At 62.9% G+C, this 57,671-nt stretch carries 48 protein-coding genes (1 of these 48 only partly in view); 9 read left to right on the top strand and 39 right to left on the bottom strand.

What is annotated here, in order from left to right; translation table 11 throughout:
- Positions 1-705, top strand: the 3' end of a protein-coding gene (locus PPGU16_RS25610) for a methyl-accepting chemotaxis protein (protein ID WP_180723193.1). Its footprint begins 1,263 nt before the window's first position; 705 of the gene's 1,968 nt are visible here — the last part of the coding sequence; its start codon lies off the left edge, out of view; its stop codon occupies positions 703-705.
- A 755-nt stretch (positions 706-1,460) separates the two neighbouring features.
- Here the strand turns inward: PPGU16_RS25610 and PPGU16_RS25605 are convergent.
- Entirely contained in the window at positions 1,461-2,114 is a 654-nt protein-coding gene (locus PPGU16_RS25605; RefSeq protein WP_180725210.1) for a glutathione S-transferase family protein, read from the bottom strand.
- A 240-nt stretch (positions 2,115-2,354) separates the two neighbouring features.
- On the opposite strand from PPGU16_RS25605, the gene PPGU16_RS25600 reads away from it, so the two are divergent.
- A complete protein-coding gene (locus PPGU16_RS25600; protein WP_180723192.1) occupies positions 2,355-3,737 on the top strand; it encodes a polyhydroxyalkanoate depolymerase in 1,383 nt (460 codons plus the stop codon).
- Between the two features lie 30 nt (positions 3,738-3,767).
- On the opposite strand, the gene PPGU16_RS25595 is transcribed toward PPGU16_RS25600, so the two are convergent.
- The 6 genes from PPGU16_RS25595 to PPGU16_RS25570 form a co-directional block, all read right to left on the bottom strand.
- Entirely contained in the window at positions 3,768-4,382 is a 615-nt protein-coding gene (locus PPGU16_RS25595) for a flavin reductase family protein (RefSeq protein WP_180723191.1), read from the bottom strand.
- 36 nt (positions 4,383-4,418) lie between these two features.
- Positions 4,419-5,348: a 3-hydroxyacyl-CoA dehydrogenase family protein gene (locus PPGU16_RS25590; protein WP_180723190.1), complete on the bottom strand. Its 930-nt coding sequence runs from the start codon at positions 5,346-5,348 to the stop codon at positions 4,419-4,421.
- 160 nt (positions 5,349-5,508) lie between these two features.
- The gene (locus tag PPGU16_RS25585) at positions 5,509-5,805 is read right to left on the bottom strand and encodes a hypothetical protein (RefSeq protein WP_180723189.1); all 297 of its coding nucleotides are present in this window, start codon (positions 5,803-5,805) and stop codon (positions 5,509-5,511) included.
- A gap of 448 nt (positions 5,806-6,253) precedes the next feature.
- Complete coding sequence (locus PPGU16_RS25580; RefSeq protein ID WP_012403599.1) at positions 6,254-6,412, bottom strand: hypothetical protein; 159 nt, start codon at positions 6,410-6,412, stop codon at positions 6,254-6,256.
- 364 nt (positions 6,413-6,776) lie between these two features.
- Positions 6,777-8,033, bottom strand: a complete 1,257-nt coding sequence (locus PPGU16_RS25575; RefSeq protein ID WP_180723188.1) for a hypothetical protein — start codon at positions 8,031-8,033, stop codon at positions 6,777-6,779.
- Between the two features lie 195 nt (positions 8,034-8,228).
- Complete coding sequence (locus PPGU16_RS25570) at positions 8,229-8,915, bottom strand: MgtC/SapB family protein (RefSeq protein ID WP_180723187.1); 687 nt, start codon at positions 8,913-8,915, stop codon at positions 8,229-8,231.
- A 157-nt stretch (positions 8,916-9,072) separates the two neighbouring features.
- Between PPGU16_RS25570 and PPGU16_RS25565 the strand changes: the two genes are divergently transcribed.
- Positions 9,073-10,173, top strand: coding sequence for an AGE family epimerase/isomerase (locus PPGU16_RS25565; RefSeq protein WP_180723186.1), 1,101 nt, complete (start codon positions 9,073-9,075; stop codon positions 10,171-10,173).
- Positions 10,174-11,275: 1,102 nt separating this feature from the next.
- Here PPGU16_RS25565 and PPGU16_RS25560 read toward each other — a convergent pair.
- Complete coding sequence (locus PPGU16_RS25560; RefSeq protein ID WP_180723185.1) at positions 11,276-12,889, bottom strand: methyl-accepting chemotaxis protein; 1,614 nt, start codon at positions 12,887-12,889, stop codon at positions 11,276-11,278.
- A gap of 240 nt (positions 12,890-13,129) precedes the next feature.
- Here PPGU16_RS25560 and PPGU16_RS25555 point away from each other — a divergent pair, with 240 nt between their 5' ends.
- Positions 13,130-13,588 (top strand): PaaI family thioesterase, encoded by a 459-nt coding sequence (locus PPGU16_RS25555; RefSeq protein WP_180723184.1) that lies wholly within the window; start codon positions 13,130-13,132, stop codon positions 13,586-13,588.
- 780 nt (positions 13,589-14,368) lie between these two features.
- On the opposite strand, the gene PPGU16_RS25550 is transcribed toward PPGU16_RS25555, so the two are convergent.
- The 9 genes from PPGU16_RS25550 to PPGU16_RS25510 form a co-directional block, all read right to left on the bottom strand.
- The gene (locus PPGU16_RS25550; protein WP_180723183.1) at positions 14,369-15,217 is read right to left on the bottom strand and encodes an ureidoglycolate lyase; all 849 of its coding nucleotides are present in this window, start codon (positions 15,215-15,217) and stop codon (positions 14,369-14,371) included.
- Positions 15,218-15,291: 74 nt separating this feature from the next.
- The gene (locus PPGU16_RS25545) at positions 15,292-16,035 is read right to left on the bottom strand and encodes an SDR family oxidoreductase (RefSeq protein WP_007746083.1); all 744 of its coding nucleotides are present in this window, start codon (positions 16,033-16,035) and stop codon (positions 15,292-15,294) included.
- An 88-nt stretch (positions 16,036-16,123) separates the two neighbouring features.
- Complete coding sequence (locus tag PPGU16_RS25540; protein ID WP_180723182.1) at positions 16,124-16,954, bottom strand: amidohydrolase family protein; 831 nt, start codon at positions 16,952-16,954, stop codon at positions 16,124-16,126.
- 15 nt (positions 16,955-16,969) lie between these two features.
- Positions 16,970-18,010: an aldo/keto reductase gene (locus tag PPGU16_RS25535; RefSeq protein WP_180725209.1), complete on the bottom strand. Its 1,041-nt coding sequence runs from the start codon at positions 18,008-18,010 to the stop codon at positions 16,970-16,972.
- A gap of 41 nt (positions 18,011-18,051) precedes the next feature.
- The gene (locus PPGU16_RS25530) at positions 18,052-19,371 is read right to left on the bottom strand and encodes a UxaA family hydrolase (protein ID WP_180725208.1); all 1,320 of its coding nucleotides are present in this window, start codon (positions 19,369-19,371) and stop codon (positions 18,052-18,054) included.
- A 16-nt stretch (positions 19,372-19,387) separates the two neighbouring features.
- Positions 19,388-19,696, bottom strand: a complete 309-nt coding sequence (locus PPGU16_RS25525; RefSeq protein ID WP_180723181.1) for a UxaA family hydrolase — start codon at positions 19,694-19,696, stop codon at positions 19,388-19,390.
- 1 nt (position 19,697) lies between these two features.
- Positions 19,698-20,723, bottom strand: coding sequence for an ABC transporter permease (locus tag PPGU16_RS25520; protein ID WP_180723180.1), 1,026 nt, complete (start codon positions 20,721-20,723; stop codon positions 19,698-19,700).
- Positions 20,713-22,239 (bottom strand): sugar ABC transporter ATP-binding protein, encoded by a 1,527-nt coding sequence (locus PPGU16_RS25515; RefSeq protein WP_180725207.1) that lies wholly within the window; start codon positions 22,237-22,239, stop codon positions 20,713-20,715. The genes PPGU16_RS25520 and PPGU16_RS25515 overlap by 11 nt, the downstream gene beginning before the upstream one ends.
- 20 nt (positions 22,240-22,259) lie before the next feature.
- Entirely contained in the window at positions 22,260-23,312 is a 1,053-nt protein-coding gene (locus PPGU16_RS25510) for a sugar ABC transporter substrate-binding protein (protein ID WP_180723179.1), read from the bottom strand.
- Between the two features lie 329 nt (positions 23,313-23,641).
- On the opposite strand from PPGU16_RS25510, the gene PPGU16_RS25505 reads away from it, so the two are divergent.
- A complete protein-coding gene (locus PPGU16_RS25505) occupies positions 23,642-24,433 on the top strand; it encodes an IclR family transcriptional regulator (protein ID WP_180723178.1) in 792 nt (263 codons plus the stop codon).
- A 917-nt stretch (positions 24,434-25,350) separates the two neighbouring features.
- On the top strand, positions 25,351-25,893 hold the full coding sequence (locus PPGU16_RS25500; protein WP_180723177.1) for a hypothetical protein: 543 nt from the start codon (positions 25,351-25,353) through the stop codon (positions 25,891-25,893).
- 8 nt (positions 25,894-25,901) lie between these two features.
- Here PPGU16_RS25500 and PPGU16_RS25495 read toward each other — a convergent pair whose 3' ends face one another.
- Positions 25,902-28,328 carry a bifunctional acetate--CoA ligase family protein/GNAT family N-acetyltransferase gene (locus PPGU16_RS25495; protein WP_180723176.1) on the bottom strand — a complete coding sequence of 809 codons (2,427 nt, stop codon included), beginning with the start codon at positions 28,326-28,328 and terminating at the stop codon, positions 25,902-25,904.
- A 317-nt stretch (positions 28,329-28,645) separates the two neighbouring features.
- Here PPGU16_RS25495 and PPGU16_RS25490 point away from each other — a divergent pair, with 317 nt between their 5' ends.
- Positions 28,646-29,515: a LysR family transcriptional regulator gene (locus PPGU16_RS25490; protein WP_180723175.1), complete on the top strand. Its 870-nt coding sequence runs from the start codon at positions 28,646-28,648 to the stop codon at positions 29,513-29,515.
- A 90-nt stretch (positions 29,516-29,605) separates the two neighbouring features.
- Here PPGU16_RS25490 and PPGU16_RS25485 read toward each other — a convergent pair whose 3' ends face one another.
- The 14 genes from PPGU16_RS25485 to PPGU16_RS25420 all read right to left on the bottom strand — a co-directional run bounded on the left by PPGU16_RS25485 (position 29,606) and on the right by PPGU16_RS25420 (position 46,088).
- The gene (locus PPGU16_RS25485; RefSeq protein WP_180723174.1) at positions 29,606-31,207 is read right to left on the bottom strand and encodes a peptide chain release factor 3; all 1,602 of its coding nucleotides are present in this window, start codon (positions 31,205-31,207) and stop codon (positions 29,606-29,608) included.
- A 194-nt stretch (positions 31,208-31,401) separates the two neighbouring features.
- A complete protein-coding gene (locus PPGU16_RS25480) occupies positions 31,402-32,460 on the bottom strand; it encodes a fimbrial protein (protein WP_180723173.1) in 1,059 nt (352 codons plus the stop codon).
- A complete protein-coding gene (locus PPGU16_RS25475) occupies positions 32,457-35,096 on the bottom strand; it encodes a fimbria/pilus outer membrane usher protein (protein ID WP_180723172.1) in 2,640 nt (879 codons plus the stop codon). The genes PPGU16_RS25480 and PPGU16_RS25475 overlap by 4 nt, the downstream gene beginning before the upstream one ends.
- 227 nt (positions 35,097-35,323) lie before the next feature.
- Positions 35,324-36,073, bottom strand: coding sequence for a fimbria/pilus periplasmic chaperone (locus tag PPGU16_RS25470; protein ID WP_180723171.1), 750 nt, complete (start codon positions 36,071-36,073; stop codon positions 35,324-35,326).
- A gap of 69 nt (positions 36,074-36,142) precedes the next feature.
- On the bottom strand, positions 36,143-36,703 hold the full coding sequence (locus PPGU16_RS25465; RefSeq protein WP_180723170.1) for a fimbrial protein: 561 nt from the start codon (positions 36,701-36,703) through the stop codon (positions 36,143-36,145).
- A 449-nt stretch (positions 36,704-37,152) separates the two neighbouring features.
- The gene (locus PPGU16_RS25460; RefSeq protein WP_180723169.1) at positions 37,153-38,565 is read right to left on the bottom strand and encodes an MFS transporter; all 1,413 of its coding nucleotides are present in this window, start codon (positions 38,563-38,565) and stop codon (positions 37,153-37,155) included.
- An 89-nt stretch (positions 38,566-38,654) separates the two neighbouring features.
- Positions 38,655-40,094, bottom strand: coding sequence for an NAD-dependent succinate-semialdehyde dehydrogenase (locus PPGU16_RS25455; protein WP_180723168.1), 1,440 nt, complete (start codon positions 40,092-40,094; stop codon positions 38,655-38,657).
- Entirely contained in the window at positions 40,091-41,137 is a 1,047-nt protein-coding gene (locus PPGU16_RS25450) for an aldo/keto reductase (RefSeq protein ID WP_180723167.1), read from the bottom strand. The genes PPGU16_RS25455 and PPGU16_RS25450 overlap by 4 nt, the downstream gene beginning before the upstream one ends.
- Before the next feature lie 30 nt (positions 41,138-41,167).
- Positions 41,168-41,689, bottom strand: a complete 522-nt coding sequence (gene fae / locus PPGU16_RS25445) for a formaldehyde-activating enzyme (protein ID WP_180723166.1) — start codon at positions 41,687-41,689, stop codon at positions 41,168-41,170.
- Between the two features lie 569 nt (positions 41,690-42,258).
- A complete protein-coding gene (locus PPGU16_RS25440; protein ID WP_180723165.1) occupies positions 42,259-42,549 on the bottom strand; it encodes an H-NS histone family protein in 291 nt (96 codons plus the stop codon).
- A gap of 403 nt (positions 42,550-42,952) precedes the next feature.
- On the bottom strand, positions 42,953-43,156 hold the full coding sequence (locus tag PPGU16_RS25435) for a hypothetical protein (RefSeq protein ID WP_180723164.1): 204 nt from the start codon (positions 43,154-43,156) through the stop codon (positions 42,953-42,955).
- 460 nt (positions 43,157-43,616) lie between these two features.
- Positions 43,617-43,895: a hypothetical protein gene (locus tag PPGU16_RS25430; RefSeq protein WP_180723163.1), complete on the bottom strand. Its 279-nt coding sequence runs from the start codon at positions 43,893-43,895 to the stop codon at positions 43,617-43,619.
- 74 nt (positions 43,896-43,969) lie between these two features.
- Positions 43,970-44,554 (bottom strand): BON domain-containing protein, encoded by a 585-nt coding sequence (locus PPGU16_RS25425; protein ID WP_180723162.1) that lies wholly within the window; start codon positions 44,552-44,554, stop codon positions 43,970-43,972.
- Positions 44,555-44,627: 73 nt separating this feature from the next.
- Positions 44,628-46,088 carry a sigma-54 interaction domain-containing protein gene (locus PPGU16_RS25420; RefSeq protein WP_180723161.1) on the bottom strand — a complete coding sequence of 487 codons (1,461 nt, stop codon included), beginning with the start codon at positions 46,086-46,088 and terminating at the stop codon, positions 44,628-44,630.
- Between the two features lie 359 nt (positions 46,089-46,447).
- Between PPGU16_RS25420 and PPGU16_RS25415 the strand changes: the two genes are divergently transcribed.
- On the top strand, positions 46,448-47,851 hold the full coding sequence (locus PPGU16_RS25415) for a GntP family permease (protein ID WP_180723160.1): 1,404 nt from the start codon (positions 46,448-46,450) through the stop codon (positions 47,849-47,851).
- 91 nt (positions 47,852-47,942) lie between these two features.
- On the opposite strand, the gene PPGU16_RS25410 is transcribed toward PPGU16_RS25415, so the two are convergent.
- From PPGU16_RS25410 to PPGU16_RS25385, 6 genes are all read right to left on the bottom strand, one after another.
- On the bottom strand, positions 47,943-49,238 hold the full coding sequence (locus PPGU16_RS25410) for a DUF3443 domain-containing protein (protein WP_180723159.1): 1,296 nt from the start codon (positions 49,236-49,238) through the stop codon (positions 47,943-47,945).
- Positions 49,239-49,255: 17 nt separating this feature from the next.
- On the bottom strand, positions 49,256-49,723 hold the full coding sequence (locus PPGU16_RS25405) for a DUF2844 domain-containing protein (RefSeq protein ID WP_180723158.1): 468 nt from the start codon (positions 49,721-49,723) through the stop codon (positions 49,256-49,258).
- Between the two features lie 452 nt (positions 49,724-50,175).
- Positions 50,176-50,313, bottom strand: coding sequence for a hypothetical protein (locus PPGU16_RS25400; protein WP_180723157.1), 138 nt, complete (start codon positions 50,311-50,313; stop codon positions 50,176-50,178).
- Between the two features lie 179 nt (positions 50,314-50,492).
- Positions 50,493-50,732 (bottom strand): DUF2442 domain-containing protein, encoded by a 240-nt coding sequence (locus PPGU16_RS25395; protein ID WP_180723156.1) that lies wholly within the window; start codon positions 50,730-50,732, stop codon positions 50,493-50,495.
- A 104-nt stretch (positions 50,733-50,836) separates the two neighbouring features.
- Complete coding sequence (locus PPGU16_RS25390) at positions 50,837-51,091, bottom strand: DUF6723 family protein (protein ID WP_007587721.1); 255 nt, start codon at positions 51,089-51,091, stop codon at positions 50,837-50,839.
- 102 nt (positions 51,092-51,193) lie between these two features.
- Positions 51,194-53,215, bottom strand: coding sequence for an acyl CoA:acetate/3-ketoacid CoA transferase (locus PPGU16_RS25385; protein ID WP_180723155.1), 2,022 nt, complete (start codon positions 53,213-53,215; stop codon positions 51,194-51,196).
- A gap of 639 nt (positions 53,216-53,854) precedes the next feature.
- Here PPGU16_RS25385 and PPGU16_RS25380 point away from each other — a divergent pair.
- Positions 53,855-56,197, top strand: a complete 2,343-nt coding sequence (locus PPGU16_RS25380) for a putative bifunctional diguanylate cyclase/phosphodiesterase (protein ID WP_180723154.1) — start codon at positions 53,855-53,857, stop codon at positions 56,195-56,197.
- A 13-nt stretch (positions 56,198-56,210) separates the two neighbouring features.
- Here the strand turns inward: PPGU16_RS25380 and PPGU16_RS25375 are convergent, their stop codons facing one another.
- Positions 56,211-57,320 carry a porin gene (locus PPGU16_RS25375; protein WP_180723153.1) on the bottom strand — a complete coding sequence of 370 codons (1,110 nt, stop codon included), beginning with the start codon at positions 57,318-57,320 and terminating at the stop codon, positions 56,211-56,213.
- Positions 57,321-57,671: the final 351 nt, after the last annotated feature.

The following is a 57,671-nucleotide window of genomic DNA, read 5'->3' as shown; positions in this document are numbered from 1 at the left end:
GGCAGCGGCGAGATCGCGTCGCGCATCGGCACGCAGGCCGCGAGTCTCGAAGAGACGGCGGCGAGCATGCAGCAGATCACGTCGACGGTACAGCAGAACGCCGGTCACGCGGCACAGGCGAATACGCTGGTGTCGGGCGCATCGGAAGCGGCCCTCGACGGCGGCCGCGCGGTCGAACGCGTGGTTTCGACGATGGGCGAGATCAGCCAGTCGTCGAAGAAGATCGCCGACATCACGACGGTCATCGAAGGCATTGCGTTCCAGACCAACATCCTCGCGTTGAACGCCGCCGTGGAAGCGGCGCGTGCCGGCGAGCACGGCAAGGGATTTGCGGTGGTTGCGTCGGAAGTGCGCGCGCTTGCACAGCGCAGTGCGGCGGCGGCGAAGGAAATCGAGGGCGTGATCGCGGAATCGACGGCGACGGTGTCTAGCGGCTTCCGCATTGCGGAGGAAGCTAGCACGACGATGCGCTCGATCGTCGAACGCGTTGGTCAGGTGCAGACGATTATTGGCGAAATCAGCGTGGCGTCGAAGGAGCAGTCGAGTGGGATCGAGCAGGTGAACACGGCCGTCACGCAGATCGGGGAAGTGACGCAGCAGAACGCTGCACTCGTTAGTGATGCCGAGCAGGCAGCGGCCGATCTGAGCGCGCAGGCCGACAGGCTTGCGGAAGTTGTGTCAGTGTTCAAGCTGGGCGGGCACTAGAACGGTTTTTTGGTTTGTCTGCGACGCTGGGTGGTTTGCTTGTTTTCGCGTTGGCGTCCGCGTTTTGTTAGCGTGCTTCAAGCGTCGCCCCTGTGCGGGGCGGCACCTACTTTTCTTTGCCGCCGCAAAGAAAAGTAGGCAAAAGAAAGCGGCTCACACCGCCAGTGCTTGTGTTTGCCTGAGGGCCCCCACAGGTTCTTACACTTCACACGGCAACTACGTGACCCACGTTCGTTGCCAGCGCGCTTGCGGTGCGCCTCACCCGCTTCACACTCTCGCACTACTGCATGCCGTGCCAGACAGTCCCCCGCCGCCCAAGCGGCAAACTGTGTGTCGGCCCCTTGTGCTGCACACGCCTCACTTCGGCCCCATAGCACGCGCATACCTCCATGTAAGAGCGCCAACTTATACGACGCGACCACCTGCACACAGTTTGCCACCTGGGCGGCGCAAACCATTCGCTGCCGCTGGCCGAGGTATGGGTATTCGAAGCGGGTGAGGCGTTGATTCGAAGCGTTGGCAACGAGCATCAATGAGAGCACTGCCGTGTGAAGGGTGGGGACGTTGGGGGCCCGTGGATAAGAATACGTGCTGGCGGTGTTAGCCGCTTTCTTTTGCCTACTTTTCTTTGCGGCGGCAAAGAAAAGTAGGTGCCGCCCCGCACAGGGGCGACGCTAGCAGACCAATAACATCACGCGGATGCCAGCGCAAACACAGGCAAACCAAAACCTCTCAAACCCCCGCGCGCCCAGCGCCTAAAACTCCACATCAAGCTCATCGATCTCATCGACCTCCTGCTGCGCTTCAGCAATCCACTGCTGCATCTCAGGCAACGCAAGAATCCTCTGCCCATACGCAACGATATCCGGATCGAGCTGCACGTCATACGTGACAAAGCGTGTCACAACAGGCGCATACATCGCATCCGCAGCGCTGAGCTCGCCAAATAGATACGGCCCACCGTACTCCTCCAGACACTCACGCCAGATCGTGACAATCCGATCGATATCCGACTGCGCCCGCGCCCACACCTTGAACCCAGGAAAGTGCGCTTTCAGATTCATCGGCAACGCCGACCGCAACGACCCAAAGCCCGAATGCATCTCCCCGCAGATAGCACGGCAATGCGCACGCGCCTTACGATCCTTCGGCAACAGCCCAGCTTCAGGACGCACTTCATTCAGATACTCGGCGATAGCCAACGTATCCCACACCTTGATCCCATCATGCACGAGACACGGCACAAGAATCGACGGCGACAGCAATAGCAGTTCAGCCCGCGCAGCGGGATCATCCACCGGCATCACGATCTCATCGAACGCCAGGCCGCTGAACCTGGCCAGCAGCCAGCCGCGCAGCGACCACGAAGAATAGTTGTGGCTGCTGATCGTCAGCGTCGTACCGGCCATCGATTTCGACTCAGGCATATCTCGCTCCTCGAACGAACATCGCACAACGGTATGCGACCCGGGACGCACGATACTGTGCACACACGCACCAATTCGCGGCAGAACCGGCACCTTGCGCAAAGGCGCGCAAATGCTATGCCAACGCGTCCCCGCAGCAGCCCATTCCGCCGACGCGCACGTGCGGCCCCACTGGCATATGACTTGCCTCTCATTCCCTCACGTTCTCATTCTGCGAAAGCCATGAATCCGCTCGCTTATCCGGCGTACCAGGCGTTCGCCAACTTCATGCTGCCGTTGCGCCACGGCGCATCGCTCATGCAAGGCGCGCTCGACGCGTGGCCCGACTACGCCGCCACGCCATCCGGCCGGACGCTGCGCGCATCGGCCGAATTGGTCACGCTCGCCGGCCTCACGCATGTGCGCCCGCCGTTCGGTATCGATAGCGTCGAGGTCGAAGGGCAACCCGTCGAAGTGCTCGAAGAAGTCGCGCAGTCGACGCCCTTCTGCTCGCTGCTGCATTTCCGCAAGCAAGCCTCGTTCGACGTGCCGCAACCGCGCGTGCTGGTGATTGCGCCGATGTCGGGCCACTTCGCGACGCTGCTGCGCGGCACGGTCCGCACGATGCTCGCCGAACACGACGTCTACATTACCGACTGGCATAACCCGCGCGATGTGCCGCTTTCGGCGGGTCGCTTCGGTTTCGACGAGTTCGTGCAGCATGTGATCGACTTCACCGACACGATCGGCCAGGGCACGCATCTGCTCGCAGTCTGTCAGCCGACCGTTGCCGCACTCGCCGCCGTCGCGCTGATGGCCGCCGACGACCATCCCGCGCAGCCCGCCAGCATGACGCTGATGGCCGGCCCGATCGACACGCGCGTCAACCCGACGCGCGTCAACGAGCTGGCAAAGAGCAAACCGATCGAATGGTTCGAGCAGAATCTGATCAGCGCGGTGCCGTTCGGTTTTCAGGGCGCGTTCCGGCGCGTCTATCCGGGCTTCGTGCAACTGAACGCGTTCATGTCGATGAATCTCGAACGGCATCTGGAGTCGTTCGAAACGATGTATCACGAGCGCTCGAAGGGCAATCCGGAGAAGGCGGAAGCGATCCGCGTCTTCTACGAAGAATACTTCGCGACAATGGACCTGACGGCGGACTTCTACCTCGAAACCGTCGATACCGTGTTTCAGCGGCACGCGCTGCCGCTGCATGAACTGGAAGTGAGGGGACGGCGCGTCGAGCCGTCGAAGATCAGGCGCACCGCGCTTTTCACGGTGGAAGGCGAGCGCGACGATATCTGCGCCGTCGGGCAGACACTCGCGGCGCAGGATCTGTGCGAAAAGCTGCGGCCGTATCTGAAGACGCATCATGTGCAGACGGGCGTCGGGCACTATGGCGTGTTCAACGGGCAGCGCTGGGAGCGGCAGATTTACCCGCGCATCCGCGCCGTGATTCACGACAACGAGCCGCGCGCCGTGCCTGTGAGCACGCGCGGCGCGCAGTCGTCGCTGACGCTCGCGCCGGCAGCGGCGTCGAGCCCGACGACGCCGGCGGGCACGACGCCCGCCGCCACGGAAGCGGTCGACGTCGATCTGTCGTCCGACGAAGCCGCCACCGAATGAGTTTCGTGGCGGCTGTCGATACTCAGGGAATCAGGACGTCGGACGAATCATCTGGAACATCTCGCCGATCTGCGCGTAGTCGGCGCGATAACCCGCGCGCATGATCGGCTGCGCGGCGTGCGTGTCGAACAGGCCGTCCTTCAGATACGCGTTCTGGATGTGCACGCCGACCACCTGTCCGAGCGCGAGCCAGTTGTCCATCGGCTTGCCGCTCAGATCGTGCAACTGCACGATCTGCAGCAGCTTGCATTCGAGCGCGGCAGGCGATTCGCCGACATGCGGCACCGACACGTTGCGCCCCGCGACAGGCGTGAGCCCCGATAACTGAAACTCGTCGACGTCCGCCGCAACGGGCGCCGACGTGCGGTTCATCTGCTCGGCGAGCGGACGCGTCGCCAGATTCCAGACGAACTCGCGTGTCTCTTCGATATTGCGGATGCTGTCCTTACGGCCTTCGCTCGCGAATCCGATGATCGAAGGAAAGGTCGAAAATGCGCCGAAGAAGCTGTACGGAGCAAGATTCAGCTGGCCGCTCGCCGCGCGCGTCGAAACCCAGCCGATCAGGCGTGGCGCGACGATCGCCTTGAACGGGTCGTGAGGCAGGCCGTGGCCGCTGGCTGGATCGTAGAAATAGACGTTCGACATGATGTCGCTCTCGTTGTGATTGACCGTGCGTGCTGCTCAGTTCTTTCCGTTGCCCTGGATCACGCGCCTGCGTCCCGCCTTGACCTTCGCGGTCTGCGCGTCGTCCCAGTCGTAAAAGCCCGCGCCGCTGCGCACGCCGACGCGTCCCGCCTGCACGTGCTCGCGCAGCAGATCGAGCACGTCTTCATCTTTGGCGAGCGCGGGCATCAGATGCGTGCTGATATCGACGAAGGTATCGAGGCCGCCCATGTCCGCCCCTTCGAACGGCCCAACGATACCCCAGCGCTTGCCGAGCGACGACTTCATCACGCGGTCGACGACATCGGGCGTCGCCGCGCCCGAGCGCACGATGTTCAGCGCCTCGCGCAGCACCGCGAATTGCAGCCGGTTGCCGACGAAGCCCGGAATCGCTTTCGACAACACGACCGGCTCCATGCCGATGGCGTGCATCAACGCGACGGTCGTGTCGATTGCGTGCTGCGCCGTGTCGCTGCCAGGCACGACTTCGACGAGCGGGATCATATGCGGCGGATTCCAGAAATGGGCGATCAGAAAACGTTCCGGCGCGCGCAGCGGCGCGGTCAACTGATCGGGCGGGAAGCCGCTCGTGTTGCTGGCGAGGATCGCGTCCTCGCGCAGCACATCATTCAACTGTGCGTAGAGGCGGTGCTTCAGATCGAGCACTTCGGGAATCGCTTCGATCACGATATGCGCGTTGGCCATGGCGTCGAGCGAGGCGCTCGTTTCGATGCGCGACAGGGCGTCTTCTTTTGTCTTCCCGTCGATGCGGCCCGCGTCGATCAGTTCGTCGAGCACGGCTCGCGCTTTCGGCGCGACGCTTTCGAGCCGCGCCGGATCGACGTCATGGACGATCGTCCTGTGGCCGTGCAACGCACTTTGCGTCGCAATGCCGACGCCCATCAATCCCGTTCCCACCACGCCTACGACTGGCTTGCTCAAACCCATTCCCCGTTCTGTATGTGTTGTCCGTCGAAGCTCACAAGCATAGCGCAGCACACATTTTTTCGACGCCGGATGCGACAAGGCCGGCGCGCTCTTGCGAGCGGCCGGCCCTGGTCATCCGCGCCGCGCCGTATCAGGCGACGCGGTGGCTGCCGTCAGCCGATCAGTAGTAGCGCGCCGGCGGCGGGCGGTGGCCGTGATCGTGGTACGGGTCGCGGTCGTGCGGGTGATGACGCATCCAGTCGTCGTGCGCCCAGTAGCGGTGGCCGTCGTAGTAACGGTCGCCGTGCCAGCCGATGTTGACCTGCACGCCCACCGGCATCATGTGCGGTTGCGCATAAGCGGGCGGCGGCGTGTGCACCGGTGCGTATTGCGCGAAGGCGCTACCGGCGCCGAGCAGTGCGCCGCCAGCGATCAGCGCGGCGACGATCGTACGCGAAGTCTTCTTGATGGCATTCATGGCTATTCTCCCTTTCGAGTTTCGTTGCGAGCGATGGCTGGATCGACCGGGACGGTCTTGAGATTCGCCGTTCGCTTGAGACCCACTTTAGCGGCGCAGACCTTTCACAGACGTGAGGACTTGTAAGCGCACATTTCATAAGTAGCAGGCGACGAATACGGGTGCTCGCAGGGAATTGCCGTGTTTTCACAAGGCTGTATGCAGTTTGGCGATGCGCGATGTGTCTGCATCCCACAAACCGCTGTTACATTCATTTCGGCGTGGAAATAATCGGCGAGCGATTACGACGGTGCGCGCAACGACCGGGGGGCGCTTTTCATCTGCGCTGGTGGCTGTCCAGGGCCGAAAAAACAAAAGCCCGGCCAGGCCGGGCTTTTCAGTTTCGCCGCTTCTGGATGGCGGCGAGATGCGCAGTACAACGTCTTCTTGATGTTGGACGTCTTGCCGATTAGTCGGTCAGACGGATGCCGAACAAGGTTGATTGCGACTTGCGAACACGCTCCGCTTCGCGGTGACGTGCTTCGTACGAATAATCCGAATCCAGAGGCAAGTGGGGCGACGCGAAGAGGTCGCTAACCTTTTGGAACAACGCGAAAAGATAGTTCATGGCGACTCCCGGTTGGTTGGTGATTCAGGGTTTTCCCTTACCAAGAAGTATAGGGTTTTCCCTAGCCGAAAGCTAGTGCAATGCAGCATTTTTTCGGTGTGGTCATTCGCCGCAGGGACTTTCTGGCGATATTGCGACGCAACACGTCCGTAGCATGCGGCTTCCAGACCCGCCCCTGTTTTTGGCAAGGCTGATGTGCGGATGCAACGGTGTCGCAGCGGGCTGTTCGTGGCGCGCCCCGTGACAGACAGTTAGTTGCGCGCTGTTTCAGCTGTTGGGCGAGCGGCGGCGCTAGGGGCGCCGGCTTTAGGGCTGGAAATGGAGAAACCCCGTGGCGTGGCTCCGCACGCGACGGGTTCAGAGCTTAGTGAGTGTGCGCTGACTTGCGCTTCTGAACGTGCTGCGCGTGCGCCATGTGCGTTTCGGCCGCCTTCGTTGCCGTCGGCGCGGTGGGTGCCGGCGTTGCGGGCGCCGCCGGAGCCTGGACGCTGACAGGAAGGCTCGTGGTCGACGAATCAGTGTCGAGCAGCGTCGCCAGCGTGGCCTGCTGGTTCAGCATCATCTGCTCGATGCGCTGTTCGTGCGCGGTCGACTGGTGTGAGAGGCGGAACAGCAACAGCGTCTGCGCAATACCGATCGCGATCGTCATCAGCAATGCGCAGACGACGATCGTCAGCATCCACTTCATGCGCCGCGTGTGGTCGTCGGCGGCGCGGCGCTGGTCGGCGATCACGCCGTACAGCGCATCGACCGTATCGGCGAACGCGGTTGCGCGCGCGTGATCCAGTTCGGGCGTGGCGCGGGGCGAGTACGTCGCGGTCGGCATAGGCGTCGGCGGAACGTACGACGCGGGCTGCGCGTTCGAGGCCGCAGCGCTCGCGCCATGCGTAGACGACGCTTCGGATGAAACCGCCGGTGCCGTTTTGCTATCTGGGTTCGCGGAGCGCTGGGCCAAACCGTCAGTCACAGGCGAACTCGCGCTTTCGGTATCGGCGGCAGCGTCGGCGTTTGAGGCCGGCGGGATCTGGCGCAACGCCGCGACGCTACGCACGACGCTCGCCGCCGCCAGCGACGCAGCCTGCGTCGGCGCTTCCGGAGCCGGTTTCGTGGCCACCGGCGCAACTTCGCCGTCGTCGACGGAAGCGCGCAGCGCTTGTCCTTCAGCGAGATTTTCGGGGATAACCGACTCCGCCACGCCCACTTCCGTATCGATCACCATCTGCCCGTCATGTGGATCGGCTGCGGCAGCAAGATCCTTCGACGACGCCGCGCCCCGTGCCCCGCGCGCTGCAGCCTTCCCTTCCGCCGAACCCGCCGCAAAGCCCACGCCATCCGGCGCTCCGGCGGCCGCCAGCACGACATCGGGCAATTCGAAGCCCTGCAGCGTGCCTTGCCGCACGTCGATACTCATCGCCTGCTGCTCGGCGCGCGCGGTGTCGTCGGGGAAGAGGTCGAGCGTGCCGCCGTCGCGTGCGGCATCGCTCAGTTGCGCGAGACGCTGCGCGGAGCGTGCCGCGCGCGCAAGCTTGTTTTCGGTTTCTGGAGAGACAGTGGACGTGCGCCGATTCTGCGAACGGGCGCGCGCCGGGCGGGAAATCGTGGATTCTGCGGAATCTGCCATGTAGGAAAAGCGGGAGGGCAGCGTTCGTCGCCGTTCAAGGCGCCCGACACCGCTGCCGTCGGTATTTTTCTAGAGCCCGCATTGTCTCATGCAAAGAGGGCCACAGAAGTGGATCGCAGGCTTTTTGCGACGCCATTTCACGCGATGGCCTCACACTGCGGCGTCCATCGACAGACGATCACAGGTAGATCCCGTTTACGCCGGCTCGCCATTGTCCCGAAACTCCTTCACGCCCTGGATCGCGCGCAACTGGCCGCAGATCGCCGTATATTCCGTCGACGACACGCGGTGCAGCGTGATCGTCACTTCGTCCATCTGCGGATCGTCGTCGCTCTGCTGCATGATGAACTGCTTGACGCGCGGGCTCGCCGGGCCGAGCGCCTCGTGCAGCGTATGAAACGTCATCGAGCCGCGCTCGACCAGCATTGACAACTGGCGGCGCTGCTTGACCGTGATGAAGCGCTTCTCGATCGGTTTGATCCCGGCCAGGATGATCAGAATGATGATCGTCGCCGCGATCGACGCCGTGTACAATCCGCCGCCGACGGCCAGCCCGATCGCGGCGACGGACCACAGGCTCGCCGCCGTCGTCAGGCCGCGGATGATCTCGCCGCGCAGCAGGATGGACCCGGCGCCGAGAAAGCCGATGCCGGATACGACCTGCGCCGCGATCCGCGACGGGTCGAGCACGATGTGCTGGTTGCCGAGCACATCCGCGAAGCCGAACGCCGAGACGATCATGATGAGCGTCGAGCCGACGCACACGAGCATATGTGTGCGCAGCCCCGCCGCCCACGAAAGCCGCTCGCGTTCGAAGCCGATCACGCTGCCGAGTGCTGCCGCGAGCACGAGGCGGGAAATGAGTTCGAAATTGCCGATCATATTGTTCTCCTTGTGATGTCGCCGGTTGCCTTTGTCTTTACCCGCGCCTTTGCCGTTGTCTTACGGCGCCTGCGCCCCGCTGCCCGGCGCGCGCCGTTTGCCTTATGCTGGAACACCGGCGCGTACGCCTCTTATTCCTTTCTCGACTTTCCGCACCATGAATGCAACTGCATCGACGCCTGAGCTCGCAGCCGCGCTGCGCGAGCATTTCGCGCACGTCATCCTGCCGATCTGGCGAGGACCGGGTTTCAACGCCGCGCTCGGGCTACCGTACGAAGCCGTCGCCGCCGACGGCCGCACCCCGCTGCCCGTCACCCGCTACCGCGCGATGGCGTGCGCGCGGCAGATGTTCGTGTTCGCGCTGGCAGGCGAGATGCAGCATGCACAACGCCTGTTCGAGTCGCTGACCCATATCTTTCAGGACAGCAAGCATGGCGGATGGTTCTATAGTGTGGACGCACAAGGCGTGCCGCTCGACACCACCAAGGACCTGTACACGCATGCGTTCGTCGTGTTCGCCTGCGCGGAATATGGCGCGCGTTCGGGCAACCGCGATGCGCTGGACATCGTGCATCGCGCGTCATCGCTGATCGAGGACCGCTTCGCTGCCCGTGATGGCCTGCTGCACGCCGCGCTCGACGCCGGGTTCTCGGCCACGGACGGCATGCCGCTGCAGAACCCGCTGATGCATTTGACGGAGGCATGGCTCGCGGCGCGCGCCGCCACCCAGGATGCTGCGTTCGATACGTCGCTCGCGAAGCTCGGTAACGCGATTGCGCGTACTTTCGTGCATCAGCCGACGGGGTGCATCGCTGAATTGCCGGTGGGTAGTGCGGACAACCGGCTCGAGCCGGGGCATCAGTTCGAATGGTTCTGGCTCGTGCGGCAGGCAGGCGATGTGCTCGCCGGTTCGGGTTTGCGAGAGGCGCTTGCGCGGGCGTTTATGTTCGCGCACGAACGCGGCGTCGATGCAGCGACGGGCGGCGTGCATGCGGCGCTCGACGAAGCGGGTGGCGTCAAGGATTCGACGCAGCGGATCTGGGCGCAGACGGAGTATTTGCGTGCGCTTGCCGTGCATGACGATGCAGGTGTGAGGGCGGCGTTGCCGCGGCAGATCGAACGGTTCCGGCCGCGGTTTTTGAATGCGTGTGGATGGGTGGAGTGCAAGACGCAAGCGGGTGAGGTGTCGCGGGCGGAGATGCCTTCGACGACGCCATATCATTTGGCTACTGCGTATGCGGCGTTGCCCGGGGTTTGATGTTTTTGTTTTTGTTTTTGTTTTTGCCTTGGCGGCGCGGGATGGTTTGGTTTGCATGGGTTTTCGCTGGCATCCGCGTGATGTTATTGGTTCGCATGCGTTGCCCCTGTGCGGGGCGGCACCTACTTGTGTGTTGGCTGCGACGCTGGGGTTGCTTGCCTGTGGTTTCGCTGGCATCCGCGTGATGTCTTTGGTCTGCTAGCGTTGCCCCTGTGCCGGGCGATACCTACTTGTGGGTTGTCTGCGACGCTGGGGTTGCTTGCCTGTGTTTTCGCTGGCATCCGCGTGATGTTATTGGTTCGCATGCGTTGCCCCTGTGCGGGGCGGCACCTACTTGCGGGTTGTCTGCGACGCTGGGGTTGCTTGCCTGTGTTTTCGCTGGCATCCGCGTGATGTCTTTGGTCTGCTAGCGTTGCCCCTGTGCGGGGCGGCACCTACTTTTCTTTGCCGCCGCAAAGAAAAGTAGGCAAAAGAAAGCGGCTCACACCGCCAGCCCGTGTTCCTATCCACGGGCCCCCAACGTCCCCACACTTCACACGGCAGTGCTCTCGTTGATGCTCGTTGCCAACGCTTCGAATCAACGCCTCACCCGCTTCGAATTCCCGTACCCGGGCCAGCGGCAGCGAATGGTTTGCGCCGCCCAGGTGGCAAACTGTGTGTAGGTTGTCGCGTCGTATAGCTCGGCGCTCTTACATGGAGGTATGCGCGTGCTATGGGTCCGAAGTGAGGCGTGTGCAGCACAAGGGGCCTACACACAGTTTGCCACCTGGGCGGCGGTGGAATAGCTGGTACGGCGTGCTGTAGTGCGGGAGCGTGAAGCGGGTGAGGCGCACCGCAAGCGCGCTGGCAACGAACGTGGGTCACGTGGTTGCCGTCTGAAGCGTAAGACCCTATGGGGGCCCTCAGGCAAATACTAGAACTGGCGGTGTGAGCCGCTTTCTTTTGCCTACTTTTCTTTGCGGCGGCAAAGAAAAGTAGGTGCCGCCCCGCACAGGGGCAACGCTAGCGAACCAATAACATCACGCGGATGCCAACGCAAAGGCAAACCGCGGATGCCAACGAAAGCCCGAGCAAACCAAACCGCCCGCGCAGCAAAAAGCGTTCACGCAACAGCATGCCCGCCGAGCATCGGCGCCACCATCCCCTCCCGCATGCGGTGCGAATTCAAAACCACATCAGAAATCTCAAACGCCGCCACGGCATCCTTCATCTGCCGCGTCTGCTGATGCAACGACGAAGCCGCAGCCGCAGCCTCCTCCACGAGCGCCGCGTTCTGCTGCGTCATCTCATCCATCTGCACGACAGCCTGATTGACCTGCTCGATACCCGTGCTCTGCTCCAGCGACGAAGCGCTGATCTCAGCCATCATCTGCGTGACACGCGAGATCGAATCCGACACGTTGCGCATCGCTTCGCCCGCGCGCTCGACCAACTCCGAGCCACCCTGAATCTCCGCGACCGACTCGCTGATCAGCTCCTTGATTTCCTTCGCCGACTGCGCACTGCGCTGCGCAAGACCGCGCACTTCCCCCGCGACGACGGCAAAACCGCGCCCCTGCTCGCCCGCGCGCGCCGCCTCGACGGCCGCGTTCAACGCGAGAATGTTGGTCTGGAACGCGATCCCGTCGATCACCGTGATGATCTCCGCAATACGATCCGAGCTTTGCGCGATGCCGTGCATCTTCGTGACGACCTGATTGACGACATTGCTGCCATGCGAGGTCGCATCGAGTGCGGTCTCCGCGAGCGCATTCGCTTCACGCGCATGATCGGCGTTCTGGCGCACCGTCGCCGTCAGTTCCTCCATGCTCGACGCCGTCTCTTCGAGCGACGCAGCCTGATTCTCCGTGCGCGCCGACAGATCGGCATTGCCCGTGGCGATTTCGTCGGCGCCGATGTAGATCGAATCGGCGGCTTCACGCACGGTCTTCACCGTGCGCGCGACGCTCGCCTGCATCACCGACAGACCCGAAAACAGACGGCCGATTTCGTTCGTGCCGCGCGCTTCGATCGGCTGGTTCAGGCGGCCTTGCGCGATGCGCTCGAAGTGCCGGCCCGCTTCTTCCAGCGGACCCACGACGCCGCGCCGCAGCGCCACGTATACGCCCACCGTGCCGGCCAGCAGCAACGCGAGAATCACCAGACCAACCGAGCGGAACAGCATCTGACGTTCGTCGATCGAATCCATCGATGCGCGGCCCGTCGCGTCGCCGAATTGCGTGAAGTTGTGCAACTCGGTCAGATACGCGTCCTGCATGCCTTGGGTCGGCTGGTCGAGGAACGCCTGAATGTTGCCCGCGTCGAGATATTGCGCGAGTTCGCCGAGCGCGGTGTGGATCTTCTGGTACTTCTCATTGAGCGCGGCGGCGCGCGCGTTGTTTTCGTCGTTGAGTTTGGGGGCGTTCATGAAAACCGTGAACGAGCGGTCCGCGGCGGCCAGTTGCTCGCGCGCGTGCTGAACGATCTCGGTCGGCTCCGCGCCGCCGCGCACCATCCGCGTGCCGGCGCGCGACAGGTTGATGCGCGCGTCCATCAGATGCTGGGTCGTCTCATTGACGGCATTCACCTGATGCAGCGCGACGTTGGCGAGATCGTTGACGTCGTCGTGCGTACGGGTCATCGACCAGAAACCGAGCCCCTCCGTCACCAGCTGGAAAATACAGAAAGCGGCCAGAACGCATAACAAGCCTGAAGCGACTTTGATCTTGCTGAACATCGAAACACCTGAATTGCTGAGAAGGACGGGAGTGCATCCGGGTTTACGGCAATGTCAGGCGATGCCTTGAGTGCTCTCGGCAAATTTCCTCGTGCGTGAGTATTTCGGAAGCTTACGCGCCGCGTTTACGTCGATTTACACAATAATTGCCGCGCAATTCATCGAATTACCTTGACGCGCTGCATTCGCGCTTCCTAGAGTTGGGACATCGCTACGCGGGTTATGCCCGAAGGAACGACGATGACAGATCTACTCGATCGGGCGCGTGGCGCACTGCACGCCCAGCCATTCAGCGTGCTGCTCGGCACCGAGCTGATGTATGTCGGCGCGAACGAGCTGACGTTGTGTCTGCCGATACGCGACGAGTTGCGGCAACAGCATGGTTTCGTGCACGGCGGCGTGATCAGTTATCTCGTCGATAACGCGCTGACTTTTGCCGGCGCGCTGGCGCTTGGGCCTCGGGTTGTGACGGGTGAGTACAAGATCAACTATCTGCGGCCCGCGATGACGGGTGTGCTGATGGCGCGGGCGGAAGTGGTGTATGTGGGGCGGCAGCAGGCCACCTGCCAGTGCAGTGTGTTCGTCACCGATGGGGATAAGGAAAGGCTCGTCGCTGTCGCGCAGGGGACGATCAACCGAATCGGGGATGGGACGGAGGCTGGCGCTCCGTATGATGGGGATCGGCATATGCGGGAGTGATTTTTTTTTCGTCTGCGACGCTGGTCGGGGGTTTTGCTTTTTTGTTGGTTTTTGTTTGGTGTTTTGGACTTTGCGCTGGCATCCGCGTTTTGCTTCTGGTTTGCAAGCGTTGCCCCTGTGCGGGGCGGCACCTACTTTTCTTTGCCGCCGCAAAGAAAAGTAGGCAAAAGAAAGCGGCTAACACCGCCAGCACGTATTCTTATCCACGGGCCCCCAACGTCCCCACCCTTCACACGGCAGTGCTCTCATTGATGCTCGTTGCCAACGCTTCGAATCAACGCCTCACCCGCTTCGAATACCCATACCTCGGCCAGCGGCAGCGAATGGTTTGCGCCGCCCAGGTGGCAAACTGTGTGCAGGTGGTCGCGTCGTATAAGTTGGCGCTCTTACATGGAGGTATGCGCGTGCTATGGGGCCGAAGTGAGGCGTGTGCAGCACAAGGGGCCGACACACAGTTTGCCGCTTGGGCGGCGGGGGACTGTCTGGCACGGCATGCAGTAGTGCGAGAGTGTGAAGCGGGTGAGGCGCACCGCAAGCGCGCTGGCAACGAACGTGGGTCACGTAGTTGCCGTGTGAAGTGTAAGAACCTGTGGGGGCCCTCAGGCAAACACAAGCACTGGCGGTGTGAGCCGCTTTCTTTTGCCTACTTTTCTTTGCGGCGGCAAAGAAAAGTAGGTGCCGCCCCGCACAGGGGCAACGCTTGCGAACCAATAACATCACGCGGATGCCAGCGAAAACCCCAAAAACAAAACCACCCCACCAGCGTCGCAGACAAAAAAATCACTCCGCCGCGTATGTCCTCTGCTCCTGCTCCCCGAGCCCTTCAATCCCGAGCTTCACAGTCTGCCCCGGCTTCAAATAAACAGCCTCGGGCTTCACGCCCATCCCCACTCCTGGCGGCGTGCCAGTAGAAATCACATCCCCGGGCTGCAAGCTCATACACTGCGACAAATAAGAAACAAGCTTCGCGACACCAAACACCATGGTCTTCGTGCTGCCGTTCTGATACCGGTGCCCATCCACCTCGAGCCACAGCTTCAGATTCTGCGGATCCGCAACCTCATCACGCGTGACGACCCACGGCCCGATCGGCCCAAACGTATCGAACCCCTTGCCCTTGTCCCATTGCCCAGCGCGCTCGATCTGCCACTCACGCTCGGACACGTCATTGATCACGCAATAACCCGCCACATAGTCGAGCGCATTCGCTTCGTCGACATACTTCGCTTCCTTGCCGATCACGACGCCCAGTTCCACTTCCCAGTCGGTCTTCTTCGAGCCACGCGGAATTTCAATCCCGTCGTTCGGCCCGACGATCGCGCTCGTCCACTTGTTGAAAACAACCGGCTCGCTCGGCACGGGCAGATTCGACTCGGCAGCGTGGTCCGCATAATTCAGCCCAATACACACGAACTTGCCGATCTTGCCCACACACGGCCCGATGCGCGGATTGCCTTCGACAACCGGCAGCGACGCCGGATCGATCGCACGCAGTTTCGCAAGCGAAGCATCCGTCAACGTGCTGCCGTCGATGTCGCCGACCACTTTCGACAGATCGCGAATCTTGCCTTGCGCATCCAGCAAGCCCGGCTTTTCCTGGCCCTTCGGTCCATAACGAAGCAGTTTCATCGCTGCAGTTTCCTCTGTTCAGTGATTCCGTGGTTCATAAACGTGTTCAGCGCTTCACGCTCGCGCTGCGTGGCTCAGTTCGACCAGCCGCCGTCGATCACATGCGCCTGGCCCGTCGTGAACCCCGATTCGTCCGACGCCAGATACAACGCCAGCGCCGCAATCTCCTCCGGCTTGCCGACACGCCCCATCGGCTGACGCGCGACGAACGCGGCGTGCACCGCTTCGACTGTCGCGCCCTGCGCCTTCGCCTGCTCGGCGATCCGTTGCTCGAGCGAAGGCGAGTGTACCGTGCCCGGGCAGATCGCGTTACAGCGTACACCGCGCGTCACGAAATCCGCCGCGATGGCCTTGGTCAGACCGATGACGGCCGCTTTCGATGCGCCATACACGAAGCGGTTCGGCACGCCCTTGATGCTCGACGCCGCCGACGACATGTTGATGATCGATCCGCCGCCCTTCTCCAGCATCGCCGGCAAAAACGCGCGGATCATCCGGTACATCGCCTTCGCGTTCAGATCGAAGGCGAAGTCCCAGTCTTCTTCGCTCGCTTCGAGAATCGAGCCTGCGTGCACGTAGCCCGCGCAATTGAACAGCACATCGATGGGACCGAGTTCCTGCGCAAGCGCCTTGATTGCCGCGCCATCTAGCACATCGAGCTGGCGCGCTTCGACGGGCTTGTCCTTGAGCGCGTCGATGCGGATATCGGTGGCGATGACGCGCGCGCCTTCACGCGCGAAAAGCTCGGCCGTCGCAAGTCCGATACCCTGTCCCGCTGCTGTGATCAAGGCCGTCTTGCCGGCCAGTCTTTGTACCATTTAAGGCTCCCGTTGGATTGGCGTTTGAGTCATACCGGGTATTGCAACGGCTGCTCACCGGCACGAATGTGAAATTCCCGTTGAACCGTCACAGCCGGTAGAACGCTGCCGCATTGGCGCCGAACACCGCATCGCGTTCGGCATCGGATATCGACGCGAGCAACTCCGTCGCAATCGAATGCCACAGCAGGTAGTCGCCGTTCAGGTTCAGCACCGGCCAGTCACTGCCCCACATCAGGCGTTTCGGCCCGAACGCGCCAAGCAGATGATCGACGTATGGACGTAGCGTCGCTTCCGTCCAGCCTTGCGCGGCTTCCGTCGCGAGGCCGGACAGCTTGCAATGCACATGCGGAAATTGCGCGAACCGCGTAATGCCCTCGGCCCATGCATGCCAGCCCGCGCTGCCGTCGCGGATCGGCGGCTTCGCGCCGTGATCGATCACGACGCGCAGTTGCGGAAAGCGCTGGATGAACGTTTCCAATGCATCGACGTGACGCGTGAAGATCAATGCGTCGAACGCGAGGTCGTGGGCGATCAACGCATCGACGGCGGGTTTTAGCGCGGGGTTGGCAATCCAGTTGTCGTCGGGCAGGTCTTGCAGCATCGGTCGCACGCCCTTGAATTTCGGATCGCGCGCGAGTTCGGCGATCAATGCGGGCGCGTCGGCATCGAGCATCGGCACCCAGCCGACAACGCCCGCAATCGACGCTTCATCGCGCGCAAGATCGAGCAGATAACGCGTCTCATCGACGGTCGGCGCGGCCTGCACGACGACCGTGCGCGACACGCCCGCGCGTTCGCGCAGCGGCGCGAGATCGTCAGGACCGAACGTGCGATAAAGCGGCGCGAGATCGGGCGTCAGCCAGCCGTAGTCGCCGCGCTCGGGGTTCCAGTAATGCTGGTGTGCGTCGATTTGCATGATGTGGTCGAACCGCTAGTCCTTCGGCACGGGCGCGCGTGGATCGAGCAACCCTTTGTCGCGCAGCGCCTGCCAGAGTTCAGCGGGAATCGGCTTGTCGAACGAAGCCACATTCTCGCGCAGTTCGCCCGCGTTGCGGGCGCCCGTCAGCACGGTGGCGACGGCAGGATGCGCATACGGAAACTGCAACGCGGCGGCAGCCAGTGGCACGCCGTGAACCTTGCACACGGCTTCCAGACGCGCGACGCGCTCGATCACTTCTTTCGGCGCCTCGCCATAGTTGAACTTCAGATCGCCTTCGACGCCGCGTGCGAGTATCCCCGAATTGAACGCGCCGCCCAACAGAATGCTGACGTTGCGCTTTTCGCATTCGGGCAGCAGGTCGTCGAGCGTCGCCTGTTCGAGCAGCGTGTAGCGGCCTGCGAGCAACGCACAATCGATATCGAAGTCGCGCATCGCATCGAGGATCGCCGCGCCTTCGTTGACGCCGAGACCGACCGCTTTCACGACGCCTTGCGAACGCAGATGGTCGAGCGCGCGGAAGCCGCCGCCCTGCGTGAGTTGCTGCCAGTAGTGCGCGTTGCGCTCGCCATGCGTGACGACGCCGATATCGTGCACGAGCAGAATGTCGATATCGACGATACCCATGCGCTGCTGGCTGTCTTCGAACGAACGCAGAATACCGTCGTGCGTGTAGTCGTAGATCGCTTCGAAGGGCAGCGGGTTTTGCCAGCCCTCGCTGCCGTCATACGGATTCTTGCGCGGCACGAAGTGACGGCCAACCTTCGTCGACAGCACGAACTCATTGCGCGGATAGCGCCGCAGCGCGTCGCCCAGGCGATGCTCGGCCTTCGTGTGTCCATAGTGCGGCGCGGTGTCGAAGAAGCGCACACCCGCGTCCCACGCGGCCTGAACCGCGCCGAAAGCTTCTTCATCCGTCAGGTCGCGATACAGTCCGCCAAGCGGCGCAGTGCCCAGCCCCAGACCCGTGACTTCGAGCGCGCGTCCGCCGATGCTGCGCCGCTTGCGCACGTTTGAACCCGCCGCGTCCGTCATCGTCTCGCTCTCCATGTTGTGTTTTACGTTCAACCCAACGCTCACTGCGCAACCACGCTGACCACCCGATGCGGCAGCGCCGCATTCGACGGCAGGCACGCCGGACCTACCGGCTCGAAGGTCTTGTACGTAAGGATAAACTCCTGATGCCCGAGCGACTCCGATTTCGACGCCGCCCCCTGCGCAACGGCGAGCGTGACGTCGAACACTTCGCGGCCCACTTCATCGAGCGTCGCGCGGCCTTCAAGGATACGCCCTGCGTCGACATCCATGTCGCCGGACAGGTTGCGGTAAGTATTCGGATTCGCGCAGACCTTGATGACGGGCGAAATCGCCGACCCAACCACGGAGCCGCGCCCCGTCGTAAACAGAATCACATGCGCGCCGCACGCGATCAGCTCCGCAATCTCCGCGTTGTCGCTGATGTTCGGAAAACCGAAGCGCGGCTCGCCGTCCGGCACGACGTCGAGCAGATAAAGGCCGCCTGTGGGTGGCACATCGCCGGGCTTCACGATGCCGACGATCGGCGACGCGCCGCTCTTCGCATAGGCGCCGAGCGACTTCTCTTCCTGTGTCGTCAGCCCGCCGTCCGCGTTGCCGACAGCAAAGCTGCCGTGGCCAAGTATCGAGTAGTAGCGCGCGGCCTTCGCTACGCACGCAACGATTTCGTCGCCGAGATCGTCGCGCGCCGCACGGCTTTTCATATGGAACTCGCAGCCGACCAGTTCGCCCGTCTCTTCGAAGATGCACGTTGCGTCATGCTCGATGAAGTGATCGAACGCGCGGCCCACGGCGGGATTCGCCGTGATGCCGCTCGTGCCGTCCGAGCCGCCGCAGATCGTGCCGATCACGAGTTCGGACAGCGCCATCGGCACTTTCTTCTGCTTCGCGAGTTCGCCGCGCGCTTCGAGCACCCAGTCGACGCCGTATTGAATCGTGCTGCGCGTGCCGCCCTTTTCCTGGATCGTCAGCACGTGCACCGGGCGGCCGCTCGCGCGCACCACATCGACGAGGTAATGCTTGTTCATGCTCTCGCAACCGAGCGACACGAACAACACCGCGCCGACATTCGGATGTGTCGTCAGCTGCTCCATCATCTTTTCGGCGTAGCTGTTCGGATAGCAGCCCGGAAAGCCGATCAGATGAACAGGCGGTTCCTGTTCCGCGGAAGCGTCGTCGAACGCATCGAACGAAGGACGAAACTGCGCGACGATCTCGCGTGCGACGTGATGCGCGCATTCGACCAGATAGGCGACGGCGACCACGTTGCGGATGCCCTTGCGTCCATCGCTGCGCAGATAGCCTTGCAGCATGGGCAACATGGCTGATTGCGCGGTATTTGCTACGGAAATGTCGGTCATGTTCTGTTGGCCCGCCTCAGTGATGGACGAATGCATGGCCTGCGTCGTGCGTATAAGTGGGCAGGTAATCGCTTTCGAGGTTGTGCGTGTGCAGATGCTCGCCACGCGCGACATCCGTCGTCACGTGGCCGATCACCGCGCCATAGCGCAGTACTTTCTCTTCGCTGCGCAGTGCACGGCGCGCGACCTTGTGGCCGAGTTCGATCGTCTTCGCGAGCGTCACGTGCTCGCCTTCGATCTCGATCTGCGTGCCGGCTTCGAGCCGCGCGCCAGCGATCAGGCAGTTGTCTTCGGGACTCAACAGAATCAGGCGATGATCGGTCATATCAGTTTTGTCCTTCGCCGCTGGCGAGGCGCGCCACCATCAGCGAGCCGAGAATGATTGCGCCGTAGATTGCCTGAATCCAGAACGACGGCACCTGTGCGAGCGTCAACAGGTTCTGCACGACGCCCAGCAGCAGCACGCCGGACAGCGCGCCGAGCATCGTGCCCTTGCCGCCATCGAGCGAAATGCCGCCAATCACAGCCGCCGCGAACACGGTGAAGATCATGCCGTTGCCCTGATTCGCGTTGATCGCGCCGACATAGCCCGTCACGACGAGACCGCCAATCGAAGCGAGGACGCTGCCGAGCACGAACACGCCCCACGTGATGCGCTCGACACGAATGCCCGCCGCACGCGCCGCTTCCGGATTGCCGCCGATCGCATACAGCGCGCGGCCCAGCCGGTGATAGCGCAGCATGAACGCGGCGATGCCGAATGCCACAGCCGCCAGCCATACCGACAAAGGCAGGCCGAGCACGATCGTGGTCGCGAGTTCGAAGAACGACGGCGGCATGTCGAATAGCGTGCCGCCCTTCGTCGCGCCGACCAGCATGCCGCGCAACACGATCAACATGGCGAGCGTGACGATGAACGCGTTCAAACGCAGCCGCACGACCAGAAAGCCATTGATGAAACCGATCACTGCGCCGACCACGAGGATCGCCAGCAGGCCCGCCGCCGCCGGCCATTCGAACCCGAAACCCGCCGAAGCCGCGGGCATCACGAGCATCGCGCCGACAGCGGGCGCAATGCCGACCGTCGATTCGAGCGAGAGATCGAACTTGCCCGTCAGCACGATCAACGATTCGGCGAGCACGACGAGCGCCAATGCCGCCGATGCGCCCAGCACGCTGATCAGATTCGCCTTCGTCAGAAAGCTCGGGCTGACGAAGGCGCCGATCACGATCAGCAACGCGAGCGCGGGTACCAGCGCGAGATCGCGCAGACGCGCGAACTCGATGCGCGGACGCGCGGCGCCCGCGCCCATCCCTTGAGCCGACGTAAACGCAGGCACACTATTCTTCATGGAGACTGACTCCTTCAACGGATGCGATCAGGTCGTTGTCTTCCCAACCTGCTGGAAACTCAGCCGCGATGCGGCCACGGAACATCACGAGCACGCGGTCGCAGACGCGCAGATCGTCGAGTTCGCCCGATGCGACGATCACCGACTTGCCCTCTTCGCGCACGCGGTCCACGACGGACAGCAACGCTTCTTTCGATTTCACGTCGACGCCCGCCGTCGGATCGATCAGCACGAGCACGTCGGGATCGGTGGCCAAAGCGCGGGCCATTACAACTTTCTGCTGATTGCCGCCCGACAGACCCGACACGGCTTGCTCCGGCCCCTGCGTAGCGATGCCGAGCGCTTCGATCATCTTCTTGCCGAATGCATTCTTCTTCGCAGGCGACGCGATGCCGAACTTGCCGAGCATGCGCGCGATCGTCATCGACGCGTTCTCCGCGACCGATTGCGTCAACACCAGCCCTTCGTGATGACGGTCCTTCGGCACGCAGCCGATGCCGCGCTTCAATGCAGCGGGCACGTCGCCGAGCGGCAACGCTGCGCCGTCGACGCGAATGCCGCCGCGCTGCGGCTTGCGCAGCCCCGCGATCGCTTCGGCGACGCTCGTGCGTCCGCTGCTCGTCGCGCCTGTGAGACCCACGACTTCGCCGCGCTTCACGGCAAACGTGACGTCTTCATAGTCCGCGCCCGTGAGCGCTTCGACTTGCAGTGCAACGGCCGTCGCGGCGGGAAGCGGTTCGCGGGAAGCCGCGTCGGTGACATTGAGGCCGCCGCGCTCGCCCGTCATCGCTTCGATCAACTGCTCGCGCGGCAGCGCCGACACAGGTGCACTGACGATATGCCGTGCATCGCGCAGCACGGTGACGGCCTGGCAAATCTCGTACACCTCCTGCAAGTGATGCGAGATGAACAGGAACGTCACGCCTTCGCGCTGCAACTCCTCGATGCGCCTGAAGAGCCGCTTGATTTCATCACCGTCGAGTTGCGCAGTGGGTTCATCGAGAATGATGAAGCGCGCGCCGTACGACAGCGCCCGCGCAATCTCGACGAGCTGCCGCGCTTCGACGGTGAGGTCGCCGGCGCGCGCGTCTTCGCGCACGTCGATCTTCCAGTGATCGAGCAACGCGCGCGCATCGCGGCGCATCGTGCGCCAGTCGATTACGCCGTTGCGCGTCTGCTGCCGGTTGATGAACAGATTCTCCGCGACGGACAGCTCACGGATGATCGTCGAATGCTGATAGACGCACGCGACGCGCTCGCGCCACGCGTCGCGGTCGGCGATGGGCGGCGCAAGCTCGCCGCCGAATCGCACTTCGCCCGTGTCGGACTTGCGCAGGCCGGTGAGAATCGACACCAGCGTCGATTTTCCCGCGCCGTTGCGCCCGACGAGCGCATGCGACTCGCCGGGCAAAACGCGCATGCTGACGTCTCTCAGCGCCGCGTGGCTGCCGAAGCGCTTGCCTACGCCAAGCGCCTCGACGACCGCGTGCGTGGATGCGTTCGCGTCGTGGGTCATTTGCTCGCTCACTTAAGTGCTCATTTGAGCGTGTTGCCCCAGAGGTTCTTGTCGTCGACATTCGCCTTCGTCACGAGCGGCGCGGGCAGCTGGTCTTCGAGCACGCCAGGCTGCAACTGCACGATGTTGCTGCCGTGATCGGTCGGGCCCGGCTTGAAGGTCTGCCCGGCGAGCGCGGCCTTCATGTAGTACAGGCCGTACTTCGCGTACAGATCGGCGGGCTGCGAAATGGTCGCGTCGATTTCGCCCTTGCGGATCGCGTCGAACTCTTGCGGAATGCCGTCGTTGCTGACGATCACGACATGCTTCGCGTCGCCGGCGGGAAACAGCATCTGCTTGCGGCGCAGCGTCTGCAAAGTGGGCGACAGATAGACGCCGCCCGCCTGCATGTAGATCGCCTTCACATCGGGATTCGCGGTCAACAGGCTATCCAGCGAACTCGCCGCGACATCGCCCTTCCAGCCCGCGGGGATCTCCAGCAGCGACAGCGCCGGGTAGTTCTTCAGACATGCGCGGAAGGCTTCCGAGCGGTCGCGTCCGTTGACGGAAGCCAGATCGCCCATGATCTGCACGACCTTGCCCGACTTCACGTGCTCACCGATGTACTTGCACGCGTTCGTGCCGTACGCGCGGTTGTCGGCGCGCACGACCATCGCGACCTTGCCTTGCGTCGGCGCGACGTCGACAGCGACCACGGCCACGTTCTTCGCCGATGCCGAATCGAGCGCGCGGCTGATCGCCGCCGAGTCGATCGGCCCGACGACGATGCCCTTGGCGCCCAGATTCACCATGTTGTTCATGTCGGTGATCTGCTGCGCGGGGTCGTTGTTCGAATTGACGGGCGCGAGGATGTCGATGCCCATTTCCTTCGCGTACTTCGGCAGATAGTTGTTGTACGACTGCCAGAACGGCGATGTGAGAAGCGGCAGGCCGAGACCGACCTTGGCTGTGTCAGCGGCCTGCGCGGCCGTGCTGAACGACGTGATGCCTGCGACGCACGCGACGGCGACGGCAGCCGTCAACGCGTTCTGAACGAAACGGCGAGCCGCGCGCGGCTCCTTGGCGAAACCCATGCTTGTCTCCTATGTCGATGGGCGTTGGCGCTTTAGCGCTTACGCCCATCCCATGCACGTTAGTGCGATCGATGGGCGTTGCGCCTGGGCGCTGACTCCGCATCCATCTGCGTTGTGGGAAGAGGAACCGGCGAACCGGGTGCATCGACCTTTCACTTTCTTATGGGCATTGGTGCATTCATTCACCAATGAACGTATTATTCATATACGAATATCCACAAGTCAACGTGACAGGTGTGGGTGTTTTCCCTGGAGCTGGGCGCCCTGTGTGACAGTCCTCTGACAGCCGATAATCAATGCGAACGTCAAACACGAACCGACTGCCGACGATGGATGTAGAAGACAAGGACGACGCCGATCGTTATCGCGCGCCTGCGCTGGACAAGGGTCTCGACATACTCGAACTGCTCGCCGAGCAGAAGAGCGGGCTGACGCGCGCCGAGATCACGAAGCTGCTGGGGCGCAATGCGAGTGAGATGTACCGGATGCTGGAGCGGCTGGTGGCGCGTCAGTACGTGGTGCGGTCGGCGGGTGGCGACCGGTACTCGCTGAGTTTGAAGCTATATGCGCTGGCGCATCGGCATCCGCCGATGAACCGGCTGATTTCCGAGGCGTTACCGTTGATGCAGCGCTTTGCTGCTGATGCCGAGCAGTCGTGTCATCTTGCCGTCTATGACCGTGGGAATCTGCTTGTGATCGCGCAGGTGGATGGGCCTGGCACCTGGGGCATTTCGGTGCGGCTCGGGTCGCGGGTGGGTTTGATCGATACGAGTTCGGGGCGCACGTTGCTGGCCTTTCAGACGCCTGAGCAGCGGGAGCATATGCTTGCCGAGCACACCAAGGTCAAAGGCGAAGTGACGATCGATCATGGGGCGCTTGAAGCTGTGTGCGCGACTATTCGCGCGGCTGGGTTTTCGCAGAAGGATAGTCAGCAGATTTTTGGTGTCACCGATTTGACTTTTCCTGTGCTGACGGCGTCCGGGCAGGCGATTGCTGCGATGACTTGTCCTTATCTCAAGCGGATTGATGAGTATGTGGCGCCTTCTCTTGATGAGGTTACGCAGAGGTTGCGGGAGATTGTGCAGGGGTTGTCGATGTTTGCCGAGCCGGATCGCTCGTAGGTGCGGTTCGTGGCGCGGCCTGTTTTGGGGTGCTTGTGTTTTTGCTGGCATCCGCGTGATGTTGTTGGCTCGCATATGTTTTTGCTGGCATCCGCGTTTTGTTAGCGTGCTTCACGCGTCGCCCCTGTGCGGGGCGGCACCTACTTTTCTTTGCCGCCGCAAAGAAAAGTAGGCAAAAGAAAGCGGCTCACACCGCCAGTTCTAGTATTTGCCTGAGGGCCCCCATAGGGTCTTACGCTTCAGACGGCAACCACGTGACCCACGTTCGTTGCCAGCGCGCTTGCGGTGCGCCTCACCCGCTTCACGCTCCCGCACTACAGCACGCCGTACCAGCTATTCCACCGCCGCCCAGGTGGCAAACTGTGTGTAGGCCCCTTGTGCTGCACACGCCTCACTTCGGACCCATAGCACGCGCATACCTCCATGTAAGAGCGCCGAGCTATACGACGCGACAACCTACACACAGTTTGCCACCTGGGCGGCGCAAACCATTCGCTGCCGCTGGCCCGGGTACGGGAATTCGAAGCGGGTGAGGCGTTGATTCGAAGCGTTGGCAACGAGCATCAACGAGAGCACTGCCGTGTGAAGTGTGGGGACGTTGGGGGCCCGTGGATAGGAACACGGGCTGGCGGTGTGAGCCGCTTTCTTTTGCCTACTTTTCTTTGCGGCGGCAAAGAAAAGTAGGTGCCGCCCCGCACAGGGGCAACGCTAGCGAACCAATAACATCACGCGGATGCCAGCGAAAACACAGGCAAGCAACCCCAGCGTCGCAGACAACCCACAAGTAGGTATCGCCCGGCACAGGGGCAACGCTAGCAGACCAATAACATCTAGCGGATGCCAGCACAAAAGCCAAAACCCCGAACAGCACCCCCCGATACGATAGAATACCGCCCCAACCGCAAACCCCAACCTTTATGGCCAAACTTCTGTCCGACCTCGAATTCCAGCGTTTTTCCGAACTCCAGCAGAAGCAGGCAAGCTTCACCATCACCAGCGAAGAAGCCGACGAACTCCGTGAAATCGTCTCCCGCGCGCAGCAAAAACGCGACGACCGCGCCGCGGCAATGAAGCAGATCGAAACCTTCATCGCGCAGTTCGACATCTCGCCCGACGAACTCTTCTCGGCCGATCAGATCGGCGACGCCGCGCGTAACTTCGGCCTGATTCCGGCCGCAAAGAAAGAACGCATGCTGCCGCCGACCGTGACGTTCAACGGCAAGCCGTATCAATGGACACGCGCGCTGCCCGACGAAGTCCGCGTGCCGCTGTTCGAAGCCTTCACGGCAGGACAATCGGTGAAGCCGTTCATCGCAACGCCGAAGGATGCCGTGCGCTGCGCAGCAACGATTGCCCGCCTCGAACGCGAAACGGGCGCAACGTACGCCCCCGAGTGGCTCGAAGAACTCTCCGTGTCACGCGAACAGGTGGACGCGGCAGCGATGAAGCTCGCCGCTTAAATAGACGCTCAGCTACGCGTAGTAGTAGAGGCAGCAGCAGAACACGCCGGCGACGCGCCAAAGCCCTGAGCGCCCTTTTCATCCGGCTGATCGAGCGCCATCCTGAAACCGACGACGCCCGGGTCCTCCGTGCGCGTCGTCGTGAAACCAACTGCCGTCGCCAGCCCGATCATCGCCGAGTTCTCGCGCAACGCTTCGCCGATGATCCAGTGCGTGCCGCGCGAGCGCGCATACGCGATGATGCGCTCCATCAACAGACGCCCCAGCCCCTTGCCCTTCTGATCCGAACGCACGGCCATCGCGAATTCGGCCGTTTCGTTGTCCGGGTCCGCCACGGCGCGCACCACACCGAGCGTGTGCGTCGACCCGTCGTCGTTCTGTGTCGTCGCGATCAGCGCCATCTCGCGGTCGTAGTCGATCTGCGTCATGCGCGCGAGCTGCGAATGATCGAAGCTGCCAACCGCGCCGAAAAAGCGCAGGCGCAGATCGTCGGCTGTCATCGATTCGACGAAATCGCGATGCGCCGCTTCGTCTTCCGGACGAATCGGCCGCACCGTGATGCGCTGGCCGCGCCAGTCGAGCGTCTCTTCGTAACGTCGCGGATAGGGCATGATCGCGAAGCGCGTGCGGTTCGCCGATAGCCACAGGCGCGGCGCAACAATCGCCGCGCCGTTTCTCATCACGCGCAGCGCGAGCTTCAGCGACACGATCTCGCGTATCTCCGACACCGCCTGCGAGATCGACGTCAGCGCTGTCAAAATGGGCTCGGGCGCGACTTCGCGCGAATACGCCGAGTTCGACAGGATGTCGTCCGACAACACCGGGTTCAGCGGCGGCAGGCCGAACACGCACATCGGCCGCGCTTCGTCGTGCTCGGGCGGCGCAGTAAAACGGAACACCGGACCGAAGTTGGCGTCGTCGCGCAACTCGACCGTGATATCGACAACGGCGCCGTCACGCGCTTCGTCGGGCACCGTGCGCAGGCCGAAGTGCGCGAGCAGCCGCGCCGCGTCGGCGCCTTCGAGCTGCGTCACACCCGACGAGAGCGCCGCGCACGCCTGCGCCTGCGCGGCGTCGATAGCTTCGGGCATGCGCGCGGGTTGGCCTTCGGGGGTCTGCATCAACAGCTCGCGCACGAGGCGATATTCGACGAGACGCTCGAACGCGCGTGCGAGCCGCTGCGGCGTGGTGTGCACGGGAATGCCGTGCTCGTGCAGCGCATCGCGCGTCTCGCGCTTCACGCCGCCGAAGAAGCACGCCAGTAGCCCGCGATACGCGTAGCGCTGATTCGCGATCAACGCCTGCGCGACTTCTTCGACGGGCGCGCCGTGCGTCGACGCGTGCACGACGAACGCCGTCCCCGTCGAACGCTGATCGGCCAGCACCTTCAGCGCCGTGCCGAAATGCTCGGCGCGCGCATCACTGCCGAGCAGCAGCGGATTGCCCGGCACGGCGCGCGGCAACGCCTGCGCGAGCGCATCGACGGCGCCTGACGGGCACGGCGCGAGCGTGTCGCCGGCGGCCTTGAACGCGTCGGTGGCGAGCGTCGCGACGCCGCGATCGCTGGTGATCAGCGTCGCCGTCGCGCCTGCCGCGACGCGGCCCACGCCCAGCGTTTCGATTTCATCGAGCAGATCGTCGAGCGCATCGACGCGCACCACGCCCGCGCGGCGAAACGCCGCCGTGTAGAGCGCATCGTCGGGATCGCTGCGGCCCGAGCGCAGCGCCAGCACCGGCTTGTTGCGCGAGGCCGCCCGCGCCGCCGACATGAACTTGCGCGCCGCCTTCACGGAATCCACTTCGAGCAGGATCGCGCGCGTGCCGGGGTCGCTCGCGAGATAGTCGAGCACGTCGCCGGCATCGACGTCGGCTTCGTCGCCGAGCGCCATCGCGTGCGAAAAGCCCAGACCGCGCGCATGCGCCCAGCCGAGCACCGCGTTGGTCAATGCGTTCGACTGCGACACCCACGCGACGCCGCCCGATCGCACCGTCACGGAAGGCGCGCCGAGATGCGCCTTGAGCGCAGGCGTGATGACGCCGAGGCTGCCCGGCCCGACGATGCGCAGCAGATGCGGCCGCGCGGCCGCCAGCGTGTGGCGCACGTCGGCGCGGTCGTTGTCGCAGCGCGCCTCGCCGACGATGATCGCCGCGCGCGTGCCGCGCCCGCCGAGCGTATGGACGATGGCGGGCCAGGTAGAAGGTGGCGTGCAGACGATCGCGACGGTCGGCGCATCGGGGAGATCGCCCGCGTTGCCGACGCAGGCGTGGCCATCGAGCATGTCGTACTTCGGATTGACGGCCCAGACGGGGCCGTCGAAGCCCCCTTCGATTAGCCGCTTCCAGACCATTGCACCCGTACTGCCCTCGCGATTCGAGGCGCCGATCACGGCAATGGATTTCGGGCGAAACAACGCGTCGAGATTGCGTACGGTCACGGGTGCTCCGCGAATGAGTGGGTGCGGTCGAGCCGCGCGATTTCATCAGGATAGGCGATGCGCGGGTCGCCGTGGGACGGCTTCGTCAAAGGCGGCGGGGTTCGTCTGACGTTAGCGCGGGCCACACAGTCCAAAGAGCGCAGGCGCGCCTGACGTCCGCCCACTCCCGCCCTGCGCACCATGTAGAATCGCCCCCACGGCTCGCGGCGCGGCTTTCCGGCTGCGGCGCCGCTTCCGGTGCGCCGCCGTTGCGCGCGTCGTTCAGGAAAGCGCAAGCGGGCCGAACAGAGAAGAATGATGAGACTGAAGGAAGATTTATGCGGCGTCTGCCCTCGCTGATCGCGTTGCGCTTTTTCGAAGAGACGGCACGGCACATGAGTTTCAACCGCGCGGCCGTCGCGCTGTGCGTCACGCAGGGCGCCGTCAGCCGGCAGATCAAGATTCTCGAAGAATCGCTTGGCGCGAAGCTGTTCGAGCGCGACCACAAGGGCATCCGCCTGACGAAGGCCGGCCAGCAATTGCTGCCGTGCGTGTCCGAAGCGTTCGACACGCTCGAACGCGGCACGCGCCAGGTCACGACTGCGAAAGGCCGCCGGCGGCTCGTGCTGTCCGTCCCGCCCACTTTCGCCACGCAATGGTTTTCGCCGCGGCTCGGCTCGCTCGCCATCGAGTTGCCGGACGTCGAGCTATCCGTGCGCACGGAACCCACCGACGACTGCCACTGCAACATCCGCTTCGGCCGCGACGCGCTGCCCGATGCGCATTCCGAGCTGCTGATGATCGAACGGCACACGTTGGTGGGTGCGCCGCGTCTCGGCGGCGAACCGCTCGAAAAGCTGCTGGAAACGCTGCCCGCGCTGCACGTGCTGCACAACAACGCGCGCCTGAACCTATGGCCTGACTGGCTCGAAAAAGCCGGCCTGCCCGCACACTACGCCGACAACGGCATCGAGTTCTCCACGCTCGAACAGGCCATCCACGCGGCGCGCAAAGGCGCAGGGCTGGCGATCGTCGATCGCAACATGATCGTCGAGGAACTGGGTGAAAACAGCCTCGCGCCGATGTCGGAGATCGAGGTGAGCGGGCCTTATGGATACTGGCTCGATATCGCGCCGCGCCATGCGCCGCTGGAGCATGTGCAGGCTTTCGCCAGCTGGTTGCGGGAGCAGGTGCTGGGGATGGCGTAAAGGCTTGCTATTCGCCTATGGCCTCAAAGCAAAAAGGCCGTGTTCGTCGGAACACGGCCTTTTCGTTTCACGGTGCGGGACGGCAGGCGCTTACATCGCCTTGCGGAACGGCGCGCCCGAGTGCTCGCGCAATTCGTTGAAGACGATCTTCGGCCACGCCTTCTGCGCGACTTCGATCTCGGAGACGTGTGACGCCAGATACGTGGGCGCGTCGGCGGCGTCGTAGGCAATGCGCTGCGCGTAGGAATCGCAGAAGCGGCGCAATTCGGCCGCATCGTCGCAGGTCACCCAGCGCGACATCCGGTAGCGCGCCGGGGCCATCCGCACATCGACCTTGTATTCCGTCGACAGACGGTGCGACACCACTTCGAACTGCAGTTGTCCGACCGCGCCCAGAATCATCAACCCGCCCACGACCGGCTTGAACACCTGGATCGCGCCCTCTTCGCCGAGCTGCTTCAGCGCTTCGCCAAGCTGCTTGGAGCGCATCGGATCGACCACTTCGACAGTCTGGAAAATTTCCGGCGCGAAGAACGGCAAGCCGACGAACTGCAGCAGTTCGCCTTCTGTCAGGGTATCGCCGAGACTCAGCGTGCCGTGATTCGGAATACCGATGATGTCGCCCGCGTACGCTTCGCTGACCGTCTCGCGGCGCTGCGACAGGAACGTCACCACGTTGTTCGCGCGGAATGTCTTGTTGTTGCGCGTGACCTTCAGCGCCATGCCGCGCTCGAAGCGCCCCGAGCACACGCGGATGAACGCGACGCGGTCACGGTGCGCCAGGTCCATGTTCGCCTGCACCTTGAACACGACACCCGTGAATTTCGGCTCTTCCGGCAGCACCGGGCGCTGCACGGTGAGGCGCGCGGACGGCGGCGGCGCCAGATCGACCAGCGCGTCGAGAATTTCCTTCACGCCGAAGTTGTTGATCGCCGAGCCGAACAGCACGGGCGACTGCTGACCCGCGAGGAATTCGTCGCGATCGAAAGTCGGCGTCGCGCCCGTGATCAGGTCGATCTCTTCCTTCGCGCGCACCCACGCGTGGCCGAAGCGGCGCTCGCCTTCTTCGTCGCCCAGCGCCTGGATCGTTTCGACTTCGCCTCCGAGCGTGTCCTGACCCGCGCGGAACACCCGCACCTGATCGTTCTGGATGTCGTAGACGCCCTGAAATTCCTTGCCCATGCCGATCGGCCAGGTGAACGGCACAGCCGACACGCCCAGATGCTGTTCGATTTCGTCGAGCAGATCGAGCGGCTCGCGCACTTCGCGGTCGAGCTTGTTGATGAACGTGACGATCGGCGTCTTGCGGCTGCGGCACACTTCGAGCAGCTTGAGCGTCTGCGCTTCCACGCCGTTCGCACCGTCGATCACCATCACGGCGGCATCGACGGCAGTCAGCACGCGGTACGTGTCTTCCGAGAAGTCCTCGTGGCCCGGCGTGTCGAGCAGGTTGATCACGCACTCGCCGTACTCGAACTGCATCACCGAGCTCGCGACGGAAATGCCGCGCTGCTTTTCGATCTCCATCCAGTCGGACGTCGCGTAGCGGTTGCTCTTGCGGCCCTTCACGGTGCCCGCGATCTGGATCGCGCCCGAGAACAGCAGCAGCTTTTCCGTGAGCGTGGTTTTACCCGCGTCCGGGTGGGAAATGACCGCGAACGTGCGGCGGCGTTTGAGTTCGGAGACTGACATGGGCAATTAGGGTCATGGCGCACGCCCTTCTGGCGGGCGGCGGTACGGCAACCGGTGCGGCGGCGGGCGTGCATCCGCCCGCGGGAATCGATGCGAAGCGGCGATGATACACGTACCGGGGTAACCCATTATTTTAGCCGGTGTCGCGTGCGGGGGTTCTCTTTCTGTCTGGATCGTCTTTTCAATCGCCGCAGTCATTGGTACGACATCGTGAACGTAGCCAAGGCGTCGGCAGATCCGCCATCGATTCTTCCCGTCCGCACGTAGCGCGCCGAAAACGGCAGTAAGAGCGGACCGCCCGTTGTCAGCGTCGTCGAGACAAAAAACTGGTTGGCGACATAGGCTTGCGCGGAAGCCGGTCCGTAGTACACCAGCACGTCGTCGTGAGAAATCTGGTAGCCGACGCCACGCGCCGTCGAATCCGGTGTCAGGGTCAACGTGCTGGTGCGGTTCGCCGGGTCCACCGCGTCCGTCAGCGTCATGGCCACACGCACACCCGCGTCGCAATAGAGTGAAAGGACGAACGGCGTAGCGCCTGTGGTCGCACCTATCTCTGACAGATCCTTGATCCACGCAGCCGGCATCGTCACCTGGACCGCCGGTCGGTTCACCGAACATGCTCCGATGGTGAACCCACCGCTGGCCGAGCCGGAAAACACATTGCCCCACGCCCAGTTTCGGGGATCGTCATTGACGTTCAGCGTCATCGACACGGATGGCATGGTCAGCAAGTCGGCCGCGCCGATCGGACCCGTCTTGACGAACTGGGCACCGACGTCGATGTTGTAGTCCATGCCTGGCTCGTGCGCACCTGGGGGCTGGTGGCACGTTATCTTGTTGTACCCGTCCGGTATGGTCAGCGGCAGTTGCCTGCAAGATGTGCCAGGACCGTTCGATATCGTGAACCGCACACCCACGCCGGCGACATTGGTCGGATAGACGTCCGGATAGCCCGGCACTTCCGTGTTCGGCGCAGCCTTGAACGTGAGAAAGATATCGCGGTCGCAGCATGGGTCCTGTTGGCAATGGAATCTGATGCTGTTGGTGTAGGTCTGCGTCGTACTACCCACCGGTGCGTCGCGGCCGAACACGTTTGTGCCGACGGCGGGCGAATAGTTGCTAAAGACGCTTTGATTGCAATTGATCTGCGCATGAGCCGCGGGAGCGGCCAGCAACAGACACATCAGCGCCACGAGTCGAGCCAGCCTCATGAACCGCCGGGCGACGCCCGCACAGGCATCTGTCAGCTTCATTTCGTCACTCCTTCAAGGTGAATTTCCGTGCTGGAAGGTGCTTTTTCCGCCGGCCCGACAGGCAGGCAATGCGCCTCGAGCGACGCATAGCCGATTTCCGCCTTGCCGCTTTCCTTGCGCGGCGGCAGCGTGTAATCGATGCTGCATTGCTGGCCGGTCTTGATGCCCCACTTCACCGTCAGCGTTCCCTTCTCATACAGATCGCGCGCGAAGATGCGGCTGTCCTGCCCCACGACACCCACGCTCTGGCCTTTCCCGTCACGCACCTCCGCGCCGAACGGCAGCGCCTTGCCGCCCGCGCGCGGTGCGCGAATCAACACGGCGCGGCCGGTGTCGGTCTTGTACTGGAACAGCACGACCGATCCAAGACGCGGCGCCGCGCTCTCCGATGTCGACTCGAACTCGACATCCATCGACGCGCCCTTCGGATCGATATCCACCGTGTTCATCGCATACGGGGTGAGGTAAGGCACGATGGCGAAGCCGTCACCGTCGATCTTCGCGCCCGTCGCACCCGGCACGCTCGCGCCTCGTGCGCCCTTCGCCTCGACGATGCCGAACGTCTCGCCCACCGTCTGCGAGAATGTGATGCCGCCGCGATGCGCGACGATCGAACCGCTCGCGCCCGCCGACACCTGCGACGTATGCGCGCCGCCGCTCGCCGATGCCGTCAACTGCGCGTACGGTCCGCGATATGTGCCGCTCGCGCCGCCGTTCCCGCTGGTGCCCGTCGCCGGCGCGTCGTTCACCGTGCCGTAGACGTTGTACGAGTACTGGTTGTCGCCGCCGGCCGTGCCGCTCAGGCTCGCCTGCAGGCTGGACGTGTCGTGGCTGCGGTTGTAGGTCGTCGACAGCATCGGTACGTGTCGTGAACGGCCGAGCGGAATCGTCGTGGTCAGCATGATTTCGTTCGACGCCGTACCGTACGCGTTCTGGGTGCGCCCCAGCGTCACGCTGTACGTGCCGAATCGATAGCTGTTCGAATAACCCGTCTGATAGAAGAGGTCGCGCCCGCCGCGATTCCAGTAGTCCTGCGCCGTGACGTTGAGGAATACCGAGCCGTATTTCGCAAGGGTCTGGCTGATGGTCAGCTGAAACTGGCCGCGCGTACGGTCGGCGGGATTGCCCACCGATCCATGTCCGACGTAGTCTCGCAACCGCGCGGCATCCGTGAGATTGAGATAACCCGAACTCGAGTAACGGTAAGCGCCCAGCGCAAGGTTGGTGTCCGTCGCATCGACGAACTTGCTGTAGCTGATATGCAGGCTGCTGCCTTGCAGCGACCCTTGCCCCGGCACCAGCGTGTGCGCCAACGTGATGTCGCTCGCGACGGCGCCCACAGGCGTGTTCAGCGCCACGCCGAAATTGGCGGCCAGATAGCCGTCTGCAGCAATGCCGCCGCCATAGAGCGTGACGAAATTCGTCAGGCCGCGCTGCACGGTCAGTTGCGCGAAGACGGGCTTGGTCTGCAGGGAATCATCGCGGAGCTGGCCCATCGTGAAGGCGAAACGCGTGCTGCCCGGCCGCAGCAATTGCGCGACCGACGCATACGGCACCGTGAAATACTTCTGGCGGCCGTCGGCTTCCGTTACGGTCACGTTGAGATTGCCGCCGTAGCCTGTCGGATAGAGATCCCTGATCTCGAACGGCCCGGGTGGCACCACCGTTTCGTAGATCGTCTGGCCGTTCTGGCTGATGTTGACGCGCGCATTCGATTCGGCCGTGCCGCGCACGACAGGTGCATAACCGCGCAGCGATTCCGGCAGCATGCGATCGTCGGTAGCGATCTGCGCGCCGCGAAACGCGACGCTGTCGAACACGTCGCCCGTGGTATAGGCTTCGCCCACCACGACCTGCGAGCGCAGCTTCGTCACGTCGTGCTGAAGGTAAGTCGCAATGTCGTCGAACTGGGTCTTTTGCCCCGTCATCGCCGTCACAGACGACTGATGCCGGAAATGCCAGCCACCCACGTTCACGCCCACATTCAGTCCGAGATAACCCTGCGTCGCGCGCGTGCCATTGTTGCTCGACTGATAGACGTTCGCGTTGTAGCTGAGGAAGCCGGCATTCACGCCGTTCTCCCAGAGTTCCGGCGGCACATAGCCGCGCGCATTGCTGCGCATGTACTTCTGCGGAACCGTGATCGTCAGTCTTTGTTCCGCGAAGTCGAAATCGACCGTGGCTTGCGGCACGACAGCGCTGACGTCGACGCATTCGTTCGCATCCGGCGGCGTCACGCTGTCTTTAGTCCCAACGACGCGCGAGAAATCGACGCCCCACTTTTCCAGCATCCTGCGCGTCACGCACGCTCGTGCACTCTGCTCTTCGCCCGTCGCAACGAAGCGCACACTGTCACGCGCCATGCGCACGTCGTTGACCCAGACGTCGACGTAGTAGTCGCCCGGTGCTATCACATTGCCGCGCGAAAAGCGCGAGACATCGACCTTCGAGCCGGATTGAAGAAACGTGGAGTCGAACTCGACGGCATCTGTCGAATCGGCCACTGCGTTATCGGCATATAGCCCGGCGATGATCGCAAAAACGGGCGGCACGAGCGCGGCGGCGGGGCGCAGCGTCCACGGCCCGGCCATCATGCCAGCACGAACCGGCGATTCAGGATGTCGAGAGCATGTCATGTCGGGAAATCGTTGCTTGCACAAAGCTCGCGGCATAGATGGCAGATTGACGAAAGCGAAGTCCTGCACGACGGCTTCCCCGTCCGGCCGACAACTCCATCGCTGAAATTACGCGACGTACACGCGCAACGATCCGCCGTGCGCATCGGCGCACGTCCTCACGTCTGGTGACATCGGAAACAGACCGCGGCCGGTACACGGCCGCGGAGAAAGCTAATGCAGACCGCTCAAGGACCGATGGCGGCGTCGCCCTCGATCGCACCGCCATAGTCGTTAATGGCGATGTAGTGAATCTGGCCCGCTCGCACGCCTTCCATCTGTGGGATCGCGAAAGTCTGCTTGCCGTGGGGCTCAACCATGCCGCCCATATCGTTCTCGTAGCGATGGCCGTTTGCCGTCACCGTGATCTTGCTGAACGACACGTGGTAGGCGGTCGGATTCGACAGCGCGAGCGCCTGTCCGTTACCTTCGTCGGCCGGCACGACTTTCCATTCGATCTGGCGCGGCGCGTCCTCGGGCGTGCCCGGCAGTTTCGGCGGACGCACGAACAGCTTGATCCGCGTGCGATAGGCGAGTTGCAACGTGTTGACATCCGGTTTCGGCGCAGCTTTCGGCGGAATGTCGAGCACGTTGAGCCAGTAGACCGATTCCCGGTCCTGCGGCAGCGCATCGCCGCTGTAGATGACGCGCAAGGTCTGCGACCGGCCCGGGTTCATGCGGAAGATCGGCGGTGTGATCACGAACGGCGCCCTGCTTTCGTCGGGCTTCGCATTGGCGTCTCCGCTGTCGAGCCAGACCTGAACGAGCGACGGGTTGTTGCTGTCGTTGGTCAGCTTGACCGTCACTTCCCGCTGGTCGAGCGGATAGACAACACGCGTGCCACCAATCGTCACGCTGGCTTGCGCGGCGCTCGCGGCCATGACGCCCGCGAGCAGAACAGTCGGCCATCGGCAGATCAGTCTCCGTACCATCAACATGTCACGCGTGCTCCGCTCAATTCATGAGATCGGGGCACGCATGCAAGCGCGCGCCCCGACAAACAAGGCTTACTGATACTGCATCGTGTATTGAACGGACGTGCTCACGTTACCCGGCTGCGCTTTCCCCGTTGCGTAGTACTGCGCGAAATAGTTCAGGGTGGCCGAGCCGCCCGTGATCGTCGCGCCGTTGGTGGCGAAGTTGTTGTTGTCGCCCGTCAGGACGTTGATCGGTTGGGTGTTCGCATTGAGCAGACGCACCTGCACGTTGAGGGCGGGCGAAGCCGATGCCTGGTTCGTCAGATTTCCGCTGCTCTGATCCACAGTCGGGCCATTCTCAAAGCGTGCGATCGCCTTCGTCGCCGCGCCCGAACAACCGCTCAGCGAGAAGCGGATATCACCGAGGTTGGACATGCCCGCCGTCGCGCCGGCTGTTGTCAGCGAGCCAGCCTGCACGGTCGGCAAGGTCACGGCCAGGTCGGCGGGCGAACCGCTCGCCTTGCCATTGATCGAGCAGGTGGTGTCCGACACGGAACCCGTGATGGTGATCGTGCCGTCGGCCGCCTGGGCCGCCGTCGACAGGAATGCCATGAGACCGATAGCGGCGATCGACAATACGCGTTTTTGCATGCTGATGCTCCAAGTAACTGCTGATAAAAAGATGCTTCCCGACGCTTCCCTGTCCGCTTCCAACGTGTCGGCGCACTTTCTACGGACGTTCAGAAAACGCCCTCCGAGGCATGCGCGCTTGCGATGCCAGCGAATACCGCGTCGTGGGAAGCGACCCGATGGTGAGTCGACGGACGATCTGAACGAATGAGGCGCGTAATGTCGTTAGTTGGGCATGCGAAGCGATCAGGAAACTGATCTGACGGCAAACGTTTGCGTCGATGAACGCGTTGACAGAAAGTAACACTCCCAACTACCGGCCTTGAATGACGAAAATCAATGATCCCATTTTTTTAAGACTCGGTTCTGTAGGGGGATCGGAGAGAGCGCCCAGAATGGCAAAAAGCCCGAAGCGCCCTTGTGGGCGCTTCGGGCTTCAACCGAAGAACGCGTTCCGAAAGCTGGCGCCGCTACGCCCCGCTCGCCTGGTTCAACGTCAGATGCTTCGTCTCCGGCGCCCATGCAATCGAAACAATCATGCCGACCAGCAGCACGCCGGACAGCGCGAGCATCGTCGAATGAAAGCCGAGTTGCGCGATGCCGAGCGGCAGCAGGAACGTGCCGACGGCGGAACCCAGCCGGCTGCACGCAATCGCGAGTCCGACGCCGCAGGCGCGCACTTCCGTCGGGAAGCACTCGGGCGGAAACACGCCGACCAGATTCGAGAACGCGGACATCGTCAGCGTGAACACGGCGAACGCGACGATCATCCACAGCGCCGCCGATTCCGGCAGCACGCTCAGCGCGAGCAGCGACAGGCACGTCACCGCGAACGAGCCGATCAGGAACGCGCGGCGCGACAGCACGATCGTCAGCCAGATGCCGAGCAATGCGCCGACCACGAGAAAGCCGTTGAGCAGGAAATCCGCGCCGGAGCCGTTGTCGAGATGAATCGCCTTGAGGATCGACGGCAGGAACGTGTAGATCGCGAAGTACGGAATCACGAGGCACACGAAGAACGCGCAATTGAAGATCGTGCGGCGGATCAGGTCGCGTTTGAAAAGACGCGCAAAACCGCCTTGCGCACCGTGCGCGTGATCGTCGTGCGCGCCGTCGATCGTCACGTTCGCGCCGAAGTACTTCAGCACGATGGCCTGCGCTTCCGCGACGCGTCCCTTGCCGTGCAGCCAGCGCGGCGATTCCGGCGTGCCGATGCGCATGACCAGCACCACAAGCGCGGGCACGCCCGCCGATGCGAGCAGCCAGCGCCACGCATCGGGCGACGCATCCGCATAACACAGGCCGAGCACGTTCGCGATCACGTAGCCGATCGTCCAGATCACGCTGAACGAGCCGAGCAGCGTGCCGCGATGTTTGCGCGGCGAGAACTCCGCGAGTATCGCGTGACCGACGGCGAAGTCGCCGCCCATGCCGAAGCCAATCAGCACGCGTAGCGCGCACAGCATCGCAGGCGACGACACATAGAACTGCGCGAAAGCCGCAAGCGTGATGATCAAAAAGCTCAGCAGGAAAATGCGCTGGCGGCCCATGCGGTCCGACAGCCAGCCGAACACCAGGCTGCCGACGAAAATCCCCATCAGCGCGGAGCTGCCGATCATGCCTTGCCAGAACGCATCGAGCGGCATCTGCTTGTTGAGCGACGCGAGCGCGTAGCCGATCGTGCCGAGCGCGAAGCCTTCCGTGAAGTGCGCGCCGAAGGTCAACCCGGCGATCTTGATATGGAAGCCGTTTAGCGGCACATCGTCGAGCGAGACGGTGTTGCGATTCGTGTGTTGCGAGGGTTTAGATTGGGCCGGCGCTGAAACGCGCGGGGACGGGGATGCGGGGCCGGACGGCCGCGCAAGCAGGTCTTGATCGCTCAAGATGTCTCCTTGTTATCGCGTCCCGTGGTGCGCGCCGGGACGCTTGCTTCCTTGCCCTCCGCCGCGCGTGGCGGACGAAGCACTGTCGACTAGCGGCCCAGACCGCCCATCATCATGTACTTCAGTTCGACGTATTCATCCATGCCGTACTTCGAGCCTTCACGCCCGAGGCCCGACTGCTTGACGCCGCCGAATGGCGCGACTTCCGTCGAAATGATGCCTTCGTTGATGCCGACCATGCCGCTTTCCAGCGCTTCCGCGACCCGCCATGCGCGCCCCAGATCGCGCGTGTAGAAGTACGCGGACAGACCGAACGGCGTGTCGTTCGCAGCCTTGACCGCTTCGTCTTCCGTCTTGAAGCGGAAGCACGCGGCGACCGGGCCGAAGGTTTCTTCTTCGGCGATCAGCATCGGTTGCTTTGCGTCGACCAGCACCGTCGGCTCGTAGAACGTGCCGCCCAGCGCGTGACGCTTGCCGCCCGTCAGCGCCTTGGCGCCATGCTGGAACGCGTCGGCGACATGCGCCTCGACCTTCATCAACGCGGCTTCGTTGATCAGCGGACCTTGCTCGACCTCGCCCGTCAGCGCATCGCCGACGCGCATCTTCTTCACGGCTTCCGTCAGCGCCTGCGTGAACGCGTCGTAGATGCCGTCCTGCACATAGAAGCGATTCACGCACACACAGGTTTGCCCGGTGTTGCGGAACTTCGACGCCATCGCACCCTGCACGGCGGCCTCGATATCGGCATCGTCGAACACGATGAACGGCGCGTTGCCGCCCAGTTCCAGCGACAGCTTCTTCAGCGTATCCGCCGACTGCTTCGCGAGCAGCTTGCCGACACGCGTCGAGCCCGTGAACGACAGCTTGCGCACGACGGGCGACTCCGTCAGCGTGCCGCCGATCGCCACGGCATCGCCCGAGACGATGTTGAACACGCCCGCCGGAATGCCCGCGCGCTCGGCGAGCACGGCCAGCGCGAACGCGGACAGCGGCGTTTCTTCGGAGGGCTTCAGCACCATCGTGCAACCGGCGGCGAGCGCGGGACCGGCCTTGCGCGTGATCATCGCGAGCGGGAAATTCCACGGCGTGATCGCCGCGACCACGCCAACCGGCTCACGCGTGACGATGATCTTCGAATCGGGCTTCGGGCTCGGAATCACGTCGCCGTAGCTGCGCTTCGCTTCTTCGGCGAACCATTCGAAGAAGCTCGCCGCGTATCCGACTTCGCCCTTCGCTTCGGCGAGCGGCTTGCCTTGTTCGCGCGTCAGGAGTTCAGCGAGCGCATCGCGATGTTCCAGCATCAGCTCGCCCCAACGCTTCACGCGTGCGCCGCGTTCCTTCGCGGTCAACGCGCGCCAGGCGGGGAATGCACGCTCGGCGGCGTCGATGGCTTGCGCCGTTTCCTGCGCGCCGCCCTTCGCGACGTTGGCGATCACCTCGCCTGTCGCCGGATTGCGAACGGGATACGTATTCGCGCTTTCGTACCACTCGCCGTTGATGTAGTGGCCCGTGCGGAGAAATTCACTCATGCTGCTTTATCCAGGTTGCTTGCGACGTCGGCGAACGCGCCTTGTGCGGCACGCGCTTCGCGCGCGATGCGCTTGCCCGCGGTGTAGTCGTTGATCAGATCGCACGGCGTGTAGTTGCGCTCCAGCTCATGCAGTTCTTCCGCTTCGAGCTTCGTGCCCAGCGCGGCCAGCGCGCTGTCGAACTGCGCCGGCGTGTCCGCGCCGACCAGCATGCTGGCGATGCCTTCGCGTTGCAGCACCCACGCCTGCGCGATCTGCGCAGCGGATACACCACGCTTCGCCGCCACCCGCGCCACGGATGCCGCGATCTCGCGCGACGCCGCGTCGCCATACATTTGTGCGGTGAAGAAGTCGGTCTGATTACGCGTCGATTGCGCATCGCTCGTCAGAAGACCGCGCGCGAGCGGGCTGAACACCGAGACGCCCACGCCCTGATCCTGGCAATACGGAATCATTTCGCGCTCTTCCTCGCGATACGCGAGGTTCAGCTGCAGCTGCATGTTGATCGGCTTGTGCCAGCCGTTGCGCTCGCACGCCTGCATGATCTTCGCGAACTGCCACGTGTACATCGTCGATACGCCGATGTAGCGCGCCTTGCCTGCACGCACGATGTCGTTGAGCGCGCCCATCGTTTCTTCGACGGGCGTGTTCACGTCGAAGTAATGCAGCATGTAGATATCGACGTAATCCATGCCCAGGCGCGACAGCGAGCCGTCGATGCCGTCCATGATGTGCTTGCGCGAATGGCCGCCCGCGTTCTGATACGCGCCCATGTCGTAGCCGACCTTGGTCGTCACGACGATCTCTTCGCGGCGCGCGAGGCGCTTCAGGATGCGGCCGACCACTTCTTCGCCGACGCCCGTCGAGTAGAAGTCGGCGAGGTCGATGAAGTTGACGCCGGCTTCGAGCGCATGGCGGACGATCGGCTCGCTTTGCGCTTCATCGAAAATCCACGGCTTCCATTGCGGGGTGCCCATGTTCATCGTGCCGAGGCACAGACGCGAAACCTTCAGGCCCGACTGGCCGAGGCGGATGTATTCCATTTGCGATATCTCCAGAGTCCCGGCGAGGGCTTAACGCTGCTTCGGCGTGTAGAACGGGTTCGACACTTCACGCGCCGCGGCGAACACTTCGTCCTTATGCGGCAGGCCCTTCATCGCCGCGAGAATCGCGTTCTTGCACGCGCGGTAGTTGTTCTCGAACACGGCGTCGAGATCATCGGTCTTCGGGTTGACCCAGTTCGCCGACACGACGACCCAGTCGTTTTCCGCTTCGGGCGGCAGCGTGCCGTTCTCCAGCGACTCGGCGACCGCCTTTGCGATGCCCGCCTGCGATGCGCCCCACGTCGCGTTGCCATGGAAGTCGCCTTCGATCTGCGCCTTGTTGACGTACAGCGTCAGCGGCTTGGTCGGCACACCGGGACGCGCGATCACGACGAACGGCGCGTGACCGGCGGACGGCGTCGACAGCGCGGTGGCGAACGCCTGGCCAGCAGGGCCGTTGCGCGGGCCGACCAGCACGTTGATGTGCGCGAGGTTCACGCCCGGGCCTTCGAATCCTTCGCCGATATACAGTTGCTTTTCCGTGGTGCTCATCTGTCCAGTTCCATCAGGTTGAGTGGGATGCGCTGATTGTGCTGGCCGAAAAGCAGGACGATGAAGCGATGTTTTGTGATCCGGGGTATGAGGCGCACTCAACTCCGGGTTTCCACTGAGTCATGGCTAATGACGAAAAGCGCTGAGGTGAGCGTTTTCGGGAGGCAGGAAGATTCGCTGCAAAAGACGCTTTCAGCACGTGCGAAGCGTTCTCAGGAATGACGTCAGCGAGGCACGCGAAAAGTGCGTCGGCGCGCCGGACGGAATGCCGCAAACCCTTTATTCATAAGGCTTTCGCAGCAGCCAAGGCAATCGTGACGACGCGCTCGCCGCAATGCCATCCAGCGAATCGCAGACAAGCGATGACGATACCGGCGCTCCGCTTCGAACGGTCAGCGCCAGCTAAAGGTGAGAGTTTTCGGGATTCCCGCGATGGTGCGCCTGGCTGCTGCGCGTTCGCTCACGGCACGGCTCGCCGGTCAACGAAGAACACCGCTGCGGGACGAGAACAACCGGAAGCAAGAGCAAGCGCACTGATCGATTAAGAGCGATGTGCGCTTGCGCCAGATTCATTCGTCGATGAGAAACTTGTCGCGATTCTTGCCCGCGAGCCAACCCGGCGCCCGGCCACGGCCGCTCCAGGTTTCGCCTGTCTTGGGGTTGCGGTACTTCGGCGGCAGCGCGGCTTTACGCGCCGCGCGCACCTTGCTCGAGAAGCCAAGCTCCTCAGCGGTGATGCCAAATTCGGCGATCTTCTGTTTGATGTCAGCGATCGCCTGAGTCACTTCCTGTTCACGTGCCTGTTCCATCTCCTTCTGAAGCTTTTCGAGTTGGGCGGTCAGCTGTCTGTATGTGGCCATCTGGCGAAGTCTCCTTGCAAAGCTGTACGGCAACTGAGACCGTACCAGACCTAAAAAGTGCCGGGTAGCAGTGTAGTGCTGTCAGAGATCCACGAGCACTGCGCACCGTCAAACAAACGTGCGATCAGATTGACGACGGGATCGGCGAATCGACTGGTGATGAAGGCGCCTTGCCATGCGAACGATTCGATCGACAGGCCGGCGCCCTGCGTCGGCCATTGAACGTGTCCGAACGAAGGTATACGAAGCGGGTCGCGCGAGCATTGCGACGCGAGCCAACTGGCCACGGTCGATATCGCCTTGCATTGCATCGACCATATGCGCAGGACGCACGGCCGAAAATCCTGCTCTGTCCATAAACCAGTCCCGTGAGCAAGGCCGGGTGCGCGCAAGGTAGCGGCGCTCAGCGCTTGTATCGAACTTCGAGTGCGTGCAACGCGTCGCTGAGCCTCTGGACGCGCCTGATCTGCGACGGTACCAGCGCGGCAACCGACACCGATTCGATGCGGTTGCGCCAGTATGACAGCGGAATGCCGTCGGCAGCCGAGATGCGCGAGATGACGTGCTCCAGATGCTCGATATCCTTTTCTATCTGCTCGTGATTCATGGACTTCCCCGTCGCCCCTCGCAAGGCGCCATCGGTTAGCACGAAATGTGCCGCGGGAAATCGGCTGCCGCTCTCTCAATGTCGTTGTATTGCCTGCACACGCTTCCCGGCATCGGATGACGGTACGTGCTCCTTGTCACGCAACCGCATCCGCAATCAGAAATCTATACGAGGATATCGATGCGTTCCGTTAGGCGGCGCACGGAAGGGCCTTGCGCGATGCGCCAGCGCAACGCTTGCGGGCCGCGCAAAGCCACGATGGCGAGTGGTTGTTCGGAGCGGTCGAGAAATCGGCCGATGCCCGCTTCGATCTGCGCGAATGCTGCAACGAAGGCGCGATGGTTCGGGTCGATGCGTGTGCATCGACCGCGACATGCTGCGCGCGATATATCGGTGTGACGTGCTTCAGGGTTTCAGCGGGCCGCGAGCGCGGCCTGGCATGACATGACGACAGTGCTGCTTACTTTCCGCGGCATGCGTAGAGCAGGCTGCGCGCGCCGTTCGCCGTCGTCGAGCGAATCGCGTCGAACGCGCCGCCACACATTGCTTGCGCCTGCTGCTCGCAGTTGTCGGAGCCGGCGGGGCATTGAACGAGCGTGGTGGGCCGGCCATCCGGCGCGAAGAGCGGCGGCGCACTGCTGCATGCGGCGAGCGCGCCCGTCATCGCGACGACGACAGGAAGCGCCGCGCCGCGAACCCGATGCATGACGCGCGCCGTGGATGTTTGACTGCGTTTCATGGAAAACCCCGTTGGCCACTTGTTTTTCGACGAACGCGATTGTGCCATGGCCGCCTTGTGTTGCGTTTATCGCGTTATTGCGGCGGTGACTTCGGCTCCGTTATCGGTTCGGTTAGCGGCTCCGTTATCGGCTGTCTGTCGGGTTCCGCAAGCGTCTTGTAGGGCATCGGTCCTTGCGTGCTCGCGCCGAGCCGCATGAACACCTGCTCGACGTCGGGGATCGCTTCGAGCTGCTGCTGCAACGCGTGCCTGTCGAACGATGCGGGCGCGCAGCCTTCCGCATAGACGAAGCGGCGCTGCACCGTGATCCACACGCTCGTGCCGTCGAATGCATGCGGGTTCGTGAAGCGCGCGTGGATCGCGCTGGCGATATCCGCGTCGTACATGTAGGAGTTCGGCTTCGTGCATTTGTGCGCGAGCCAGCAGGTCGTGCCTCGCTCCACGCGATAGTGCGCGTCGTCCTCCATCTGCGCGTGCGTCATCATCGGGCCGAGCGGCACGGGGCAATCGGCGATCGCGTGCGAAAGCGTGAAGAACGGATCGTTGTACCAGTTGCGCCGCTCGCCCGGCGCCGCCGCCGATGACGCCTCCTGCGCATTCAACCCATTGAAGGCGGCGCTCGCGATCATCAGCATGATCCAAACGATCCAGCGTGTCATGGCCAGGTCTCCGTCGGGTTTGCGTGGCTGCCAGCAGCATGATCGTACGGCGCAGCGGCGCACCCGGCGACCTTCACACTTCGATGCCGTACGCAGCGATCTTCTTGTACAGCGTCGCGCGTCCCATGCCGATGCGTGCGGCCGCTTCCGTGACGCGTCCTTCGCACGCGCGCAACGCTTCGTCGATGAAGCGCTTTTCGAACGCGGCCATCGCGTCCGCCCACTGTTGCGGCTGCGCTGCGTCCGATACCCTGGCAGCCGATGTCTGCACGGATGCGGGCGCATCGAACGCAACCTGCCCGCGCACGGGCCCGATGAACGGCGCAAGCGCGCGCGCATCGATACGTTCGCTGTCCGACAGCATCACCGCGCGCTCCAGCGTGTTGTGCAGCTCGCGCACATTGCCTGGCCAGCCGTACGCACACAACAGCCGCAGCGCGTCGTCCTGCAATTCGAAGTGACCGCCGCGCACCTGTGTCGACAGATCTTCGAGGATCGTATAGGCGAGCGCCTCGATATCCGTTTGCCGCTCACGCAGCGGCGGCGCATGAATGGTCAGCACGTTCAGGCGATAGAACAGGTCCGGCCGGAAGCGCCCCGCGGCGACGAGCGCGGGGAGATCAGCCGAGGTCGCCGCGATGATCCGCACGTCGGCGCGCACGATCCGGTTCGACCCGAGCGGCTCGAACTCGCGGTCCTGTAGCACGCGCAACAGCTTGCCTTGCAGCGGCAAAGGCATATCGCCGATCTCATCGAGAAACAGCGTGCCGCCATCTGCGAGTTCGAATTTGCCGACGCGTCCCTTGCGGTCCGCGCCCGTGTACGCGCCCGCCGCCGCGCCGAAGAACTCGACTTCGAGCAGCGTATCGGGAATCGCGGCGACGTTGACGGTGACGAGCGGTTTGGTCGAGCGCGCGGACGCGCCGTGGATCGCATGCGCGAGCAGTTCCTTGCCGGTGCCCGTTTCGCCGAGCAGCAGCACGGGCGATTCGACTTGCGACGCGCGCCGCGCCTGGCGCTTCACTTCGAGACTGGCCGCGCTCGTGCCGACGAAGCTCGCGAACGTGTACTTCGCGCGGCGCGCCTGCGCGAGCGACTGGCGCGTCGCGATCAGTTCCTGTTGCACGCGCGAGTAGTGCGAGAAGAGCGGCGTGAGCGCCTTCATCTCGTCGAAGAGCGCAAAACCGACGGCGCCAACCGTCTTGCCGGCGTCGTCCTTCAACGGCAGGCGCGTGACGACGAGCGGCTCGCGGTCGGTCTCGAGAATGTCGAGCAGGATCGGCTTGCCGGTCGTCACGACTTCGCGCATCAGGCTATTCGGGATCACGGCTTCGCAGTCGCGGCCGATGGCCTGCTGCGGATCGGCAAAACCAAAGCGCGCCGCGTAACGTTTATTGATCCACACGACACGCGCATCGGCATCTACGATAAAGGTGCCTTCGCTGAAGTTCTCGAACGTGCGGAAGAGCGAGTCCATCGCACGGCGCAGAACTTCGCTGTAGGTCGCGGGCAAGCCCGACCAGTCGTTCATCATATTGTCGTTGTCTCCTGTCGATCATGGTTAGCGCTTGGGCGCTTACCGGGATCCCATGCGAAGCATCTAGTATTTTTATGCTTATTGTCTCAAAACGTGGACGAATTATCTCACACAGGAGACCTGCAATAACCCTATAGATTCAGGTATGCTTCGGCGCATCGAATTCGACAGACTGCAATTCGTCTCTGTTTTGAGACGATTCTGTACAATCGTTCGAATCGTCGCGCGGCACGCTTCGCCGCCCGGGCCGCAGAAGCCCGGCTGACAGGCATGGCACGGAACCTGCATTCAGGGGCGCCGGCCGCCGCGCCCCGTCGCGCGCGTCCACGTAGAACAACCAAGTATTGGAGACTCAATTGGCTTTTGTCATCGTCCTCGCCGCCCTGGCGTTCCTGATGTTCGCCGCCTATCGCGGCTACAGCGTGATTCTCGTCGCGCCGATCGCCGCGCTCGGCGCGGTCCTGCTGGTCGATCCCGCCGCCGTCGCGCCCGTGCTCTCGGGCATCTTCATGGAGAAGATGGTCGTCTTCGTGAAGCTGTACTTCCCTGTGTTCCTGCTCGGCGCCGTGTTCGGCAAGGTCATCGAACTGTCGGGCTTCGCGGCGTCGATCGTGCACTCGGCGATCCATTACATCGGCCGCTCGCGGGCGAATGCGGTGATTGTCGCCGTGTGCGCGCTGCTGACGTACGGCGGCGTCTCGCTGTTCGTCGTCGTGTTCGCGGTGTATCCGTTCGCCGCGGAACTGTATCGCCAGAGCAATATTCCGAAGCGTCTGATGCCGGGCGCGATCGCGCTCGGCGCGTTCTCGTTCACGATGGATTCGCTGCCGGGCACGCCGCAGATCCAGAACATCATCCCGACGACGTTCTTCAAGACGACGGCCTGGGCCGCGCCCGGCCTCGGTATCGCCGGTTCGCTGTTCATCATCGTGGTGGGCCTGTCGTTCCTCGAATGGCGCCGCCGCTCGGCGATGGCGAAGGGCGAAGGCTACGGCACGTCGCTGCTGAACGAGCCGGAACAGGTCGCGACCGACCGCCTGCCGCATCCGCTGCTGGCAATTGCGCCGCTGATCCTGGTCGGCGTCGCGAACTTCGTGCTCACGCGCATGATCCCCGAATGGTATGGCGCGACCTACACGGTTTCGCCCGACGTGCTGCCCGGTAATCACGGCCCGGCCGTGACGGCGACGATCAAGTCGCTGGTCGCTATCTGGTCGGTGGAAGGCGCGTTGCTGCTCGGCATTCTGCTCGTCGTCATCACGGCGTTCGGCAGCGTGAAGGAGCGGTTCGCTTCGGGTACGAAGGCAGCGGTCGGCGGTGCGTTGCTCGCCTCGCTCAACACTGCGTCGGAGTATGGCTTTGGCGGTGTGATCGCAGCACTGCCGGGCTTCATCGTGGTCAGCGACGCGCTCAAGAGCATTCCGAATCCGCTCGTGAATGCGGCCGTTTCGGTGAGCTCGCTGGCGGGTATCACGGGCTCGGCATCGGGCGGCATGAGCATCGCGCTGGCAGCGATGTCGGATCTGTTCATCAAGGGCGCAGAGGCCGCGCATATTCCGATGGAAGTGTTGCATCGCGTGGTCGCGATGGCGAGCGGCGGCATGGATACGCTGCCACACAACGGCGCGGTGATTACGCTGCTGGCCGTGACGGGCCTCACGCACCGCGAGTCGTATCGCGACATCTTCGCCGTGACGATCATCAAGACGCTGGCAGTGTTCTTCGTGATCGGGCTTTACTACACGACGGGGCTGGTTTAAGCAGGCTGCTGTACTCATGCAAAGGGGGCGCGCTGCGCCCCCTTTTTTATTGAGCCCCGCTTACGCACGACCCATCAATGAAACTGCATGCTCAACTGGACACGTACGCGACATAAGGCCCAGCGCCAGCCGACGACGGCGACTGACCCGAAATGCCGTAGTACATATGGCGGCCGTAGAAGAACGGCATGCCGATGTCGATCCCGTTGAACAGCGCGACGCCGAGGTTGTTGAACGCGTAGTTGCCGGAATTGATCAGCGTGACGCTATTGCTGACATTGAACTTGACGGTTGCCGTCGCGGAATTGGCTGCCGTGAAGACCGCCGACAGCCCCGTCGGCGCCGCCGGCGTATAGAAGCCGTTCGATGCCTTGCTCAGCGTCGTGCTCTGGAAGTACAGACCGCTCGAGCCGGAGTCGAAGAATGCACCCTTGCTGTACGTGCGTCCTTCGAACACCGCATCCATATCTCCCCAGATGTTAGTCGGCAGGATGGTCGCGTTGGTGCCACTCAGCCCATTGTTCGATTGCGTGTCGATGCCGAAGACCAGCGTTCCCGTTGCCGTTGCAGCACCTGTATCGGGCACTTGCGCCATCTCGACGATCACGCCGTTGTTGTCGGTCGTGAACTTCGTCACGGGATTGGTCACCTGATCAACAATGTTCACCTGCGCCGGCGTGCAATTCGAACCCGTGCACACGTAGTACGCACCCGCGACGAGGCCGTTCTGACACGAGGCGCCGCAATCGTTCGGCGACGTGCCGATACCGAGAATGCCGTTCGCGCCGAGATCCGTGGGCGTCGTCATGTTGGTGCCCGTGAGGCAACCGTTAATGCCCGTCGGAATGGTCGCGCTCAGCGACGGATCGGCGATCACCTGGATCGGCACGTTCGAGGCGACTTCGCTCGACAGGCTCACGTCTGCCGTACGCACCGTGCCCCATGTATTGCCCGAACCGAACGACTCGCATTCCGCAACGTTCTGAGCGCCTTGCATCTGCAGCGGCAAACTGTTCAATGTCGGAATGACGGACGCGAACAGGCGCAGGCCGAACGATTCGGTGTCGACGAGCACGTTGTCGATAACCGAGCAGTTCAACGCGGCACCCGTGCCCGGCGCGCAGACCTTCACGCTCACCATCGGGAAATTCCGCTTGATGCTGAACGACGAAACCACGATGGGCACCGTATTCGCCGAGCCCGACGACACGGGCACCGCGGTCGGATCGGCGAACGCGGTACTCAACGCCACGGGCGTGTTGGTGACGGGCGTCGATGTGCCGGACGCGCTATTGGTCGACGCGTTCGATGAACCGCCGCCTCCGCCGCATCCAGCCAGTGCCACACACATGCCGCTGACGGCAAGAATCCATTTCAATGCACGCATTTTTCAGTCCCCTCGCCTTATTGGATATCGTCGCTGCTCACGCCAGCGGGAAGACCCGTCGGCAACCACGCACGTCCGACGAACGCGCCCATATGGCCGCCCGTCTGGACTACGACATCCGAACGCTGCACCGTCGCGGGACCGAATGCGCTGCCCTGCTGCGCATGCTGTTGATTGACGGTGTCGAGGTAGCCCGCAAAGTAGCTGCCCAGCAGCGAGCTGAGATCCGGCATGTGAGGGCCATGCCAGGACACGGCGAAGACCGCGCCCGATTGACCGACGTACTCGCGAACCAGCGTGCCGTCGGCGAGCGTCGCTTCACTCACGGTGTAGGGCACAGACGTCGCGCTCAGGCGCATGACAGCCTGAGTCGAGCTTGCAGTCGTTGTCGCGGTATAGGTGGGAGACGAGCCAAGCGCCGCGTAAGCGGAAAGACAGTTGGCGAATGCGGCTGCTGCCAACAGGCATTGCAAACGTAACTTCATTCAAGTCCTCGGTTTATTTTTTCTTCGATTGAAGCCAATCCCCGTTCGCTCACAACATGCGTGCGAGCGATTTGATATTTTGCTTCCATCATCTTTAAAGGTACGACTATCACTTTGATTTCTGCTCATGCTTTTTGCATTTATTCACGCATTAGCTAAAACATGACGGAGATCAATCTCGGTTAACGGTATGAGGACTTTAAACTGAAGGGAGACGCGGGAGAAAAACGGACTGCGCTTGCAATACCTGCTTCGCAAATTGAGTGGCAGTTTCAAACAGACAGCAGAATGAAATGAATAGAAAGATTAAATTAATCTTTTGGATGCCCTGTCGCCATCATGCAATACGGCTTTAAAGGCGCTTTAACCGCACGATGAAATGACGTGAACAACACGCACAAACAACAACGGCGCGCTGCCCGAAAGCAAGCGCGCCGTCTTATTCGTTCTTGTTAGAGAGCCTGAACCGACGGACCATCGTGTGTCGTCGATTCGACGACGATGTCTCCCCGATCATGTTCGACCTTCGCATTGCGATTCAGGTCGGCGCCAACCTCGCGCGCGCCCGAAGCCGATACAGATTCCGTCATGGTGTCCAGGGAAGGCGTGAGATAAATAACGACAGATCGCACAAAAACTCCGTTTGGCACCAAGCCGCTATTTTAACGCATGCGCCTGGCGCCGCCCGCGTTTGTTCGAGCGACAGACGAACGACATCATGACGACGCCGAGCGGCGCCGTCTTCGTGCTTCGACGGAAAGTACGACCGCTAGTGGCGCATCGACTCCGGCAGAGACAGCAGCAGCGCGGTCACATCCATGTCCTCGTCGAGTTCAGGCCAGATCAGTTGCTGCTTGTCGATCGAAATGGCGAAGTGTTCGCGCTCCGCATCCGTTGCCGCAGCGAGCGTGGGAAACCAGTTGAGTGGAAACTCGACGGCGCGGCCGTCGGATAGATCGAGAAACAGGTGTGCACTATCGAAATGCACATCGACGGCATCGGCACGCATAATCGCCTCCCGTGGGGGTCCACTCAAAACGATAGTCGTGCCAGCCGCGCGCTTCAAGCGCATTGCACGGGGCAGGAACAGAAAAATCGTCGCAGCGAAACCGCTTACAGTTCGGGTCGCGCGAGATCGTGTTCGACGATGTGTTCGCCGTACACCTGCGCTGCGGCGAGCGCTTCTTCTTTGGTCGGATAGGGACCGAGATCGGGCGCGCCGTCGAACGGAAAAAGCAGACGCCCGTCCGTTTTGCGCACCACGCGCAGCACGCCGAAAAAGCGCCGGTAGCCCGCGAGCTTAGAGCCCGCGCTGACTTCGAAATCGCCCTCTGTCTTGCCGGGCACACTGGGAATGAAGCTGCTCATGATGGACGTCTTGATGCGTGAACTGTCGTGCGAAAAGCGCTATTTTCGCACGCTCATCGTGAGCGCTTCATGTCAGGTCCACCTGCGCATTCGAACACGCATTCAACGGTGCGTCGACGCGTCGCCGGGCCGTTCGTTGATATACGTCGCGACATCGCGTTGTTCCAGTGCGTCACCCAGCTTCATGCGCAGGAAACTGCTCGTCGTGTAGCGCGTCACGCTGGAATAGAACTGATTGACGAGCTTCGTGATGGTTGCCGAATAGCTCTCGATCAACTCGGGATTGATCGAAAAATTGTCGTAATTGACAATGGCCTGCGGCTTGAACCGCACGCCCGACAGACGCGATTCGACCTGTTGCCAGATCGCGTCGATCTGATCCTGCGTGGTCACCTGCATGCCCTCGAAGTTGACGAAGAACATGTTCTTCTCGGCGTCGTAGTTGAAGCGCTCTTCGAGCGGCAGGCAAAGCAGCAGCGTGCGCAGGCCCATCGGCGCGTCGCGAAAGATCCGCTCGTCCATCAGGCGCGGCGGCCGTTCCATGATCGGCTTGAAGCCCATCTGCGCGACGATATCGTTCTCCACGTCGACGCCGGGCGCCACTTCCGTCAGTTCGAGTCCGCGCGGCGTCAGCGTGAACACGCAGCGCTCGGTGATATACAGCACGTGCTGCCCGCGCTTCGCGGCATATTCGCCGCTGAACGTGCGATGCTCGACTTCATCGACGAACTTCTGGTTCTTGCCTTCGCGCCTGATCTTCAGGCGTCCGTCTTCGATCGCAACGTCCAGATTGCCCGCGTTGAACGTGCCGACGAACACCACGCGCTTCGCGCTCTGGCTGATGTTGATGAAGCCGCCCGCGCCCGCGAGCTTTGGCCCGAATTTGCTGACATTGAGATTGCCCTGCCGGTCCGCCTGCGCGAGGCCGAGAAACGCGACGTCGAGCCCGCCGCCGTCGTAGAAATCGAACTGATACGGCTGATCGATGATGGCCTGCGTATTCGTCGCCGCCCCGAAGTTCAGCCCGCCCGCCGGAATGCCGCCGATCACGCCCGGCTCCGTCGTCATCGTGAACAGATCGATCACGCCTTCTTCGTTCGCGACGCTCGCAATGCCCTCCGGCATGCCGATGCCCAGATTCACGACGCTATTGGCCATCAACTCCATCGCCGCGCGGCGCGCGATCACCTTGCGCTCGGTCAGCTCCATCGCCGCCACCGAACTCGCGGGCACGCGCAGTTCACCCGCGAAGGCAGCCGAATACGGCTCGGCGAACGTCTGCCAATGATGCTCGGGCCGCGCAACCACGACGCAATCGACCATGATGCCGGGTATCTTCACCTCCCGCGGATTGAGCGTGTTCGTATCGGCGAGCCGCTCGACCTGCACGATCACGACGCCGCCCGAATTGCGCGCGGCCATCGCGATAGCCAGCGCTTCGAGCGTGAGCGCCTCGCGCTCCATCGTGACGTTGCCGTTCGCGTCGGCGGTGGTACCGCGAATGATCGCGACGTCGATCGGAAAGGTCTTGTAGAGCAGATACTCGCTGCCGTCGATGTCCACCAGCTTGACGAGATCTTCCGCCGTGCGGCTGTTCAGCTTGCCGCCGCCGTGGCGCGGATCGACGAAGGTGCCGAGACCGATCGTGGACAGATGCCCCGGCTTGCCGGCGGCGATATCGCGGAACAGGTGCGAAATCACGCCTTGCGGCAGGTTGTACGCTTCGATGCGGCCATCGATGGCGAGTTGCTGCAGCTTCGGCACCAAGCCCCAGTGTCCGCCGATCACACGCCGCACCAGCCCTTCATGCGCGAGATGATTCAGCCCTTTGGACTTGCCGTCGCCCTGGCCGGCGGCGTACACGAGCGTGAGGTCGAGATGCGCGCTCGACGCATCGGGCGTCCCCAATGCGCCTGGTCCCCCCGACGTCGCCGCATTCGCATCGAAAAAGCGCTCTTCGAGCGCGATCGCCACTTCCTCCGCGAAACCGACGCCGACAAAACCGCCCGTCGCGAGCGTGTCGCCCGCGCGGATCAGTTCGACTGCGGCGCGCGCGCTGACGACCTTATTGCGCCCGACCTTGCGCTCGGTCACGGGAAACGGGTACTGGAATACGGCGCGCATGGGGTCTCCTTGTTGTTGACCAGATTCAGCGCTTCGGCGTCCCATGCAAGACGGTTGCTACCGGTTCGTAGAACGTCGCAGCAGGTTGCGCCAGCCAAGGTGCAACCGTCAGGCGCGCGCCGTTTTTTGCGGTGCCTGACCATGCAATTTAGCAAGCCGCAGAGCGATCGTCAGCATTTATTGGCGGCGGCGTTGAAGTGCCGGATTCGCCGAACCGGCGTTCATTTAAAAACGATTCGACGTTCTTTTTGTGCCGCCTTTTTAAATTGACGTGAGAAAGCTTAGGTAAGCAGAGCTTTTCCAATGCGCGTCACTTCTTTGCTAAAACAATGCATCACGCATTTAAGAACGTAACCAACGACGAGGTAGTTCGAGTCCTCGAAAACAGGCACAATCGTATGAGCTAAATAAAAGCACCGGCGCGCCGTAAACGTAGAAAGCAGCGCCGTCCGCAAGCGCAGCAACAATTGCCGCCAAAGCGGCTGGCCATCATGAACGGCAACACACTTCCCCATACGATTAACGCACGATGCGCGGCGCGCGTGAGTTCGCTCACGTCCACGGTACGCACCGCGCTTATTACGGCGCCGCTTTTGCGCCCGCTTCGCGCATTGCGCGCGCACTAAGGCGAGTCCGGAAATGCCGACGAGCCTCACATTGAAATGGCGCCGTGCGCTTCACCGGCACGGCGAAGACGGGTCGCACCAGGACCAGCACTTTCTCGCCCTGCTGCTCGACGCATGGTCGAACCGCCGCCCGGCCGGCCCGTTCGGCTTCACGGTCAGCGTCGCCACGGGGATCGGCGCGGGTGCGGCGAGCATCGCGTTGCAAATGGCGCTGCGCGGGCCGGCGAGCGCGCCGTTCAGCCTGCAGATCGCCGTCGGCGCGACGGTGGGCGCCATCGCGATGATCGCGACGCGTCAGCGCTTCGCCGCGCAAAAAGCGCGACAGGCGGCGACGACGGCGCTTGCCAGTTCGTTTCTCGATGCGAGCCGTGATTGCGTCAAGCTGCTCGACCTGCAAGGGCACATGCTGCGCATCAACGACTACGGCGCGACGCTGATGGAAGCCACGTCGCCCGTGCAGCTCGCAGGCGCAGACTGGCTCGGCTTCTGGAAAGGCGACGACAATGACGCCGCGACGGCCGCATTCAGAAGCGCGCTGAACGGCACACCCGCCTCGTTTCGCGGCGTTTGCACGACGACGACGGGCCAGCCTAAGTGGTGGGATTCGCAACTCATTCCCGTGAAAGACCATGCCGGCAAGGTCGTCGCCGTGGTCTGCGCGTCGCTCGACATCACGAGCCAGACGCAACTGCTCCAGCAACTGCGTGCGAAAAGCGAGCTGATGTCGGAGATGGAAGCGCACGTCAAGCTCGTGTTCTTCTCGTACAGCGCGAACTTCGAATATTTCCATTACATCACGGCGGGTTCGTCGAACGTGTTCGGCGTCGAGCCGGACGAGTTCATGCGCAACCCGCACGTCTGGCGCGACATGGTCGTGCCGGAAGACCGCGCCGCGCTGCACGCGGAAATGGCGCGCATCATGGCCGAATCGTCGGAAGGCCGCGCGCAGTACCGGATCAGAAAAGCCGACGGCTCGGTGCGCTGGCTGCGCAGCACGGGCTACCCCGTGCTCGACGACAAAGGCAATGTGCTGCGCATCGTCGGCATTACGGAAGACGTGACGATCGAGCAGGAGCGCGTCGCGGAACTGGACCGCCTCGCCTATACCGATTCGCTCACGGGTCTCGCGAACCGTGCCGCTCTGCTGCGCGAAATCGCAAGCCGCTGTGCCGCGGGACAGCCGTTCGGCCTGATGTTCGTCGATCTCGACCGCTTCAAGGTGCTCAACGACACGCTCGGCCATCTCGCCGCCGATCATCTGCTGCGCAACGTCGCCGGCGTCATTCGCCGCTCGCTGCCGGGCGACGCGTATGTCGCGCGTCTGGGCGGCGACGAGTTCGCGGTGCTGATCCGCAGCGTGGTCGACAAGGCGGGGCTCGAAACGCAGGCGAAGGCGCTGCTCGGCGGGCTGTCGGAGAACCGGCTGCAGGACAGCGCGGGCGCGTTCATCACGGCGTCGATCGGCATCTCGATCTATCCGGAACACGGCAGCGGCCACGACGCGCTGCTGTCGAGCGCCGACGTCGCCATGTACGCCGCGAAGAAAACCGGTCGCAACGGCTACCAGTTCGCGGGCGAGGAGGCGGCGCGGACCATCGGCGACTTCGAACTCGAGCGCGACGTGCCCGAGGCGCTGAAAACCAACCAGTTCTTCCTGCACTTCCAGACCATTCACGAGCCGCATTCGCTCGCGGTACATAGCGCGGAAGCGCTGATCCGCTGGCAACACCCCAGGCGAGGCAGGATTTCACCGGGCGATTTCATTCCGCTGCTCGAAGAAACTGGCTTCGTCGAGGACGTCGGCGTCTGGGTGCTCGACAACGCGCTGCGCCAGCTCGCCGCGTGGCGTCAGGCGGGGTCGATGAATCTGGGCGTGTCGGTGAACGTGTCGGCGCGACAACTGGGCAGCGAGCAGATCGTGCGCGAGGTGGACCGCGCGCTCAAGCAGTACGGCATTCCGCCCGGCAAGCTCGAAATCGAGCTGACGGAAACCGCGCTGATGAAGAACCCGAAGCAGGCGCAAAAGTCGATCGTCGAACTGAAGCGGCTCGGCGTACGCATCGCCATCGACGATTTCGGCACCGGCTACTCGAGCCTCATGTATCTCGCCGATTTCGAGCCGCACACGCTGAAGATCGACCAGCATTTCACGTCGAAGATCGAGCACGATCCGACGACGCAAACCATCGTCGAAGGCGTCATCGGCCTGGCGCACAAGTTGGGCATCCAGGTGATCGCGGAAGGCGTCGAGGAGGCCGCGCAGCTGGAGATTCTGCGTCGGGTCAACTGCGACTATGTGCAGGGCTTTCTGCTCAGCCGGCCGCAGCCGCCCGAAGGGCTGATCACGCCGGCGTGAAACGGCGCGCCCGTCAGAACCTGTGCCGCAGGCCCGCGCCGATCAGCACCTGATTGTGGCTCGATGAAGGGTCGGCCGAATTGATGACGGCCGGCGCGCCCGACGACGAGCGCTGATAGATCGCTTCCAGATAGGTGTCCGTGCGCTTCGAAAACTGGTAGTCGGCCTGCACGCCGCCGTTGTGCCAGTGCGAGGTGGATCCCTTCGTGTACGTGTACGAGCCTGCCAGCGCAACGGTCGGCGTCAGCTGGTAGACGCCGTTGACTTCGTAATTGGAAAAGCCGACGGACGGCGCCACGCCGCCCGTGTCGAGCACGGTCACGCCGGTGAACGTGGAGCGTGACCACGCCGCTGCCATCGTGAAGTCGCCGATCGCGTAACTGATGCCGACGCCGTAGGTGTTCTGCGTCTGCACGGCGGCGTCGAAGACATCCGTGGCGCTGGGCAGCACGACAGCCTCATACGCGCCCGTCGACGAATTGCCACGCCCGTTCGCGTGCAGATACGCGGCGCCCGCATTCAGCGCGCCCGCCGCGTAGTTCATGCCGAAGCTGTACGCACGGTTGTTCGCAAACTGCCCGGCTGCGTTCGAAAACGCGTACATGCCGCCGACCGTCAAGCCGCCGAACGACGGGCTCGCATACTTGACCGAGTTCGCCGCGAGATAGGTGTTGTTCGCGTTGTCGTTGTCGAACGGATGGGCGAACGCGGTGCCGCCTGTGCCGCCCGTCAGCGTGAACGGCGCGAAATAGTCGTGAACGAGATCGTACTGATGGCCGAGCGTCAGCGTGCCCGCCTGCTCGCTGCCGAGCCCGACGTAGTAGGGGTGGTCGTTGAACATCTCGCCCGAGGTCACCGAAAAGCCGCGTTCGAGCCGGAAGATCGCGCGATAACCGCCGCCCAGATCCTCGATACCCTGCAAGCCCCAATAGCTGCCGTCGACGAGACCCGACGTCGCCTTGTATTGCGAATGCCCGCCGGCGTTGCTGATATATGCGAGGCCCGTGTCGAGCTCGCCATACATCGTGACACTGCTTTGCGCGTGTGCGCCCGTGGCGAGCGAGAAGAGCGCAGCGCTCACGGCGGCCGCGGCGGCTTTCTTTTTGATCTTGTTCGCGGACATGCTTGGCTTCCCTGAGTTGAGTCGATTCGGCTTTGGAAGGCGACTTTTTATAGGAACGACAGCCACACGCACAAGGGGAGCGCGCCAAACATCGCGAAACCGCTCCGTAAACTACATTACGAATTGCAAGTAAGTCCCATTATCGGATTCGCGAGAAACGGAAGTAAAGCGAAAACAATGACCCGCGCTGCAGGCTGCGCGGTGAATCCCACCAAGGCACGCCAGGACGGCCCTGTCTCGAAAGCGTACGCCCAATGTCCGGCGCCCGGCGTTGTTTTCATGCGACGCCAGGCGCTCGCATTCGACGCAACAGCGTCGTACCGAACTCTGTGATATCGGCGCGAGCGCGAC

Source organism: Paraburkholderia largidicola (assembly GCF_013426895.1).
Taxonomy (GTDB): Bacteria; Pseudomonadota; Gammaproteobacteria; order Burkholderiales; family Burkholderiaceae; genus Paraburkholderia; species Paraburkholderia largidicola.
Note: the sequence above shows the minus strand (reverse complement) of the source record. Positions and strands in the feature narration are given on the sequence as shown.

Excerpts from the sequence above, each read along its gene's own strand:
- PPGU16_RS25605 (WP_180725210.1), bottom strand. The coding sequence starts at position 2,114 with ATGGCCGGTACGACGCTGACGATCAGCAGCCACAACTATTCTTCGTGG.
- PPGU16_RS25600 (WP_180723192.1), top strand. The coding sequence starts at position 2,355 with ATGAATCCGCTCGCTTATCCGGCGTACCAGGCGTTCGCCAACTTCATG.
- PPGU16_RS25595 (WP_180723191.1), bottom strand. The coding sequence starts at position 4,382 with ATGTCGAACGTCTATTTCTACGATCCAGCCAGCGGCCACGGCCTGCCT.
- PPGU16_RS25590 (WP_180723190.1), bottom strand. The coding sequence starts at position 5,348 with ATGGGTTTGAGCAAGCCAGTCGTAGGCGTGGTGGGAACGGGATTGATG.
- PPGU16_RS25585 (WP_180723189.1), bottom strand. The coding sequence starts at position 5,805 with ATGAATGCCATCAAGAAGACTTCGCGTACGATCGTCGCCGCGCTGATC.
- PPGU16_RS25580 (WP_012403599.1), bottom strand. The coding sequence starts at position 6,412 with ATGAACTATCTTTTCGCGTTGTTCCAAAAGGTTAGCGACCTCTTCGCG.
- PPGU16_RS25575 (WP_180723188.1), bottom strand. The coding sequence starts at position 8,033 with ATGGCAGATTCCGCAGAATCCACGATTTCCCGCCCGGCGCGCGCCCGT.
- PPGU16_RS25570 (WP_180723187.1), bottom strand. The coding sequence starts at position 8,915 with ATGATCGGCAATTTCGAACTCATTTCCCGCCTCGTGCTCGCGGCAGCA.
- PPGU16_RS25565 (WP_180723186.1), top strand. The coding sequence starts at position 9,073 with ATGAATGCAACTGCATCGACGCCTGAGCTCGCAGCCGCGCTGCGCGAG.
- PPGU16_RS25560 (WP_180723185.1), bottom strand. The coding sequence starts at position 12,889 with ATGTTCAGCAAGATCAAAGTCGCTTCAGGCTTGTTATGCGTTCTGGCC.
- PPGU16_RS25555 (WP_180723184.1), top strand. The coding sequence starts at position 13,130 with ATGACAGATCTACTCGATCGGGCGCGTGGCGCACTGCACGCCCAGCCA.
- PPGU16_RS25550 (WP_180723183.1), bottom strand. The coding sequence starts at position 15,217 with ATGAAACTGCTTCGTTATGGACCGAAGGGCCAGGAAAAGCCGGGCTTG.
- PPGU16_RS25545 (WP_007746083.1), bottom strand. The coding sequence starts at position 16,035 with ATGGTACAAAGACTGGCCGGCAAGACGGCCTTGATCACAGCAGCGGGA.
- PPGU16_RS25540 (WP_180723182.1), bottom strand. The coding sequence starts at position 16,954 with ATGCAAATCGACGCACACCAGCATTACTGGAACCCCGAGCGCGGCGAC.
- PPGU16_RS25535 (WP_180725209.1), bottom strand. The coding sequence starts at position 18,010 with ATGACGGACGCGGCGGGTTCAAACGTGCGCAAGCGGCGCAGCATCGGC.
- PPGU16_RS25530 (WP_180725208.1), bottom strand. The coding sequence starts at position 19,371 with ATGACCGACATTTCCGTAGCAAATACCGCGCAATCAGCCATGTTGCCC.
- PPGU16_RS25525 (WP_180723181.1), bottom strand. The coding sequence starts at position 19,696 with ATGACCGATCATCGCCTGATTCTGTTGAGTCCCGAAGACAACTGCCTG.
- PPGU16_RS25520 (WP_180723180.1), bottom strand. The coding sequence starts at position 20,723 with ATGAAGAATAGTGTGCCTGCGTTTACGTCGGCTCAAGGGATGGGCGCG.
- PPGU16_RS25515 (WP_180725207.1), bottom strand. The coding sequence starts at position 22,239 with ATGACCCACGACGCGAACGCATCCACGCACGCGGTCGTCGAGGCGCTT.
- PPGU16_RS25510 (WP_180723179.1), bottom strand. The coding sequence starts at position 23,312 with ATGGGTTTCGCCAAGGAGCCGCGCGCGGCTCGCCGTTTCGTTCAGAAC.
- PPGU16_RS25505 (WP_180723178.1), top strand. The coding sequence starts at position 23,642 with ATGGATGTAGAAGACAAGGACGACGCCGATCGTTATCGCGCGCCTGCG.
- PPGU16_RS25500 (WP_180723177.1), top strand. The coding sequence starts at position 25,351 with ATGGCCAAACTTCTGTCCGACCTCGAATTCCAGCGTTTTTCCGAACTC.
- PPGU16_RS25490 (WP_180723175.1), top strand. The coding sequence starts at position 28,646 with ATGCGGCGTCTGCCCTCGCTGATCGCGTTGCGCTTTTTCGAAGAGACG.
- PPGU16_RS25485 (WP_180723174.1), bottom strand. The coding sequence starts at position 31,207 with ATGTCAGTCTCCGAACTCAAACGCCGCCGCACGTTCGCGGTCATTTCC.
- PPGU16_RS25480 (WP_180723173.1), bottom strand. The coding sequence starts at position 32,460 with ATGAAGCTGACAGATGCCTGTGCGGGCGTCGCCCGGCGGTTCATGAGG.
- PPGU16_RS25475 (WP_180723172.1), bottom strand. The coding sequence starts at position 35,096 with ATGACATGCTCTCGACATCCTGAATCGCCGGTTCGTGCTGGCATGATG.
- PPGU16_RS25470 (WP_180723171.1), bottom strand. The coding sequence starts at position 36,073 with ATGTTGATGGTACGGAGACTGATCTGCCGATGGCCGACTGTTCTGCTC.
- PPGU16_RS25465 (WP_180723170.1), bottom strand. The coding sequence starts at position 36,703 with ATGCAAAAACGCGTATTGTCGATCGCCGCTATCGGTCTCATGGCATTC.
- PPGU16_RS25455 (WP_180723168.1), bottom strand. The coding sequence starts at position 40,094 with ATGAGTGAATTTCTCCGCACGGGCCACTACATCAACGGCGAGTGGTAC.
- PPGU16_RS25450 (WP_180723167.1), bottom strand. The coding sequence starts at position 41,137 with ATGGAATACATCCGCCTCGGCCAGTCGGGCCTGAAGGTTTCGCGTCTG.
- fae (WP_180723166.1), bottom strand. The coding sequence starts at position 41,689 with ATGAGCACCACGGAAAAGCAACTGTATATCGGCGAAGGATTCGAAGGC.
- PPGU16_RS25440 (WP_180723165.1), bottom strand. The coding sequence starts at position 42,549 with ATGGCCACATACAGACAGCTGACCGCCCAACTCGAAAAGCTTCAGAAG.
- PPGU16_RS25435 (WP_180723164.1), bottom strand. The coding sequence starts at position 43,156 with ATGAATCACGAGCAGATAGAAAAGGATATCGAGCATCTGGAGCACGTC.
- PPGU16_RS25430 (WP_180723163.1), bottom strand. The coding sequence starts at position 43,895 with ATGAAACGCAGTCAAACATCCACGGCGCGCGTCATGCATCGGGTTCGC.
- PPGU16_RS25425 (WP_180723162.1), bottom strand. The coding sequence starts at position 44,554 with ATGACACGCTGGATCGTTTGGATCATGCTGATGATCGCGAGCGCCGCC.
- PPGU16_RS25420 (WP_180723161.1), bottom strand. The coding sequence starts at position 46,088 with ATGATGAACGACTGGTCGGGCTTGCCCGCGACCTACAGCGAAGTTCTG.
- PPGU16_RS25410 (WP_180723159.1), bottom strand. The coding sequence starts at position 49,238 with ATGCGTGCATTGAAATGGATTCTTGCCGTCAGCGGCATGTGTGTGGCA.
- PPGU16_RS25405 (WP_180723158.1), bottom strand. The coding sequence starts at position 49,723 with ATGAAGTTACGTTTGCAATGCCTGTTGGCAGCAGCCGCATTCGCCAAC.
- PPGU16_RS25400 (WP_180723157.1), bottom strand. The coding sequence starts at position 50,313 with ATGACGGAATCTGTATCGGCTTCGGGCGCGCGCGAGGTTGGCGCCGAC.
- PPGU16_RS25395 (WP_180723156.1), bottom strand. The coding sequence starts at position 50,732 with ATGCGTGCCGATGCCGTCGATGTGCATTTCGATAGTGCACACCTGTTT.
- PPGU16_RS25390 (WP_007587721.1), bottom strand. The coding sequence starts at position 51,091 with ATGAGCAGCTTCATTCCCAGTGTGCCCGGCAAGACAGAGGGCGATTTC.
- PPGU16_RS25385 (WP_180723155.1), bottom strand. The coding sequence starts at position 53,215 with ATGCGCGCCGTATTCCAGTACCCGTTTCCCGTGACCGAGCGCAAGGTC.
- PPGU16_RS25380 (WP_180723154.1), top strand. The coding sequence starts at position 53,855 with ATGCCGACGAGCCTCACATTGAAATGGCGCCGTGCGCTTCACCGGCAC.
- PPGU16_RS25375 (WP_180723153.1), bottom strand. The coding sequence starts at position 57,320 with ATGTCCGCGAACAAGATCAAAAAGAAAGCCGCCGCGGCCGCCGTGAGC.